This is a genomic window from Rhodococcus sp. 05-340-2, from assembly GCF_002258915.1.
In the GTDB taxonomy this organism is placed as follows: domain Bacteria; phylum Actinomycetota; class Actinomycetes; order Mycobacteriales; family Mycobacteriaceae; genus Rhodococcoides.
Genome location: NZ_NOYU01000028.1, coordinates 1 through 48,080, shown reverse-complemented (window position 1 = coordinate 48,080; position 48,080 = coordinate 1). Strand labels below are relative to the sequence as shown.

The following is a 48,080-nucleotide window of genomic DNA, read 5'->3' as shown; positions in this document are numbered from 1 at the left end:
CAGAGCAGTCTTCCTGTCCGAAGGACTCGGCCACGCCATCTTGTCCCTGGAGGACAACTCGACCGTCATGTACCTGTGCAGCCTCGAGTACACCCCGGCGTTGGACCGCGACATCAACCCCCTCGACCCCGCGCTGGGCATCGACTGGCCCACCACCGCCCGCGACGGCACACCCCTGACCTACGAGCTCTCCGACAAGGACACAGCCGCCCCCACCCTTGCCGAAGCCCTCGAACGCGGAGATCTGCCGGGCAACTCAGAGTGACATTTGGCGTCGGCGCGCGGTGGGCAGGCCGTGCCGTCCCGGGAGCCCAGTCCGTCACGTCGCTGCGGCCTATTGGCAGCGTGGCGAGCGCTGGAGCGGTTGTGGGCGTTGGCTAGAAGCGCGATAGTTCCACATCGTGTTCAGAATCACGTCAACTGTCGTTCGCTAAGGCTGAGAACTATCGTCTCTTCCGGGTGCAGCAGGTCGTCGATGACAGGAATCATCTAATCCGACCAAACAATTTCGGCCTATTCCCTCAGTGAGTAGTCACAATGGGGAATCTGATTGTTTGTTCGCGTCAATCAAACAAATGAATTGGCGCTGATGCCCAACTGGTCTTGTCCGCTGCACGGAAATGATCGAGCTATGTAACGATTGAGCCACGCAGTGTCGCGGTATGCGTGTACGAACGGACGAGGAGCTCGAAGCATGGAGATACAGGATTATCTGAAAATCCTGAAGGCGCGGTGGATCATCATCGCTGTCACCGTGATCGTAGCGATCCTGGGGGCGTTGGGTGCGTCCCTGTTGACAACGCCGCTGTACGAGTCGAGCGCACGGATGTTCGTCTCGACATCCGGTGGTGCCACAGTGACCGAGACGTATCAGGGCAACCTGGCCTCGCAGCAGCTCGTAGCGTCATACTCAGAACTTGCCACCAGCGAGGCGCTGGCTGCCCGGGTCTTGGCTGTACTCCCGCTAAACTTGACCGCGAGTCAATTGGCGGCGAAGATCACGGCGACGTCGACACCAGACACCGTATTGTTCAATCTCAGTGTCACTGATTCCTCCCCCGCCCTCGCTCGCGATATAGCGAACGCGACTGCGGAGGAGCTGACCGCCCAGGTCCGGGAATTGGAAACACCTGAAGACGGTGGTACTCCATCAGCCGGTGTGAAGGTTTTCCAGCAAGCCACCGCGTCGTCCAATCCGGTCAGCCCGAATACCAAGCGAAACCTCGCCCTCGGAGCGGCCGTTGGCCTGTTGCTCGGTATCGCACTTGCGGTACTGCGCGATCGTTTGGACAACACCATCAAGAATCGTCGGGAAATCGAGTCGATCTCCGGCAAGGCACTGGTCGGCACCATTCCGTTCGACAAGGAGCGCAAGACTCATCCGGCCGTCGACTTTCAGGATCTTGCCCAATCATCCAGCGCCGAAGCTTTCCGTGAGCTCCGCACCAATCTGCAGTTCCTCGAGGTCGATCACCCGCCGCGCGTCATCGTCGTCACCAGCGCTATTCCGAGCGAGGGCAAGACGACCACAGCCGTGAACTTGGCGATCTCACTTGCAGAGGCCGGGCACCACGTCGTTCTGGTCGAGGGGGATCTGCGTCGTCCCCGCATCTCGAAGTACATGGGTCTCATCGGTTCGGTCGGTCTGAGCACCGTTCTCGCTGGACAGGCCAAGGTGGACGAGGTGCTGCAGCCGACCAGGTATGAGGGTCTGCAGGCCTTGGCGTCCGGCCCGCTGCCGCCGAACCCGTCCGAGCTGTTGGGCTCGGAGGCGTCTCGTTCGCTGATGGTGGAGCTGCGCTCCAAGTTCGATTACGTCATCGTCGACGGCGCTCCGCTGTTGCCGGTCACCGACTCGGCCGTCCTCACCACTCACAGCGACGGCGCTCTTCTGGTAACTCGTTACGGGCATACCAAGAGCAATGAATTGTCCAGGGCCATCGGCAATCTCGAAACCATCGGGGCGCACGTCCTGGGTGTGGTGCTGGCATTGACGCCCTCGAAGAAGGGCGACATGTACAGCTACTCGTACAACTACTCGGCCGATTCAAGCCTGCCGCGGCAGACGGCACCGCCGGTTCCCGCGCCGCAGGCCCCGGTTGCAGCGCCGGCTCCTCCGGTTGTTCCACCTACTCCCGCCGCGGCACCTGTTGCGCCACAACCCGCGTCGGTGCACTCCGGATCAACCCAGACAGGATCAGCTGCGCCGAGCGCAACCACCCGTACGGCAGCCCCTGCCGCTGCGCCGTACTCTCGGGCACGTCGCCCCGAGGTACCCGGCGAGGTGCCCAGGAACGGCGTCGAGAATCCCGGTCTGAGGAAATGAGTACTGGGCGATCGTGTCCATCACGATCGCCCAGAACTTCGCCTGGGCCGTCCACTCGCGCCAATCACAAGTCCCGCAAGAGTCATCGTGGCGAGTATGACTGGCGTCGTGACATTCGGTACCTGAGCGGCGACGGCGACGGCGAACAGTAGCTGAACCACGGCCGTCACCTTGACGGTGATGCTGGGTTCGCTCTGCTTCTTCTTGCTCATGGGTGGGCTCCTGACCTGTGGATTTGGATTGCCAGGCCGAAGTTACACCCTGCGCGTGCCATGAGAATTGTTCGGTTACAACGCATTCGGGCGTCGTGTGCCGCACCGAAGAGGCACTCGACAAACGTTATGCGCCCGTTTTCAGAGGAATGTTCGTAGATCATCGGCCGGTCACGTCGAGCAGCGCGTTGGCCGAATTTGGGCGCATAACGCGAGGTATGCACCGCGACCGAGTCGGCAATTCTAGGTCGAAAGTTCATTCGACTGAACGACGTCAAGGGCTGTCCGAGCCGGACTGGCCGGTGCGTCGAGCAGTTCCATAGAGTGACGCGAGACGGGAAGAGGGCGAGGGCTCGGGATGTCGGTGCGTAGTTTCGTGAAGACCGTGATCGCGGGATGGCGCATCATCGCCGTATCCATCGCGCTGTCGATGGCGACGGCGTTCGGAATCTCCTCGCTGATCACACCGGTGTATGAATCGCGCACTCAGATGTTCGTCTCCACCTCGGGGTCGACTTACAGCCCTGATGTGTACGAGGGCAACCTGTTCTCGCAACAGGCGATTCCGGCGTATGCGGGATTGGTCATTAACGAGGCTCTGGCCTCGACAGTGATCGCCGATCTGGCGCTCGATCTCACTCCGGCGGAGTTGGCCGACAAGGTGACGATGACTTACTCGCCAGAGACCGTTGTGTTCGACATCGTCGCCACCGATACATCGCCGGCGGTCGCGCGCGACATCGCGAACACCATGGCCACAGAACTGAGCGCAGTGGTTGCGGACCTGGAGGCTCGTGAGAACGGCGAGCCGCCTTCGGTGATGTTGAAGATGGTCAGGCAGGCCGAGGTGTCGGACGCACCGATCCTCCCGAACACCCGGGCGTATCTGGTGGGCGGAGCAGCAGTGGGACTGATCGTCGGAACTGCGTTGGTGCTCGTCCGTCACCGCTCGAACGGGGCCGGACACTAGGCGCGTCGCGCGACCGCCGACACTGCCCGGGCAAGTGCGTCGGACAGTTCGCTCTCGCTGGTGGAACGAGCGGACAGGTCTCGATCGTCGAACACGGCCTGGGATGCACCGATGGCGAAGAGGATTCTCCAGGTGGCCTCGGCATCGGCGTCGCTCGTTCCGAACCTTGCCGACAACCAGCCGGTCACGGTGTCGGCCAGTTGGTGGTTCGTGCGAACTATTCGCGCGGAGAACAACTCTCCGTCGGTCGTGTTGCGGGACTGGATGAAGAAGGCGCGCATCGCACCCCGGTGTTCCGAGAACACCGCAAGCGCGGCGTCGGCGAGCATCCGGACAGCTCGGTCATCGTCGGGTTCTTGTTCGGCGGCTGAAAATGCCGCTGCAGCAGCGCGCTCGATGCGAGTCAGAACATCTTCCTGGGCTGCCATCAGCAGACCGGTTCGATCTCCGAACCGGTGGTAGATGGACCCGTTGGACCCGCCGTAGCGCTGGGCGACGGCAGCAATCGTCACTGCCTGTAGGCCACCCTCGTGCAGCAGCTCGATGGTGGCTGCCACCATTCGCGCAGTGGATCCTTCGCTTCGGGACTGCACCGGCGTGCGCACGTTTCTATGGTAGTCGGCTGGGAAAGCTTGCCAAATTAGAGCGAGCATTCTATTTTGAGAATATGGCGACGATCACATTGCGCGGGCAGCAGTTCGGCGGGGTTCCCAGAAATCACTGGAGGCAGGTCAACGATTCACTCGACCCGGATACCGACTTCGTGCAGATCTACCGCAACCTGGCTGTGCACGAGTTCCCGTGGGACATCACGCAGGCGTTGTCTTTTGCGCTGTTCAGGACGTTCGCAGTACCCGGCATCGGCAAACTGCTCGACGAGACCGGTGCATTCACCGGTGCCACTCAGAAGCGTTACGACGACACGGTGCTCCTTCTCGAGGTGCCGTTCCTGCGCGGCTTCGACGACGAGCAGGGTCGTGCCGCGATCCGCCGGATCAATCAGATGCATCGAAGTTACGACATACCCAATCACGAGATGCTCTACGTGCTCGGGACTTTCGTCGTGGTGCCGCAGCGCTGGATATCCAGATGGGGTAAGCGGCCTATGTCCGACGTCGAAGTACGAGCATCGGTCGGATATTTCCGAACTCTGGGCAAGCGCATGGGGATCTCGGACATGCCCGACTCGTTCGAGGGCTTCGCGCAGTTGATGGACAACTACGAAGCGGATTATTTCGCCTTCGATCCCGGTGCTCGACGCGTCGCCGACGCCACCTTGGACCTACTCGCCTCGTTCGTCTCACCTGTCCCGAAAGGGATCGTTCGAATTGTGAGTCTCGGTCTCATGGACGCACCGCTGCGAAATGCGTTGGGCTACAACCATCCTCCCGCCACGTTGGAACGGCTCGTCACCGCTGCGATGCGTGCGCGAGGACATGCTCTGCGACTGTTTCCTGCTCGCCTCACGCAGCGACGCAACGCCGACTCGCAACGTATGCGGTCCTATTCGGAAGGGTTCGATGTTGCCCAACTCGGCACGTTTCCTGGCGGGTGCCCTGTGCGTACGGTCGACGCACGTCCGACTCGGAGCGCTCGCGCTACGTGATCTTCACCGGCGATCGAGTGACGATTCTCCTGCAAAGACAGTGGGCATTATCGGTCGAGCACTAGTCGGAGCAGTGCACAGTCAACTACCGTCCGGTGTGTGGAATTAGGAAAAACCGGTTTCGGAGATCGAATCAACGCACTGTTGACGCAGCATGCCGACAAGGCCGGCGAGTCCCTTAATACCTATGCACGTCGGGCGATCATCACTCGGCTCGTCACGGAACTCGAACGAGAGTCCTCGCCGGAGGTGGCCGCCGTGCTGGCGGACGCCCGTAGCTTCGAATCCGAGAGCATCGAGTTGTCCGATCTCGATTCGACGTCTCCCCAGCGGACGCACTTGCTCATCGACGATGTGGACAGGGTCGCAGCCGCACGAGCCACGGGCATGATCGGCAGTCCTCGTGACGAGCAGTTCGACAAACTGGCCCGGATGACATTGCGAGCGATGGGAGCGCAGGGAGCATCGATCTCGTTCGTCGACGATCGAACGCAATTCATCAAAGCCAGCGTTGGAACCACGGGAACAGCAGCGCAGCCGCAGACTGTGGCGGTGGAACGGTCTGCGTGTCGTGTCGTTGTGGAAACCGGAGAAACGCTGGTGGCCCCCGATATCAGAGAGCATGCGCTACTGAGGGATCACGCGACGTCCGATCTGGTCGCATACATGGCAGCGCCGATCAAGTCCGAAGCAGGTTTCACCGTCGGGATGCTGGATGTGTGGGACTACCGGCCGCGCAAATGGACTGCCGGTCACGTGAAGACCCTCGAAGACATCGCGTGGCTCATTCGTAAGAGAATTCCCTTCTAGCAGTTTGTTTTTCGGTGATGGCAATACTGCCGTTGGTCGCCGAAAACCCGTGGAGAGTGATAAATGTTTGGTGTTTCGAAATGTCGAATGCCGAACGGCTCGAGCGCTCGGCTGGCATGAAGATCGGAAGGACCGTGCATCGTGCCGAATTCTCACGGAACAGCGATGACGAGATCGACAACGCCGCACTCGGTGAAGGTGCGTTTCGGGAGGAACGTATCCGATCGAATTCGTATCGACCCGGTCAGCCCCATCGCCGCCGTTGTTGTCGACGTGATCGCCGCAGTCATCGGCGTAGCCGAAGGTCTTCACTTGCGGCCCGGCAGTGCCGCAGCGTTGGGTTGGCACCCATGGCTGTTCGTGCCCACGCTCCTTGTGCTCCTTGCCTCGAGAAAGCTCTACCGGCGGGGGCTTCGACGCAATTTCATCGATGAAATCGGACCGGTTCAAACCGCCGTGGCCTTTGCAACTCTGATCACGCTCGCCCTGATTCTGGCAACGGAGCCGTCCTATGCCCCAGGCCCGGTCATGATTCGAGTCTGGCTGTGCGCAGCAGCCGCACTCGCGATCGCGTGTCTGGCCCGTGCGTGGATAGAGCGCTGGTTTCGAACGAAACACCACTCGAGTGCGCCCACCCTCATCGTCGGTAGCGGTCCCGTATCAGAGCAACTGGCGCACAGAATGAATCAGTTTTCCGAATACGGGATGAATCCCATAGGGACGATCGACTCCGTCTCCGACGTAAATCCCGGAGTGCACCAGGAACTCTCGAACCTTGGGACACTCACCGACCTGGCTCGGATCGTCCGAGTACATCGGGTGGAAGAAGTTGTGTTTGCGTTCGCTTCCGCTCCCCACGAAGAGGTGGTAGCAGCGATCCGTGCAGCACAAAACGCCGGTACTCGCGTCTGGCTCGTGCCTCGCATGTTCGACACCGTCGGCGTGCACGCTCATATCGAGCATCTCGGAGGGTTGCCCTTGATGGTCTTGCATCATGTCGATCCGAGAGGCTGGCAGTTCGTTCTCAAGGGCGTACTGGACAGGCTCGGCGCGGGAATGGGTCTACTTCTTCTGTCGCCGGTCTTCCTTCTGCTCACGGTGCTCGTGCGGTTGAGCTCCCCAGGCCCCATCTTTTTCGCACAAGAGCGAATCGGCCGCGATGGGGTCCCCTTCGACTGCTTGAAATTCCGGTCGATGCGGCCACCGCGGGACTCCGATGCCGATTTCGTTCCGGCCGAGGGGGCAGCACCCGGCGGAGTGGAAGGCGTGGACCGACGCACCAAGATCGGCAAGATCATGCGGCAGACCTCACTCGACGAGCTTCCTCAGCTCATCAATGTGCTTCGCGGCGACATGAGCCTGGTCGGACCCCGTCCTGAGCGCCCGGAATACGTAGACCTGTTCGCTGCGCAGATCAGACGCTACGGAGAGCGGCATCGCGTCCAGGCAGGTCTCACCGGATGGGCTCAGGTGCACGGGCTGCGGGGCCAGACCCCCATCGCGGATCGCGCGGAATGGGACAACTACTACATCGAGAACTGGTCCATCTGGCTCGATATCAAGATCGTGTTTCTGACCTGCATTGCAGTCCTGAAGCGATCGGAAGACTGACCGGCGTACTCGGTCGCACGCGCATCGTTACACCCGGTCCATTCCCGCTGTGTGGGTCGGATCGATGAGGAACAGGCTGCTGCCGTCCAATCCGTCTCTGCGGTGGATGTTTCCGCGTAATCCGGCTTCGACCAGTCGTACCGCGATGTCGTAGATTTCCTCGAGGCGATCGTCGGTGAGGTCGGGCCTGATCGCGAGATGGATTTCGTCGCCGATGTGGCGCAGTACCGCCTGGAAGCTCGGGCTCACCGCGCTGTAGAGCTCCTCGCACTGAACCAGCAACGCGTCGGACATCACGAAGTCGTCCTCGGCTCCGAGCAACGGCATCACACCGAAATCCTCGAGAAGATCGATCAGCTGCAGGGCACTACGGCCGGCCGCCGTCGAACGATCGGCCAGCACACCGGATTCCACTTCCTTCGTCGTGAAGATCAGTGTCGCTTCGGCGCTGGGATCGAGCAGACCCAGATCGGCGCGCATCGCCTTGAGCAACAACGAATGCATTCTGGTGATGTACGCATGCTCGCTCTGCAGACGTTCGTGGGCCGGGGCGGGGATTCCGGTTTCGGGAGCCAGTGGGGCGAACACCCGACGATCGATGCCCGTGGACAACTCCAGCGCCAACGGATGGACGCGCCTGCGCGCCACCACCAATGCGGCAGTGAGCGCCAGATTCAGCTGGTCGTATGCCTTGTCCAATGCCCGAGTCGCAGCTGTGAGATCACCGACCGGCGTCGAAACCACCGCCGCCGAAATCTCCTCGGCCACAACTCGATCGACGTTCGACAGCGCGAAGAGCAGTTCCTGGTAACGGGCGGTCACCTGGTCGCGGTTCCACGAGTCGCTGTCACTGGACTGGCGTACCTGCCGATCGACAGCAGTGTGCAGTGCCGCCACCTCGCGGGAGATGACGTCCTCGTTCGCACCGACTCGACGCACAGTCAAGGCCGCCCACGCAGCACCGAGCGCTGCGATGACGACGACGATCAAGGTCCATACCTGAACTGCCGTGGCACCCGACTCCGAGGCAGCTACGACGCTGGTAGTCATGTGCTACATCATGCCCGAGTGTGTTACACGTTGTCCTTCTTTCGCCGCTCTAACCTGTAGCTGTGACATCCGGTTGGACCTGCGCCGCGATACGACGGGGGTCGTTCTCGGATAACGACTCGATGAGGATGCGTCGTGGATGTGACGCCGGGCCGGTGATGAGGTATTTCTGGCCGGGTCTTACGCGGACTGCTTCGTCGATCACCTCGTCCGGCCACTCGGATTTCGGAGCGGAGTCGGTGTCACGCAATGCGTCGGCGACGATGCGACGTGGATCGTACTGCCGCAGATCCATCGACTCCCATTCCGAACGGCGCATCGGGACGCCCATCTCGTCTTCTGCCGCGGTGCGGGTGGACTCGACGAAACTACGCACGGAGCGCACGGTCCGTGCCAGTTGATGGGCGTATCCGGGCAGGCGCGAGGGGCCGAGTACGAAGCCGGCGATGATCGCTACCAGGAACAGTTTCTCGAAGGTCAAGCCGAACATTATGTGAGCTCCGGTTTCGGTGAAGTCAGGATGCGTCGGGCTGCGCGGCGGTCGTGTATCTCGGTGATCACTGCGGCTGCACCGAACAGGGTGGCCATCGGCAACGCGACCAGGAACATGGACAGGACGTCGGCGGCGGGAGTGACGAGCGCACTGAACAACGCAATTCCGACGACGCTGAGCCGCCAACTGCTACGTAGTCGATGCGCAGAAAGAATGCCGAGGCAGTTCAACATCACCAGCAATGCAGGGAGCACGAAGGCAATACCGCTCGCCAGAACGATCTTCATCACGAAGTCCACGTAGTACGAGGCGTTGAGGATGGTGCTGTCCTGGTCGGAGGAGAAGCCGGCGAGGACGCTGACCATGCGGGGGAAGATGGCGAACCCGAACACGCAGCCGGCGACGAACAGTGGAGCGGCGGCCGCGGAGAAGCCGTAGACGTACTTCTTTTCCCGACGCGTCATGCCGGGGGTGAGGTAGGCGAACAGCTCACGCAACCACACGGGAGACGACACGATGACGCCGGTGAACAGGGCAATCTTGAGTTCGAGATCGAAAGCGCCGGTGACGGTTTCGAAATTGAGGCTGGCCTGGCGGGTGAGGGCGAGTTCTTCGACGGGTGCGCGCAGGATGTCGAGAATCTGATCGGACAGCGCGAATCCGATTGCTATGCCGACGAGCAGCGACACCGCCGCGCGTATCGCGCGGCGACGTGCCTCGCGCATATGCCCCGCAAGAGGCATGGTGCCCCGTGGGGTGGCAGGCAGTGTGGCTGAGCCCTGCGCGGCGGTGGCTGTGCTCACGACGTGTGTCGGTACGGAACCGGCGTGGACGCAGCGTCGGCGAACACCGGTGCCGTCGTGTCGTCACGCGTGGCGGTCTTCTTCTCCTCGCGCACTTCGTCTTTCAGAATGCGCAATGACTGGCCGACACCCTTGGCGAGTGAGGGGAGCTTGGTGGAGCCGAAGACGAGCAGCAGGATGGCGAGAACGATGAGGGCGTGCCAGCCGGTGAGGTTGTGCAACATGGTGTTTCCTTCGGGAGTGTGGGGTGAGGGTGATCAGTTGGTGGGTGCGGATCCGCCGGCCGGGGGAGCGCCGCCGCCCATCGGAGCCTGGCCGCCGCCGCCTCCGCCTGCTCCGCCAGAGGGCGGGGCGCTCATGGTCGGTTCGGTGGTGGCGTCGATGGCCACGGCGAGCGATCCGACGTAGCCGGAGGTGGGATCGCCGGTGAAGGTTCCCATCTCCAGGTCGTAGCCGTCGCCGAAGACGTTGTCGTTGTCGAGACTGCCCATCTGGGTCAGGTTCTTCGCCGAGTCCGGGTACAGGTCCGTCTTCGCCTGATAGATGGTCTCGAGCATGTCCTGGGGGAATGCGACCTGCGATGTGGCGATTGCGTTCTCGACGTTGGTGGCCGACGCGGCGTCGGGATAGACCTCGTAGTGAATGTGGGTCCAGCGGCCGGAGTAGCAACCGGGAACGATCGTGTCGAAGGTGACCGTGCCGTTGGCATCGGCGACCTGAATTCCGCGAAGGTACGTTTCGTCCTCGATGCCCTCGGAGTACATCGAATACTGGCCGGAGGCGTTGCACTGCCACAGGTACACGGCCGCGCCGGTGTAGGGGACGTTGCTGTTCGCGAGGTCGGTGAGGGTGAAGGTGAGCGAGAGGGCAACCCCGCTGACCGTGGTGCCGCCGTCCAGGCTGGACGTGATGTCTCGTCGCACGATTCCGGACTCTCCCAGTACGTTGACGCCGTTCGTGCCGTCGGCCGGGTAGGGGCCGTTGGTCTCCTGGGGGATCTCGGTGGTGGCGCTCGCGGTGGTCGCCGTCGTGGAAGCTGCTGTGGTGGTGCTGGTTCTGGCGCTGGAGGTGCTGGAGCAGGCGGCGAGTGCGAACGCTCCGGCCCCGGCACCGACGAGGCTGAGCACGCGTCGGCGAGTGACGAGGGTGGTGATGTCGAACCCGGCACCCTGATCGACCACTTCCTCATCGGGGCGGTCGAGGAGTCGTCCCTCGTAGGTGGGTCCGGCAGAAAGGTTGGTGGGCTCTGGAATTCGGGGCATCGTCGCTCTCCTCTGAGATGGCATCGGTTCTTTCGGTAGTGCCAATACTCTGGGACGTTCCGGTGAGGACGCTGAACTCTCGCTGCAAGGTTCCTGTGAGCCGAACGCAGGGGGTGTTCGCATCTAAAGGAAGCTAAGGCTAACCTATAGATTCTGATCGCCGAGCTACAGGACTTTCATGACTCATCGCCTCACGTTCCGCTTCGCTGCAGTGCTCACCGCCGTGGCGGCCGCATCCATCGCACTGGCCGGCTGCAGCTCGTCCGCTCCCGCCGAGAGCCCGATCGACTCACCGTCCGCCGGCTCGTTTCCGCTGACCGTGCACCACATGTACGGCGACACCACGCTCGACGCGGTGCCCGAACGGGTCGCGACGTGGGGATTCGGCACCACCGATGCGGTGCTCGCCCTGGGCGTCGTCCCGGTGGCAATGCCGTCGGCCGAATACGGCGGAGGTGACGATCTGACCTATCCGTGGGTGTCCGACACGATCGAGTCGCTCGGCGGTCCTGCCCCGGTTCTGCTCGACAACGTCACGGACGCACTGTCGGTCGAGAAGCTTCTCGCCACCGACCCCGACGTCGTGTTGGCTCCGCACTCCGGACTGACCCGGGCCGAGTACGACGCGGTGACCGCTGCCGGCGTTCCCGTCATCGCCCCGCCCGAGGAACTGTGGTCGACGCCGTGGCGCGACGTCATCACCACGACCGGTGATGTTCTCGGGGTCCCCGAGCGCGCACGCGATCTCGTGGCCGATCTGGACCGCCAGGTGCAGGACGCAGGCGCTCGACATCCCGAATTCGACGGCCGCACAATCGCATACGTGTCCGAGGCTGCCGACGTGTACTACCTGCTGTTGCCGTCGGACCCACGAGTGGAGCTGCTCGAGAACCTCGGCTTCGTCTCACCGGCATCGGTGACCGACCTCGCGACCGACGATGCGACCTACTCGACGACCGTCTCGGCGGAGAACATCTCGAAGATCGACGCCGATGTGGTGTTCACCCAGGTCGATACCGAGGACGCCCTGCAGCAGTTCCTCGATTCGCCTGTCTCACGGCAGATTCCGGCCGTTGCGGCAGGTGCGGTCGCCGGATTCGTCGGGCAGGAAGCCGGAGCTGCTGTGGGCCCGACGGCACTGTCGATTCCGTACTTCCTGCCGACACTCGTCGACGGACTCGCCGAGGCTATCGCGGTGTCCGCAAGCTGACCCGAACCACCGCATCGCGCAACGTCTTCGAGTGCACACCCACACCGCCGACGGTCCTGGAACGCTCGATTGCGGTGTCGATGTGCCACGAGGAGGCGTCGAACAGGGCGGTGATGTCTTTCGCGGTGACGGTGGCCTCGTGCGGCGGTGTGCCCTCGTGTGAATGATGGTGTCCGCCATCGTGCAGATGCCCGACGATGAGCAGCGAACCACCCGGCGCGACCCACTGCGCGATGTGTCGATAGAACTCCAACTGTGGAATCGACGGATGCGCGTAGTGGGTCATCACCAGATCCCATCGCTCGGTGGGGTTCCAGGTCGTCAGGTCGGCTTCGATCCAGGTGACGTCGACCCCTGCTGTCTGCGCTTGCCGCGCGGCGGACTGGAGGGCGGCTGCGGAGATGTCGGCGCCGGTGACCTGCCAGCCTTGCTCGGCGAGCCAGATCGCCTCCCCGCCGGCACCGCATCCTGCGTCGAGCGCGGTACCGGGTGTCAATCCGGCTGTTTCCTCCACGAGATACGGATTCGCGGCGACGGTATGGGATGTTCTGTCATCCCAATGGTGCTCCCAGTAGTCCTTGTCGAATGCGTGAGTCATCGATCGTCCTCTCCCGGTGTTGTCCCGGTATCAGAGTGACAGCCCGTTCCGTGATATAGCAAGCATTTTTGCCGCATCAGCAAATACGGCGTGCTGTCTCAATGAGGTGCGTCGGTGATCATTCGATTGCGGCCGGCGCGCTTGGCCTGAAACATCAGCGCGTCAGCTCTGTCGAGTGTGTTGCGTAGACCCTCGTTCGGACGCTGGAGCGTGTACCCGGCCGAGAACGTCACCCCCGAAGGCGTGGTGGCGGCGGCAAGGGCCTCGAGTGAACGAAGAGCACCGCGACGATCGCAATTGCGCAGAGTGATCACGAATTCCTCTCCGCCCCATCGTGCCAGGAGTCCATCGACGCCGATGCAGCTGCGGGCAGTCGACGCGAAGTCGCGGAGCAACGCGTCGCCGGCTGCGTGGCCGAAGTGATCGTTGAACTGTTTGAAGTGGTCCAGATCGAGAACCGCGACGACTGTGTCGACCGAATCACCGTCGACGACGGACACCGCGTAGTCCGACCAGCCGCGACGGTTGAGTGCCCCGGTCAGTTGATCCGTTCGGGACGCACGCAGGATGCCGTCCTCTATTTCCTTTCGTTCGGTGATATCGAGAGCGGCAGCGAGCGTCCACTCGGCATCGGACGGACCGGTGAAAGGAACCAGAGTCAGGAGAACCCAGCGAATCTCGTCGTTGGGTCGAACGAACCGCACCTCGACCTTCACGGATTCTTCCGCGGCCGTCCCGGCGGCCATCAGATCCTCGACGCTGCCGTGGAGCGGAAGGTCGTCCGGGTGAGTGTGCACCGTCGCGGATCGACCTATCAGTTCCGACGAGGTCAAGCCGACGAGCTCGCAGTAGGCGGCATTGACGTCGACGAAGAGCCCCTCGGCGTCGGAGAGAGCTTGCGCCACGGGGCTGGAGGCGAACATGCGCCGGTACCAGTGATCCTCCACGACGCAACGCCCCGCTTTCTCCCTCCCGCATCGAGAGTCTAGTCCAGCTCGGGTCGGGCCCAGCGGCACGCGCGCGTGTGCGAAACCGGGCGTTCTCGCGACCGATCGGCGCCGTCCAGGGATTGGCACTCTCAACCGTCGAGTGCCAAAATGGAGGCACATTCTCACTCGAAAGGAGTCCGCAGTGACCGTCACCTCTCCCCACTTCGATACACGTGATTCGGACGACGACATGCCACCGAAGTGGTGGAACCGACGCATCCGTACCCGCGCTCAGGTGACCGAGATTGCCGTCATGTTCGGCGCGCTGTCGATCGTCTCGTTCTGGGCTGCCGGGCTCGGCATCGCGGCAGGACTGATCGCCGTCGCTTCCGCGCTGTGGGCCGATCGCAGCCCCGATCTCGCAGGGGAGCGAGCCGAACGCTCCGACACCGCCTTGGCCGTCGGCACCGGAATTCTCGGCATCGTCGTCGGCGTCGGATTTGTTGTGATGGTGTTGCCGTATTGGTGACGTGACCCTCCTCGAGGCCGGTCGATCGCACAGCGGTCGGCCGGTTTCGTCGTTTCGAAGAGAATTTCCGTTTTATCTGCGACGGTCCGTTGCACTAACGCATTTTATGTGTGACGCTGTGTTGCGTACACATTGTTCGGACGCAGGCGGAAGGACCACCATGACTGCAGTCGACGACGCACGAACGCTCTACCGAGACAACCTGCATGCACTGTCGACGGCATCGGTGCATCAGCACTTCGACGCCTTCCTCGACATCCCGTGGGATGAGCCCGAGTACGCGATCGTCCCCAACGATCCACGCTGGGTACTTCCCGACGAGGATCCGCTCGGCCACACCGACTGGTACAAGTCGCGTCCCCTGGACGAGCAGATCCACATCGGCATGTACCGCCAGGCCAGCATGGTCAAGGTCGGCCTGCAGTTCGAGCAGATCCTCATCAGCGGACTCATGCACTACGCCCTCACGCTGCCGAACGATTCACCCGAATTCCGGTACTCGACGCACGAGGCGACCGAAGAGTGCCACCACACCCAGATGTTCCAGGAACTGGTGAATCGCATCGGCATCGACGTGCCGGGCGGGCCCGCGTGGTTCCGCAAGATCGTGCCGGTGCTCGCACTGTTCGCGAGCCGATCGGCACCGTTCGGATTCTTCGTCGGCGTCCTCGCAGGAGAGGAGCCGATCGACCACATGCAGAAGGGAATCCTGCGCAGCGGTGCGGTGGGGCACCCCCTGGTGATGCGCGTGATGCAGATCCACATCGCCGAAGAGGCGCGGCACATCGGCTTCGCGCACCAGTACCTCAAGCACAAGGCACCGCGGCTCGGACGCGTTCAGAAGGCGTCGATTTCGGTTCTGATGCCCGTCATCATGCGAATCCTGTGCGACATGATCATGAAGCCCAGCAAGCAGATGCGACGCGACCTCGCCATCCCCGACGATGTCGTCGACGCCGTGTGGTGGGACAGCGAACCGTCACGAAAGGCATTGCGCGACACCTTCGGTGACGTGCGGATGCTGGCCGACGAACTCGGAATGATGAACCGCGTGTCCCGACGCGTGTGGCGCGCCCTCGGTATCGACGGACGTCCGTCGCGCTACCGCAGTGAGCCGTCGTTCGGCTGAGTTTCCTCGACGACGCTTTCGAGGGGCACCTGCGGGATTTCGATCCCGCGGGACGCTCCGAGTCCCTTGACCTGCAGCCAGATGGTGTCGGCCAGGAACGTGGCGAAATGATCCAGGCCGGTCCGTGATTCGGTCTGCCCGCTCCAACTGCGCACCGCACCCATGCAGCCGGAGACCAGGCCTGCCACCCACGGCCGCACCAGCGACCAGTCGTCGGCGGTCAGGTCCGCGTGCACGAGTGCCAGGAACGCGGCGACGCTCACCTCCAACTGCTCGGCCAGCATTGCGTTGGTCTCCTCGAGGGGAGTCGGTGCCTCGGCACTGACATCCTGCTCAACGAAACGCGTCCACGCGGGATGCTCGGCAACCCACCGCACGTAGGTGCTCACCACGCGATGGACCACATCGCGAGGCGTTCCGGTCAACGCGAACGACGTGACCAACGTGGCCGTCAACTCCGAGCAGATGGCCCGCTGAATGGCCGTGTCCAAGTCGGTGCGATCACGGAAATGCCGGTACAGACCGGTGCGATGCACCCCGGCCTCGGCGGAAATCTGAGCGGTGGTGAGCCGCTCACCGGGTGCGATGTCGCGCGCCAGCACCGTCATGGCGGCGTCGATGATATGGCGTCGACGATCGGTGTTGTGCTGTTCCCAACGCCGCTTACGGCCATCGGACTTCGGGCGTGGGCCACCGTCACTCATGCTGCATGTTCTCACGTCCGCACTGGTCGAGGCTGTCAGTTGCTGCGTTTACGAAGCGCAAACAGAACACCGGCCGCACCCACCGCGACGACGACCACCGCAATGATCCAGATCGGAAAGCCGCTGCTGTCTTCGGTTTCTTGGGCGGCGGCGGTCGGGGTTGTTTCGGTAGGGGCTGGGGCCGCTGCTGCCGCGGTTGCTGCCGACGTCGGAGAGGCTTGGGTGAGTTGGAACGGAATGCTGCCGGTGATCGGATGTCCGTCGGCGGAGACCACTCGGTAGCCGATGTTGTACTCACCCGCAGCGCCGAGCCCGTCCAGATCTACGGTCACCGTACTGCCGTCGACGATGGGATCCGATGCTGCCCAATCGATCCCATCGGGTGCGATGACGGTGACGGTGGCGAAGTTCGACTGCACGGACTGATTGAACGTCAGGGTCACCTCGTCCGGCGCGGCGTCGAGCATGGAGTTCTCGGCAGGATTGCTGGACTGCAGAGACGCATGAGCAGCTGCCGGGGCGACCGACAGTGCCGTCGCGGTGAGAATGGCGGCTGCGATAACGGCCAGGCGTTTCATCGGGTGCTTTCTTGTTGTGGTGCAGGGTTATTCGTGCGGGGGCTCGCCGGTGACCTTGTGGTCGGCGAAGTTGAGGCCCTCACGCACGAGACGGGCGAGGTGACCGTCGGCCAGGCGGTAGATGACGTTGCGGCCGTCGCGTCGGGTCTCGACCAGTCCGGTGAATCGGAGCTTGGCCAGATGCTGGCTGACGGCGGTGCGGGAGGTTCCGGTGGCCGTGGTCAACGCGCTGACGTCGGCGGGGCCTCGGTCGAGTAGCCAGAGGATGTGCAGTCGGGTGGGGTCCGAGAGCATCCGAAACGTGTCGCTGGCCGTGGCCAGGCGGGCGGAGTCCGGTTCGACGGCATGGTCGAGGCTGATGCGCGGTTCCTTCTTCGGTGGCATCGAACGTCGTCTCCCTACGCGGAGACGACCACCGACATTCGGGAGCGACTCCACAGGCGTGCTGCGGACAGTGCCGCAAGTGTAGCCAAGCCCGTGAGCACCATCGCCGCGGTGAACAGCCCGAACCGGGCACCGACCCAACCCGCAATCGGATAGGTGAGCAGAAACGCCGCGTGCGACAACGAGAACTGCGCTGTGAAGATGGACGTCCGAGTGCTCTCGTCGGATTCACGACGCAGAATCCTCGCCGACGGCGTGTTGATCATCGACGTCCCGACGCCCAGCAGCGCCCATGTCGTGGCCAGTGCAACCCAGGCGGCCGACCCTCCGTGCAGGGTCGCCACCAGTGTTGCTGCGGCAGTTCCGGTCGCGGCTACTGCGGCCCCGGTGAGCATGAGGGTGTGATCGCTGATGGATCCGAGGGCTCGCGGGACGAACAGTGCCGCGACCATCGAACCGGCACCGTAGACGCCGAGAGCGATGGCCAGCTGGCTGCTCGATCCGCCGAACAGATCGCGGACATAGACCACGGAGTTGACCACCACGAGAGCCGTCGCTGCGGCGACCACCGTGTTCAACGTGAGCAGTCCCTGTAGTTCGGGATTTCTGACGAACGTCGCGATGCCCGAGGTCGGTCTTCGGGTCTTGGTTGCGAGGTGTCTCGGTAATGCGGTGCCGAGCACCAGTGCCGCGGAGGCGACGAACCCCAGAGCTGTGCCGACGAACAGCGTGTGGAAGCCGATGACGGTCAACAAGGCTGCGGCGATGAGCGGGCTGACCAGAGATTCGAGGTCGTAGGCGAGTCGCGAGAGCGTCAACGCGCGGGTGTACTGCTGCGCGTCGGGCACCACGGACGGAATGACCGCCTGAAAGGTGGGAGTGAAGGTGGCCGACGCGGCCTGCAGCACGAAGATCAGCACGTAGACCTGCCACACCTGATCGACGAAGGGCAACGCCAGCGCGGTGAGTGCTCTGACGACGTCGGCGGTGACGAGCACGAACCTGCGGGGAAGCATGCTCGTCAGTGACGAAACAATAGGAGCGACAAACACATACGCGATCATCTTGATCGCCAGAGCGGTGCCGAGCACAGCGCCGGCGGCACTTCCTGCGATGTCGTACGCGAGCAGCCCCAACGCGACCGTGAGCAGTCCGGTGCCCAGCAACGCGACGACCTGCGCGGTGAAAAGGCGTCGAAAAGCGATGTTGGCGCGAAGCATGGGTTCAACGTACACACATGTGCGCACTTGCGCACTGATGGGATCGGTGTTCGTGTTGCAGGCCGATCGCGATATATTTCGGTACCGTTCAACGGTCGGCGTCACAAGTGAGGTGGTTCATGACCGTTACGCGAAACGCATCGAACGAGGTGATGCGCCGTGCCGTCGATCGTTTGCCGTCGATGATCGGGTACTGGGACAGCGCGCTCCGGAATGTGTTCGCCAACCGCGTGTATGCGGATTTCTTCGGAATCGAACCTCAGGACTTGGTCGGCAAGCACATCCGAGAACTCCTCGGTGAGACGCTGTACGAATTGAACCTGCCGTACATCACCGGTGTCCTCGCCGGTGAGCAGCAGCAGTTCGACCGGACCCTCATCGACGTCAACGGTGCTGTGCGCGTTACTCAGGCAACCTACGTTCCCGATATCGTCGACGGTGTCGTCGTCGGGTTCACCGCGTTGGTCGTCGACGTCAGCGCGCGCGCCGAGGTCGAGCGTGAGCGCGATCGCGCGATCCGGCTGTTCCAGAACGTGATGGAGAACGCCCCGATCGGCAAAGCGGTGATGACCCGCGACGGACGATGGCTCCAGGTGAACAAGGCCCTGTGCGAATTGCTCGGCTACACCGCAGAAGAATTGCGACAGAAAACCTTTCGCGACATCACGCACCCCGACGACATTCCCCTCGCCGACGAACACCTCAAGGGATTGGCCGAAGGGACGCTGACGAACGTGGCGTCGGAGAAGCGATACATCCGCAAGGACGGTGCGACGATCTGGGTGCAGCGCAACGTGACCGTGGTGCGCGACGACGAATCCGGCGACGTGATCATCGCGCAGATCCAGGACATCACTGCCCGCAAAGCCGCCGAGGCGTCACTCGAACGCCAGGTGCTGATCGACGACCTCACCTCACTGGCCAATCGCCGACGCCTGATGTCCGAGTTGCATGCGATGAAGGACTCCGCCGACGGTCGTCCGGTGGGAGTGCTCTTCGTCGACGTCGACGCATTCAAGTCCATCAACGATCGATTCGGACACGCGGTGGGTGATCGAGTGCTCCAGGCAATCGGCCGTCGCATCCTGGACAACACCCGATCCGATGACGTCGCCTGCCGTATCGGCGGAGACGAATTTGTCGTCCTCCTGCGCAGCGCCCGCTCACGCAACGGTGTCGAATGCCTCGCCGACCGAGTTCGGGGCCTCCTCGCCGGCCCCTACGACATCGACGGCACCGACATCCCGGTCTCGGTGAGCGTCGGATGGAGCTGGGAACCGGCCGCCGACCCGGACCAACTGCTACGAATGGCAGACGAGCGAATGTACTTGTCCAAGCGCGCCTGAGATCCGGATCGATGGGGGTGCGGGGCTGGTGGGGTGCGGGCTGGGCCGGTTCTTTCGCAAACGCGCGCGCAGTTGTCAGACGCGCGGGGATCAGGCCCGAATCGGACGCGATCTTGCGCGCGTTCAGCAAACGCGCGCGCGTTTGCGGACGTGGTCACGACGTCAGATCGATCTCGGTCCCCACTCCGGCGGCGCGGGCGCGCTGGACGACCAATTCTGCGACCGCAAGATCCTCGAGCCCGATGCCGGTGGAGTCGAAGAGCGTGATCTCCGCGTCGGTCGATCGTCCGGTCTTGCGGCCGGTGATGACATCGCCGAGTTCGGTATCGAAGTGACTGTGGTCGACGGCCCCCTCGGCGATCGCCAGCAGTGCATCACCCGACTTCGACAGGGCTGTGGCGGTGCTGTCTACCACCACCCTCGACCGCGCCATGGCAACACCGTCGACCTCGCGTTCCCCCGGGCGCGGTGCGGCTCCGACCACATTGAGGTGAGTGCCCGCATGCAACCACTCCCCGAACAGAATCGGTTCGACGGAGGGAGTGAGCGTGCAGACGATGTCGGACTGTCGCACCACGTCTTCGACCGATACGGCGTGTTCGATCTTCAGGTCCAAGTCCGCGATGTTGTCGCGAAACCGTTCCACCGTGTCCGCGGATCGCGACCAGACGACGACGCTCTCGAGCTCGCGGATGCTGTACAGCGCACGGACGTGTTCGACGGCCAAATTACCTGCTCCGATTACGCCCACGACGGAGCTGTCTGCACGTGCGAGGTGCGCAGTGGCCACGGCACTGGCGGCGGCCGTGCGAATCGCCGTGATCGCCCGGCCGTCGAGTACGGCGACGCACTCGCCGGTGCGAGTGGACGTCACCAGCATGGTCGAGCGCTGCCGGGGTAGGCCGCGTCCGCGGTTCCCCGGCAGGTCCGACAACACCTTCACTACTGCGAGCTCGGCGGTACTGGACTGCGCCACCATCGGGATGATTCGACCGTCTTCGGTGCCGTCCATCGACGGCGGAGCCGGATTCTGAGCGGTGCCCGTGGACAGGTCGCTCAGGGCGCGCTCGACCGCATCGAACACTTCCGTGCGGTCGAGCAGCGATGAGATCTCCGAATGACGCAGTACCAGTGCCATGGTCAGCCGACCGTCGTCAGTTCGGCGGCGTCGACGACGCGAGAGGTGACCAGGTCCGCGAACGGCGGCGCAGAGCGAACCATGCCTTCCTCCTGCAGGATTCGCATCCAGCGGTCACTGGCGTCACCGTCGATACGAACGGTGTCCCAGGTCTGCGACTGCTGAATTCTGGTGCATGCGGCAGAGAGCGTCGGCATCGCGATGGTGGGCCAGTGCTCGGCCAGCAGCGGTTGCAACTCGCTGACCGGGGTGGCCTTGACGGTCGCCATCGCGGCGTCGAGACCCGTCGCGAACTTCACGAGACGCTCTTCCAGTTCCTCGAAACGATCTGTGCGGCAGTAGTACACGCTGTTCGGTCCGAGTCCGCCGACCTCGGCGTATTCGACGACGATGTGGCCGGTGCCGCGATCGGACATGATCTGCGCGGTGGTGATGTCGAGAATGATCGCGTCACCCAGGCCGTCCTCGAACAGTTCGACGAACATCGGCGTCGACAGGTCACGGAGGAAGGTGGTGCGGGACGAGTCGACTCCGCTCTGGCGCATCATGCCTGCGGTGATCGCATACGGTGCACTACCACCGATGCCCGGAGCCAGCACGGTCTTTCCGGTCAGCATGGACCAGTCGAATCCATCCGGTGTCGGTTCCCGCATGACGAGGGCTTTGGGGAACTGGTGATTGAGCTGCGCAAAGACGGTGAGCTGTCGTGATGTGCCCCAGTACATTCCGGGGACCCACAGGCCACCGAGTGCGATATCGGCTGCGCCGCTGGCGAGGTCGTCGAGCACGCCGGTCCATGGATCGCAGGCCTTCGCGTGAACGGACAGGCCGTTGTCGGCAAAGAGCCCGGCGTTGTCTGCGTAGTACTCGGGAAGGTAGTTCAGTCCGTGTGCAGTAGCGGAGATGGACAAGTGATCGGTCATGGTGTTCTCTACTTTCTACGTTGTGCAATCGAGTGGAATTACGCTGCGACGAGCTCCTTTTCGTTCACCGCCTCCAACGATCGGCCGAAGGTCTCCGGGCCGAACTTCGCGGCGACGACGAGGAGGGCATACATGCCGGCGATCATCATGAAGACCCCGGCTACACCGGCGATGTCGAAGAAGAACAATGCGGCGAACGGCATGACGGCTCCTGCCACATTGCCGATTCCGTTGACCAACGAGGTGCCCATGCCGCGGATGGACGTGGGGAACAGCTCGGGAGTCCATACCGAGAGCATCGTGTTGAGCATCATCGTGAAGAACTGGAAGATCGCACCGAGGATCAAGATGGTGGCGACGCTGTTCGCCAGGGTTGCGAATGCGACGGCGGAACCGCAACCGAGAACCGCAGCGGTCATGACGGTAGGACGGCGGCGGACGCGTCCGGCCAAATAGCATGCGGCACAGGCTCCGAACAGGCTACCGACGTTCATGATCATCGTGAACAGCAGCGAATCGGTGAGTGAGTAGCCGCGGGAGACCAGCAGGATGGGCATCAGGAACAGCAGTGTGACCTGCGCACCGAAGGACATCCACGATGCGGCTCCCACCGCTGCTGTGCGGCGCAGATTCTGACCCTTGAACACCTCAGCGTAGGACGTCTTCTCCGTGGAAGGCAACACATCGTCCGCGGTGACGAACTGCTTTGTGGGACCTGGGTTTCGGAGTCCGGAGATGGAGCCGCTGGCCAACCTGGTGAGGCTGCGGTTGGCGTCGTCGATCCGGCCCTTGGACATCAGGAATCGCGGGGACTCGGGCAGATACCGACGGAAGAAGACCACCAGTACGGCCGGCACCGCGAGGATGACGTAGGTCCAGCGCCACGAGGTGTCGTCGCCGCCGAGCGCTCCACCGAGCGGGCCGAGTACCAGCATGAAGAAGCCGAACGAGGCGATGTTTCCGATGCCGCCGGACGAGATGTTGAGTGTCGCCAGCAGTGAACCGCGGTGTCGGGTCGCAACGAGTTCCGCCAAAATGGCCAAGCCGACGGTGAATTCGCCACCGAGACCGATGCCGACGATGAAGCGGCTGGCGAGCAGCATCTCGTAGCTCACCGCTGCGGCGCTGATCAGACCACCGAGCGAGTAGACGAGGAGGTTGAGGCTCAACGCAGTTCGACGTCCCCAACGGTCGGCGATGTAGCCGCCGATGAGGCGTCCGACGAGGCCGCCGATCACGGTGGCGGTGTTGATGAGAGTCAATTGAGCATTGCCGATTCCGAGTGATTCCTTGATGAGCGGGCCCATCGCGCCGGTGGAGTTCTGCTCCAGGCTGTCGAAGAACAGTCCGGCCATCAGCAGGAGGACGACAGCACCTTGGACGCGGGTGAAGCCGATGCGATCGAGGGCGTTGGTCAGGCCCGACGCGGGGGTCGGCGGGAGGGGAGTAGGTGGAATGGATTCCGAGGTAGAGGCAGACATGGTGTGCTCCAGCGGGCTGGCAGGCACCGGCAACGGATGTTTTCCGGTGAGTCGCCTCTCGTAACTCTCCGAAACGACTGCCTAATTTGTATACAAAAAGTGTGTCATCTTGGTTATCTCCCGCTACGAATGTGTTAAGGCCTTGATATATCGCTCAAATCGTATACGACTTGGCGGTCAGGCTTCGCTGTGGGTGCCGGTCTCGTCGCGCTTGAGGTGCTCGTCCATGAGAAAGCCTGCTTGTACCGGAGAGCCGTTGAGAATCGCCGCCGCCAGGGCCGAGTGATCGTGGACGGACGCACCAGGATCGTGACCGAGTCCCCAGGCCACCCGACGATTGACCCCGGCCAGCATCTCCCGCAGTTGATCGTTGCCTGCCGCCATCGCGACCAAGTCGTGGAACGGCGGGGTTGCATTCGGGGTGGGTGCCTGTGTCCTGGCCCTTTCGATGACTGCAGCAAGCTCGTCGGCGACCGAGCCGCCCCTGTTTCTGGCGGCAAGCTGAGCGGCCAATACCTCGAGCCCGTGACGAACTTCGAGGAGCTCTTTGTTCTCCTTGTGCAGCGTCGTCGAGACGGTTGCGCCTCGATAGCGAACGATGGTGACGAAACCTTCGGCCTGGAGCTGCGCGAGTGCTTCCCGCACAGGTACCCGAGACACGCCGAACGACTTGGCAATCGACTCCTCGACCAGCCGCTCACCGCCGACGCGACGGCCGGAAAGAATCTCGTCACGCAACGTCTGGGCAATCGTGCCGCCGGGAGATCCGCCATCTGGATACACGAGGTGGAGTCTAGATCGCGTAGTCGCAAGCACGCCGTCTACGAGGGGTGCCCTCGTCGGGGCTTGTCCTCGTACCCGTGGAGAAGAAAGCCGTCGGAGCGGGAATCACGTCCGAAATCCACATGGCGTCGGATCCGACTCAGCTCAAAGCCGTGTCGGCCGAGCACCTAGCGGCGGGGCGGGGGTGGGCCCGCGTTTCTTGCGTGAATCGACTCGATACGCGATGTAGAGATAGAGGAATCCGGTGATGGCGCCGCCCAGGCATCCTGCGGCAATATCGAGGGCCGTGGAGCCCGAGTCGATCATCGAGTGGATCAGAAGGAAGCCGAGACCGACTGCGGGGACAAGCGCCAGAGCATGGATGTAATCGGCTCGGGTTGCGCCGCACCTTTTGCTCAGAGCGCCGGTCATGACCCACTCGCGAAAGGGCTTCTGCATCTCGGCCTCCGACCTCGCGTGGTCCACTTTGCCCGTTTCCCTCACCATACCGGATGGTTCGCGACGCTGAGGATGTCATGGGAGGGTGCAGGTATGCGTGCTCTGGTGTTCCTCGCGGTCCTCGCAATTCTGTACAAGTGGCCTCTGTTCGGAGACAACCCCGGCCAGTGGTCGGCACTCCTGCAGGGCGTCATGTTCGGCGCGATAGTCAGCACCGCGGTGACGCCTGCGGGATGGAAGGCGATCCGACGCATCAGGGGTCGACTCGATGGCTCGTACAGTCCGCCCCCGTCCCCACGGCGGTGAAATCGGGTGCAACCGACCGCGCTCAGCGCGGCTGGCTGCACCGGATTCGATCGAGGGTTTCGGTAATTTCGGCGATCACGTGATCCATGCGTTCGGTCAGGTCGGCCCAGGTGTAGCGAAGGATCGTCCAGCTCGGGCTGATGCCGTTCTGCCTGCTCCGATCCCGTTGGAATGCATCGTGATCGGAGTGGAATGCCCAGCCGTCGATTTCGATGGCCAGCATCTCGGCGAGGAAAGCTATGTCGAGTTCGTATTCGCCCCATCGATAGTTGACCACCCAGCCGCTGATCTTGCGGGCCCGGAACTCTCGGATCAAGAGACGCTCTCCCTCCGAGCGGGCACCGTTGGCTGCTACCTTCAGCAGCCGCTTCGCCTCGGGAGCGCCGGTGCGACCTGGGTTTCGTGCATGGGCCTGTTGCAGTCTTCTGAGGTTGGTGTGTCGCTGAAGTGCACGATCCATGATGTGCGCCTTGCCTATCGAGGCTTCGAGTACGGTCAGTTCGAGAGACGTGACCTGAAGTCCGCGGCGCTCGACGATGTCCTTGCTGTGGATATCGCGTCGGCGGAGTCGGCATCCTTCGGCGCGGCTTCGCCCCTTGCGCGGGGTGGTGACTTCGATGATGCTCGGGGTCTCGGAGATCACCCCGTGCCAGAAGGCCGCGGCTTCTCCGCTGAGCACAGCGTTCGGTCCTGCACCCCACACAACGCACCGAATGCGCGCGTCCGCAGTGAACGGGCGATCGACGACGAAATACACCCCGCGATGAATCGTTCGCCACGCACCCGCTCGCACCGAGCGGTCCACAGCATCGCCGCTCAGGCCGCACATCGCCGCCTGCGCGCGGGTGATCACGCCGTCGTGCTGCGCCAACCATTCATCGAGCATGTCCACTTGGACGTTCACTGCGCTGGAGCGGTTCCACAGTGCGAATCGGGTGCAATGAACCGCGCTCAGCGCGGCTGGCTGCACCGGATTCAATCGACGTGGAGCTGTGTGTTTGAGTCATTCGCATGGAATGGGTCGCCAAGGAGCTATGTGTGGCGGCGGCCAGTGGTGCGTGCACGGCTGCGGTCCTCATTTGGTCGAGTGCCAACGGTCGGTGGTGGGACCTGACCCTCCCGGCTGTGATCGGCGGAGTGGTCGGACTGATGGTCGGCCTGGTCGCGGTCGCAGGTGGGCACTACGCAGTGCGGACTGCGGCGTTCTGGCCGCCGCGGACTCGCAACCGATGGAGGCACCGTTTCGCGCTGTGTTCGGCAGCGGCCGTGATGCTGGTGGTTGGCGGACTGCTCGCATGGACCGAGGCGGCCTCGGGAAATCCTTCTCTGCACCCGGAGTCGTTGATAATGCTCGGAACACTGACACCGGTGAGCTACGTATTCGCGTATGTTCTCGCGCCCTCCCGTTTCGGTAATCCGGTCAGTGAGAACGTCCAGACCTGCTGAGTTCGGTCGACTGACCCCAGAGCGAAAGCGCTAAAGGACGCTGCGTCGGGCCGGTCACGGTGTCCACCGGCAATCTCTGGATGATGGGCGACAACCGCAGCGGCTCAGCCGATTCCAGGGCCCACCGCAAAGACGAACTGGGCGGCACGGTGCCCGTTGGAAATGTCATCGGCAAAGCGCGCCTGATCGTTCTGCCTCCCTCGCGATGGGGCACCATCGAGTCGCCGTCGATCCAGGAACACTGATCAGAATCCGAGATCTCGCTTGCGGCGCTCGCGTTCGAGTCGACGTTGCTCTTCTGCGCGCTCTCGGCACTGCCGAAGAAATTCCGCATCGGCATCGGGATTCTGCGCGGCCTGACGACCGGGGCGCGTTTCGTACTCCGGGAACGCAGAATTGATCGCCCGCCGGTTGCCGCCGCCGGGACCTCCCCAGATTCCACCCCCGATCGGACGACCCGCGAACAGCCACGCCAACGAGCCGGCGAGCGGAAGAAACACCACCAACAGCAGCCACACGATCTTCGGGAGGAATCGCACTCCACCGTCGTCGGCCGTGATCACGTCGATCAGACAGAACACCCACAGCAACATCACCAGCAAGCCGAGATACGGCATGTGATCCTCCATGTTCGAGACCGTTCGGTCTGATGTACCGAGGATCGTAGCGGGATTGTCGCGAATTCAACAGACGTGGCCCGACGTCTGTTCGTCGACGGAGAGGGGCGACCCGCCGCCGCCCTTCTGTTCGCCGGGAGCTTCGTGCCCGAAATATGTTCGACGCATTCACGGCCGAGTGGAAAACGTTGTACGCCAACATGGGTGGGCACCCCGGTGTACCGGGTTCGAGAACGACGAGGCAAACCGGTTCTTCGATCGACATCCGAAGGTAGACACTCCGGAGCCCGCTGACAGCCGGAATCGGGTGCAGCTGACCGCGCTTACCGCGGTCAGCTGCACCCGATTCGGATTGCAATTGCTTCAGCCCACAGGGCAACCGGCATCACGTCGACACCCCGACCAGCGTCACAGCAACAGTCAGTGGCCTTGGGAGTAGATGAACAGCGACGACTGTCGTGTGTTCCTGGTGAGCAGGACGGTCACAGGGTCTGCCGTCCCCTGAGCGGGACGCGAGGTGGACAGCATCTCGGGTTCGCAGGTCATGCCCAGAGCAGTCCAATTGCTCGTCGATGCAGCGGTGCACGTGACCGGTTGCAGCGGCGGATAGGAAGGGTTTGCCGCCGAGAGCGCCACGTCGTCGCCCCACTCGCTCGATGCGTCGAATCGCGCCCACCACGCGGGCCGGCCGACGAACTCCGCGTGAGTGAAGGCCTGAACGAACTCGAAGCCACTCGGCACCTCGAATGCTATGTCTTGCAGACCGTGCGACATTTCTTCTCGGTCCATGGACCTGCGTTCGCCAGGCTCGAACGAACTGCACGACGCCGTGAAAATGACGACGAGCGCCAGCAGGCGACGTGTCTTCCCCGAGTTCTTCATGCGGGAGGGGAGCTCAACCGAGACAATGACGCTCACGCACTCATCGTGCCGCGCGGCTCGATGATTGGCGCGGAATCAGCGTCGGGAGCGCCATTTTCAGGGGAGTCGAGCCGTCGTCACCGTTGAGCAGTATCTCCATTGCGGTTCGGGCTATCTGGTCGAATGCGGTGCGAACCGATGTCAGGGGGACCGGCAACAGTTGGGCGAGCGGGATGTCGTTGTAACCGACGAGTGAAAGGTCCTCTCCGACAGCAAGATTGTGTCGATGCGCTGCCGACAACACTCCGAGGGCGAGGTTGTCGTTGGCGGCGAACACGGCGGTCGGGCGGCCTGTGCCGTCGAGCAGATCGTGTCCTGCGCGTGCACCGGCTTCGATTCCGTAGCCGGTCTCGATGGTCCACTCCGGGCGCGGTTGCAGGCCGGCTTCGGCAAATGCCTTGTGCGCGCCCGCCAGACGGCCGACGGCGCTGGAGGTGAACAGAGGGCCTGTCAGCACTGCGATGTCGGTGTGGCCGAGATCGATGAGGTGACGAACCGCCAGATATCCGCCTGTCTCGTCGTCGCCGATCGAGGACGGGCTCTTGCCGTCGGTTCTCAAAACCAGGACGTGCGGAATTCCGTTCTCGCGGAGATGGCTGGGGAGGGGGTCGTCGGTGCGGCTCGTGGCGAGAACGACCCCATCGACATTGCGTTCGAGAAGCGATTGCGCGGCGTTCCATTCGTCGGTGGGATCATCGCCGCTCGTCGCGACGACGGCGTGGTAGCCCTCTTTGCCCGCAGCCCTGTCGATGGCCTCGAACATCAACGCCATCACGGTGTCCGAGAGGCGGGGCACCAGGACGCCGATGGTGGCGGTGGCACCCCGCCGCAGATTCGACGCGAACGTATTGCGCCGATACCCGAGGTGCTCGGCAATCTCGCGCACCCGGACGGCTGTCGCGGATCGGGACGGTGCGACACGGTCGTCGAGCACGCGGCTGACGGTCGAGATGCTCACCCCGGCAGCCTTGGCGACGTCACGCAGCGTGACGGCGTCCGTTCGCTCCGTCGAGAGCCCGCTTCGGGTGGAACGCATGTGCAGTTCCTGACTGTTCGTTGAACTCCTGGTACCGCCGAACTTACAGATCGCCAGCCTGCGGCGCATGCAAACGTCCCAGGAACGTTTGCATACGCGCAGAGAAACGCCCGTCACTCTGCATCTCGAAAGTGATGGTTGACACATCTATGGCAGTGGGCTTAGCGTGATGCAAACGTTCCCGACAACGTTCCCATCAGATTCTCGAGAAGGACGACAACATGAATTCACTCGATCTCCGCGGACTCAGCCCGGCACCGATCACGCCGTTCACTCGCGACGGCGAGGTGGACTACGACGCAATCCAGCGCCTCGGGTCCTGGCTCGGCAGCGTCGATGGCGTCAAGAGTCTGGTCGTCCTCGGCCACGCGGGTGAAGGCACGTTCCTCACCCAGACCGAGCAGGCCAAAGTGATCGGTGCCTTTCGCGATTCGGTCGACGGAAAGCTTCCGATCATCGCCGGCATCACCGGGGAAGGTACCGCCGTGTCGGTCGAAGAAGCCAAGCGCGCAGTCGACGCGGGTGCGTCGGGCGGCCTGGTCTACCCGTCGCACGGTTGGCTGCGCTTCGGCTACCAGGACGGCGCACCGCAGGACCGCTACAAGGCACTGTACGAAGGGTCGGGCCTGCCTCTGATCCTGTTCCAGTACCCGGACGTCACCAAGGCGACGTACAACCTCGACACCCAGCTCGAAATCGCTGCTCAGGAGGGCGTTTTCGCCACCAAGAACGGCGTTCGGAACATGCGCCGCTGGGACCGTGAGATTCCGGTTCTGCGTAAGGAGAACCCGGACCTGCAGATCCTCAGCTGCCACGACGAGTACCTGCTGCACACCATGTTCGACGTCGACGGGCTCCTCGTCGGCTACGGCGGATTGGCTCCCGAACCCCTCGTCGAGCTCATCGCCGCAGGCAAGGCCAAGGACTACCCGGCCGCACGCGCCATCCACGACCGACTCCTGCCCGTCACCGCGAACGTCTACCACCGCGGATCTCACATGGAGGGCACCGTCGCGCTCAAGGAAGGCCTGGTCCACCGCGGCATCCTCGAGCACGCCACCGTCCGCTCGCCGCTGCTGCCACTCGCCGCAGGCGCTCACGAAGAGATCGCAGCAGCACTCGACTCCGCGAACCTCGGCTCGGTAGTACCCGCGCTGGTCTGAGTTCCTTCACAGGATCAGACCGCGTCAGATCACTCGGTAGGCATCGATGGCCATCTTCCTGTGGCCATCGATGCCGCACACCGACCTTCGCTCGTACTTTTCGTATCCGCTCCCCACCGCGTCGAGCCGAGGGCACACTGCCTCTAATAGCGAGTACGGAGCGTCACCAGAAAGGCTCGTCATGAGTCATCCCCGCACGACCCCGGTGGCACCAGCTGCGTCCACCATCACCGCAGACGGACCGCCTGCCATGTCGAATCGATGGAAGACCGTCCTGAGCACGCTGGCCATGGCGGGTCCCGCCTTCATCGCCGGTGCCTGGCAGTTCGGCCCGGGAAACCTGGCCAGTGCGGTCGAAGCAGGCAGCAAGTACGGCTACGCGTTGATCTGGGTCGTCGTGTTGTCGACGGTGTTCATGCTCGTCTACGCCGACATGAGCGTGCGTCTGGGTATACGCACGCCGAAGTCGTTGATCAGCTCGGTCAAAGACGTCCTCGGTCAGCGCGTCGGTGTCGCAGCCGGAATCGGCGTCTTCGTCATCACACTCTGCTTCTCGGTCGGCAACGCCGTCGGATCCGGGCTCGGACTGTCGATGGTCTTCGGCGGCTCCCCGCTGATCTGGACGATAGCGTGCACGGTATTCGTCGCACTGATTCTGTTGTTCCGCAACGTCTATCGCATAGTCGAGCGAGTCCTGCTGGTCATCGTCGGACTTCTCGGTGCCGCGTTCATCATCAGCGCAGTCATTGCCAAGCCCGACTGGTACATGGCACTCAGCGGAGTCATGCCCAGTGCCCCTCCCGGAAGCATGCTGCTCATCGTCGCTCTCGTGGGCACCAACTTCTCGCTCAACGCAGCGTTCTTCACCTCCTACGGCATTCATGAGCGGGGCCGTACCAGAGACGAATATCGTCGAACCTCCATCGCCGACACCATTCCCGGCATCGTCGCCCCCGGCATCATGACCGCACTCGTCATCGTCGTGGCCGCCGCCGTTCTCGGGAGCCAGAACGCCGAAGCGGCAACCCTGGTCGGACTCGCCAAGATCTTCGAACCCATCGCGGGGCCCATCGGATCCACGATCTTCGCGCTCGGATTGTCGGGAGCTGCGTTCTCGTCCATGGTCGCCAACGCAACCGCCGGCGGCACGATGCTCTCCGACGCACTGGGGCGAGGGGCCTCCCCGAGTACCCCGACGGCAAAGGCTACGTGCGCTGCAATCCTGGCATTCGGCCTGGCGATCACGATCGTGTTCACCTCGTCGCCGATCCAACTGATCATCGTCGCTCAGGCTCTGACCGTGCTGGTGGCCCCGTTCCTCGGCTTCCTGCTCTACGTGATGAGTAACAACCGTCAGTTGATGGGGGATCTCCGAAACACATGGTGGAAGAACGCACTCGGCGTCCTCGGCTTCCTGTCCATCCTGTCTCTGTCGGGTCTGCTGATCTACGAACTGCTGACTCGGTAGCCCGTCGAGTCGAAGCGAATCCCGAGTGGGAGCTCATACGATCGCCCGCCCGGGATTCTCTGTATGCGGCCAACCGTCACCGTGTGTTTCTCGGCATGAACTGTCCGGCTGTCGAACCGATGAGTGCAACGCCGAAACCAGCACATTGCAGTGCTGTCATGTTCTGTCCCAACACAATCCAACCGAGGGCGGCCGCGGTCAGCGGACTGAGGACGCCGAGCAGGGAAATGCTTGTCGAGGGCAGCGCGCGGGCACCGCGGAACCACAATGCGTACGCCATTGCACCGCCGATCACCGAGAGCCATGCGTAGCCGAGTACAGCCTCTGCGTCGATGGCCCACGGACCGTCGTCGACGATCGGAATCAACGGGAAGATCACCATGCCGCCGACGAGTAGTTGCCACGCAGTGGAATTGAGCGGATTGGTGTTCGGCGGCACACCCCAACACTTGGTGAGGACGATGCCGGTCGCCATGCTGGCGGTACCGATGGCCGCGGCGGCGAGGCCGATCGCGTCGAGTCGAACGGTGCTCGAGATCGTCGTCAGCGCGACCCCGACTGCAGCGACGAGGGCCCATCCGATCTGCACAGGACGCGTGCGTCCCCACCCGAGCGCCGTGGACATCGCGATGATGACGAGAGGTTGCGCAGAACCGACGACGGCTGCGGTGCCTCCAGGAAGCCGGTAGGCCGCTACGAACAGCATCGGAAAGAACAATCCGATGTTCAACACGCCGAGGACAGTGGTCTTCAGTCGCCAACCGCGTCCTGGAATCCCCGGTGAGATGAGTAGAAGCAGCAGCCCCGCCGGAACGGCGCGAAGAACACCGGCGGTCATGGGTCGATCCGGCGGGAGAAGCTCGGAGGTCACCAAATATGTTGTCCCCCAGACAATGGGGGCCAGTGCGGCCGCGGCGGTGATTCCGAGAGTCGAGGATGCGCCGCGTGGTCCCCGAGCGTGGGTCGAATCAGCATCGGTATGGGATGCCCGCATCTCGCCTCCTGGTTCGAAAAACATCTTAACGTTAAACTATCCCTGCGTTGAACAGTATGCGTATGCTTGCCGGACGTCAACGGTTCAGCGGTGAGGGGTCAGTAGGTGTCGGACGAGGTGCAGGATGCAGTGGATCGGATCCTGCAACAGTGGACGGTCGAGCGGCCCGATGTCGATGTCAGCCCGATGGCCGTCATCGGGCGCATCAGTCGAGCTGCATCCGTTCTGGACAAGCGTATTCAGGTGACTTTGGCCGAATATGGTTTGCAAGCAGGCGAATTCGATCTGATCGCTACGCTTCGGCGCACCGGAGCCCCGCATCGCCTCACCGTGGGGCAGTTGCTCGATAGTGCAATGGTGACGTCGGGAGCCATCACGAACCGCTTGAATCGGCTCACGGACAAAGGTCTGATCGAACGCGAAATCGACCCGACGAACCGTCGAGTGGTCATCGTGCAATTGACGGCTGCAGGGATTTCGGCTGTGGATGCAGCGCTACCGGCACACGTGGCGAACGAGGAAGCGCTGCTGACATCACTTACTCCCGGCGAACGAAGCCAACTCGCTGCCTTGCTGAAGCGGCTGCTGCTCGACATTCAGCAGTAGCAACCTCGTCGTATCCTTGGCCGCATGGGCGAATCACAGATCGACTTCCGGAGGCCCGCTCTCATCGTTGTCGATGTACAGGCGGGATTCGACGATGCCGAGTTCTGGGGTCCGCGGGACAACCCGTCGTGTGAAGGCAACATCGCCGCTCTACTTCGCTCGTGGCGGTCCAAGTCCTGGCCGGTGGTGTTCGTCCGACACGACTCCGACAACCCCCGATCTCCTTTGTCGCCGAGCGGTTCCGGGCACGCGTTCAAAGACATCATCGAAGGAAGTCCCGACCTACTGATTAGTAAACGAGTCAATTCGAGTTTCTACGGCACACCGGATCTCGATGCCTGGCTACGCGCCGAAGGCATCGACCAGGTCGTCATCTGCGGAATCACGACAAACCATTGCTGCGAGACGACGGCTCGCATGGCCGGAAACCTCGGATACGACACGTACTTCGTCATCGACGCCACTCACACCTTCGATCGCCTCGCCCTCGACGGAACCACCGTTTCTGCCGCGACGTTGTCGGCCATGACTGCGACCAACCTGCACGGGGAATTTGCGACTGTGGTTGCGACGGAAGACCTGCTCTCGAATTGAACAAGCGCACAACGGAAGTGACTTGCATCGTGACAGGACAATGCAGGAGCTGGCCGGGCTGGCAGCCTATGTCTTCGTAGTAGTAGTCAGAGACTCGATCGTCTCGCTATCAATCCTCGCGCTGCGAATATCGCCGCGACCAGCGCGACCAAGGCGGCGGCGATGATGACTGATGCTGTATCGGCTTTCGGTCTGTTCAACAGCAACCAGAACCATGTGAGAAGGCCGGCGACGAACCCCGCCAAGGTGCCATGAAGAGAAGCAACCGATTGCGTGTTTTCCTTCGAGAGCGTTTCCCTCATCAATTGATCGGCAACTCTTGTTGCGGCGACCGCGAAGAAGCTCACTATCGCTCCAGGGATGAGGGACAGAACAACGAAGACCGCGCAGAAGAGAACTACGGCTGGATTCGACACAATCGCTCGAAGATCGACTTCGATGAAGGTAACGGTGAGTGCGAAGGCCAGCGAGATCGGAAACCACGCTGCCGACTCGCGTCGGAAGCTCGCCGGTTGTCGCTTCACACGGTTGTGCTCGTCGCTGTCGCCGCTCATGGTCGTAGTGTGACAGAGTCGGGGGTGTTCTCTTCTGCATCATTTCGTACATCTCCCCGATGGCTGCAATTATCTCCATGCCCTCGACGGAACCACAGTTCCTGCCGCGACGTTGTCGGCCATGACTGCGACCGACCTGCACGGGGAATTCGCAATGGTCGTCGTAACGGAAGACCTGCTCTCGACGTGAAGAAGGTGCGCATGAAGGTCGCAGGCCACATGTCTCCCGACGAGTTCTGGCGTGACATCGACCGGAGTTGTGATCGAATGCGCTTCGGCGCTACCCGTTCGCGAAGATGAGTGCTCCGCAGTGGCGTGATTAGGTGCGCTGGTTGGCACTTGACCGCACCACTGCCGAAGGCGCTGGGCCGTCGTAGCGGGCGATCGGGCGAATGATCTTGCTGTCGTGTGACTGCTCGACGATGTTGGCGCACCACCCGACCATCCGACTGCATGCGAAGGTGGGCGTGAACATCGACCGCGGAATTCCGCACAGCTCCATCACGACGCCGGCGTAGTACTCGACATTGGCGTACAGCTTGCGGTCCGGCTTCAGATCGGCGAGCGCAGCGGCGATGACCTTCTCGACCTGAACCGCCTTGTCGATGAGCTCACCGCCCATCTCCTGCGCAGTCTCGCGCAGCATCACCGATCGGGGATCATCGGTTCGGTACACCGGATGCCCGAATCCCATGATGCGTTCTCCTGCCGCGATTTTCGCGCGTGCCCACGTATCTGCAGAATCGACATCGGCAATTTCGTCCAGCCCGTCGAGGGCGCGATCCGGGGCACCTCCGTGCAATGGGCCCGCGAAGGCACCGATCGCTGCACACACTGCGGACGCGATGTCCGACCCGGTCGACGCCACGACTCGCGCAGTGAACGTCGACGCGTTGAACCCGTGATCGATCGTGGCCGTGAGGTATCGGTCGACTGCCCGGGCGCGGTCGTTGTCGGGCACCTGTCCGGTGATCATGAACAGCCAGTTCTGAGCCGTGGTCAGGTCCTCGCGTGGATCGATCGGCTCCTGGCCGGCCCGAATCCTGTGCACCGCAGCCAGGATGGTCGGCGTCATCGCACACAGACGCAGCGCGGTCGCACGCTTGTCCGATTCCGACGACTCGTACAGCGGTACAGCGCCGGCCACTCCCGACAACACCGTCCGTAACGCGAAGAGTGGTTGCTCCGGACCCGACAGTGCCACTGTCTTCACGGCCGCTGCGACGTCCTTCGGCAGCACGCGCAGTGGTGCCACCGTGCGCAGGAACTCGGCGCGCTCGGAGTCGCTGGGCAACCGGCCCTCGATCATGAGGAACCACGCGTCCTCGAAGGTCTTGTGTAGCGCGATGTCGATCGCCGAGTACTGCCGGTAGTGATAAAAGCCTTCGTCGCCGCGTACATCTCCGATCGATGTGGTGGTGACGACGACGTTGTGGAGCCCCCGTGGGGCGTCGAGAACGGTCATGGCTGCACTCCTTTGCGCTGGTCAACCCCTACGATCCGCGCTAATGTTGATTGTTGTCAATGTTGATCGAGTCAATGTGGAAGGCGGACATGACGCACGCCGACGGTCGGAACATGCTCACCACCACGCAAGCCGCCGCACGACTGGGCGTCAAGCCGGAAACGGTGTACGCCTACGTCAGCCGCGGTCTGTTGACCAGCACTCGACTACCCGGAGTGCGCGGGAGCGTGTTCGACGTCGACGAGGTGGAATCTCTCGCCGGACGCGATACTGCTCGGCGCACGGATATTGGCGCGGTGGAACGAATTCGGACTCGGATCACGCTGATCGACGATGGTCGTCTCTACTACCGGGGGCGTGACGCGGTCGAGCTCAGCTCACGAACTTTCGAGTCGATCGCACAGTTCGTGTGGACGGGTGAGCTGGTGGACGGAACGCAGTTCGTCGTCGATCCTGTTGTCGTACAACGATGCCGAGATGCACTCGGGTTGCTGTCGCCTGATTGCCGGTCCATCGATCGGATCCGCATTGCCGTCGACATCGCGTCGACCTACCGCCCGATGAGATTCGACACCGGGTCCACATCCGTTGTCCGCGAGGCAGGGCAGCTGCTGCTGACGGTCGCAGCAGCCCTCGGTGGTGGTTCCTCTGAGCTTCTCATCGCCGAATCGGTCTGGGACGCAATCAAGTCCGACGCATCCGATCCGAATGGTCGGGTGGTGCTGCAGGCCGCGCTCGTTCTGATGGCCGACCACGGTCTGGCTGCGTCGACGCTCGGAGTTCGGGTTGCGGCGAGCACCCGGGCCAATCTGTACTCGATAGTCTCGGCGGGACTTGGCTGTATCGACGGCCCCCTGCACGGCTCGGCCGCCGATCCCGTGCATCGTTTCCTGACGACGGCAATCGATGATCCGATAGGCGCTCTCGCAACACAATTGAGGTCCGGGGAGCGGGTGCCCGGCTTCGGGCACGTCATCTACACCGACCGAGACCCTCGCGCCGAGGAAATACTGCGATTGCTTCGAGACCCCGCTCACGGTGCGGACCCCGCGGTGGTCGCTGCTGCGGACACGATAATCGAGGAGGTGAGTAGCAGATTCGATACCTTTCCGAACTCGGATTTCGCTCTCGCCACGTTCACGCTCGCCTACGGACTCAGGGCGGACACGCCGGAGATGCTGTTCGCACTGGCCCGGATCGTGGGGTGGACGGCACACGCCCTCGAAGAGTACGACGAAGAGCCCCTGCGCTTTCGAGTTCCCGGCATCTACACGGGGACTCGGCCGGGAACCTACTGAGGCGTCGGGCAATCCAGTAACGCGAACGCAGCATGCAGTTGGCGACGCGCTGCGGTTACCTCGGCTGTGTTGTCGGCCAGGTGATGCAGGAGGGCGCGCTGAAAGATGCCGTCGAGAAGGATGTAGGCGGATGCCTTGTCGAGTGCAGGCGTAGTGCCGCGAAGTTCGCAGTATCGAGCCACCACACGCCAGATCATGTCCTCGCGACGTTCCTCGATCTCGAGAACGTCATTGCGGAACGAACCGTCGAACAGGGCTTGATTGCGCAGGTCGTACCAGAGTCGATGAATGCCGGCGTCCGCGGCCAGAGTGGCGAAATACTTCGCCTCGAAGTCCGCGTACAAGCCGGTGGCGTCGACCGCGTTGGCCACCACCTCGTCGTAACGAGTGACGCAGATGGCCTCGTACTGGCGAACGGCGTGCGTGATGAGGTCGAGTTTGTCGGTGAAGTAGTAGTGCAGAACGCCGTGCGAATACTCGGAATTCTGCGCGATCTCCCGCAGTGACGTGCGGGCATAGCCCAATTCGGCCAGCGTGTGCAGTGTCGCCTCGGCCAGTTCGGTCCGCTTGGACTCGAACTTGTTGCGGGCTCGCTCTTCGATGCGCGCGCGCGGATCAGCGGTCTGGGTCATGGTCCGGGTCCTTTCCGCGCGTGGTCGTCAACCCAGTGTATGCCCGACGGCCGATCGGGGGATGTCGGCGTCGCACAAATCCTGGGCAGTTGTCAAGAAAAAGCTTGACGTCTGTACAAATTCTATCCTAGTGTGATGCGCAGCACACGTCAGAAGGGCGGATGTTCCCCACGTCCCCTCCGGTGCTCGCAGTCTCAACCCATCTCGGTCCGCCGTGCGGACGGGCCGATCACGAGAGGACCTTCCATGCCAACCGACAAGCGTGTCGTCGTCTACGGTGCGTCGGGCTACACCGGCCGATTGATCTGTGAATACCTGCGCGAGTACAACATTCCGTTCCTGGCCGCCGGACGCGACGAAGGCCGAGTCAAGGGCATCATAGACGTGGTTCCCGGCATCGAGACCGTCGAACACGACGTCGTCGAGGTGGAACACACCGCAGAGGCCCTCGCCGAAGCATTCCGGGGCGCGGAGATCGTCCTCAACACGGTCGGCCCGTTCTCGCGATACGGCCACGAAGTTGCGCAGGCGTGCATCGAGATCGGCGCGCACTACACCGACACCACGGGTGAGCAGGACTGGATGATCGACGCCGAGGCCAAGTACGGCGCAGAATTCGCTGCCCGAAACCTGGTACTCACACCAGGTTTGGCACAGATGTACAGCATCGGCGAGATCGCTGCGAACATCTGCCTCGAGACGCCGGGGCTGGACACACTCGACATCGAGGTCTTCTGGAAAGGGCACCCGACGGTCGCGTCGACGAACACGATCCTCACCAACGCCGCGTTCTCCAAGGCCTACTACCTGGAGCAGAACGAATACGTCGAATGGCCGGACGACGGCGTGATGCAAGTTGTGGTACCCGGCCAGCACGACCTGGGCCTGGCGCTTCCGTGGGGTGGGACATCCCATCCGGTGTGGTTCAAGAACGACCCGCGCGTAGCGAACGCCCGGGCGCTCGGCGGCGTCATGAACAAGCCTCTCATGCTGGCGGTGCCCCAAATCATCTCCGCCGCAATGGCTCAGATGGAGGGCAAGTCCGATGCGGAGAAGTACCAGGTCATCGACACGGTGGCAGGCTCGGTACGAAGCGAGACACCTCCCCGAGAAAACCCGCGCATCAACACCTCGCTCGATTCGGTCTACGCGTCGGGACCGCTCGGTCGCGTGCACACCGTGATTCACGGCAACTGCAACTACAAGCAGACTGCACTGCTCAACGCCTACGCAGCGGCGCATCTGCTGCAGGGGCCGCCAAAGAAGGTCGGATTCGCCTCGAGCTGCCAGGCATTCGGACATCGAGAACTGCTCGGCGTGCTTCGCGCGTTCGGGCTGGTGCTCGAACCCATCGTCACGGCACACAGCTGAGGACAGGGCCGATGCGGCTGTCCGATTACCTCGACAAGGGTGTGTCACTGGGCCGAGACGCACCCTGTCTCACCATCGGTGACACCACCCGAAACTACGGCCAGGTGTACGACGACACGGTGGCCATCGCCGCAGCGTTGCAGCACAACGGGATCGAGGCAGGCGACCGGGTTGCCGTGCTCTCCGCCAACGACCCGCTCGCGCTGACCTGCGTATTTGCGATCTCGCGGGCAGGGGCGGTGTGGTGCCCCATCAATCCACGCAACGAAGCCGACGAGAATCGGCAGCTGTTCGAGCTGTTCGGCTGCCGATTCCTGTTCTTCCAGAAAGCGTTCGCCGATCTCGTCGGTCGCATTCGCGACCAGCTTCCTCGGTTGGAATGGCTCGTCTGTCTGGACGGCGACGTGCCGGGAGCGCTCTCGTACGACAGCTGGCTCGTCGAACACGGTTCCGATTCTGTTGCCGAGAGACGACCGGCGGACGGATTGTGCATGATCGCCGGCACTGGCGGTACGACCGGAAAACCCAAAGGGGTGAGGCTGACCGAGGAGAACATGATGACCTCCACGGCAACAGCACTCATGAGTTATCCCTTCGGGGATCGGCCTCGGTACCTGGCTCTCGCACCGCTGACCCACTCTGCGGGCGTGCTGACGTTTCCCATTCTCAGTCTCGGTGGACACGTTGTGGTCATGGGCGCTCCCGACGTCGGAAAGTTCCTGTCCCTCATCGAGAAACACGGGATCACCCACGCGTTTCTGCCGCCGACGGTGATCTACGGCGTGCTCGATCATCCGGATCTCGACGTCACGGATCTGACGTCGCTTCGGTGCCTCTGGTACGGGGCCGCACCGATGTCGCCGACTCGACTGGAAGAGGCACTGACCCGCATCGGGCCGGTTCTCGGACAGCTCTTCGGCCAGACCGAAGCGCCGAACATGATCGCAACTCTCGCTCCGGCCGATCATTTCCGCAGCGACGGCTCGATCGCGACCGAGCGACTGAGTTCGGCAGGCAAGCCGACTCCCCTGACCACGGTGGCGATCATGAACGACGACGGTGGGCTGGTCGAGCGCGGTGAGCGCGGTGAGATCGTCGTTCGCGGTCCACTCGTGATGCAGGGCTATCACGAGAATCCCGACGCCACCGCCGAAGTGGGTGCCTACGGGTGGCACCACACCGGCGACATCGGGTACCTCGACGACGACGGCTACCTGTATGTCGTCGACCGCGCCAAGGACATGATCATCACGGGCGGGTTCAACGTCTACTCGGCCGAGGTGGAACAGGCCCTGCTGTCGCATCCGTCGGTGAAGGAATGCGCCGTCGTCGGACTGCCCGACGACAAGTGGGGCGAACGCGTCACCGCAGCAGTCATGTTGCGACCCGGCCGGGACGCGTCGGACGAGGATCTGATCTCACACGTGAAGGCGAAGATCGGAAGCATCAAGGCACCCAAACAAATTCAGATCTGGACCGACCTTCCCCGCTCGAAGGTGGGAAAGATCCTCAAGACCGAAGTACGCAGCACCATGTCTCACTCATCGTCGAAGGGAAGCACACCATGACCGAGTTCGAGGGCAAGCGAGTATTCGTGACCGGATCCGGAGCCGGCATCGGAAAAGCCATCTCCCAGATGTTCATCGAGCGTGGTGCTCGTGTCGTCGTCAGCGACATCGACGAAGGCGCAGCAGCCAAGGCGGCCGAGGAGATCGGTGCTGCCGGTATCGCGAACTGCGATGTGTCCGAGGAGAGTCAGGTGCAGAGTGCGGTGGCGCAGGCCGTGGAGATTCTCGGCGGACTCGACATCGTCGTCAACAACGCGGGAATCGAAGTGTCTTCGCCGCTGCTCCAGCAGTCGACGGAGAGCTTCGACAAGATCTACTCCGTCAACGTCAAGGGCACGTTCCTGGTGATGAAGGCCGCGATCGGTGCACTGGTCGAGTCGAAGGGAAACATCGTCAACATCGCCTCGCTCGCCGGAGTGGGCGGCACCGCACTGCTCGGGTCCTACTGTGCGACAAAGGCTGCCGTCATCCAGCTCACCCGCGTCGCTGCCATCGAGATGCGCGCATCGGGAGTGCGAGTGAATGCGGTGTGCCCCGGATTTGCCGATACCGCAATGGTCGACCGGTTGGTCCCGGACTTCGAAGCCGCGACCCAGATCCCGTTCGGTGACCTCGTCAAAGCCAAGCAGGGACGGCTGGGCACACCGGAGGACATCGCGGAAGTGACGTTGTTCCTCGCCTCCGACCGGGCGTCGTGGATCACCGGAAGTCACTACATCCTGGACGGCGGACTGTCGGCGTCGCTCGTCTAGGTTCGGGAGCTCCCCGTCACCCGAGGGCGACGGGGAGCAACCCTCGAGGCGTCTCGGATGCGATGTCGGCGAGAGCATGGTTCAGTGTTGCGTGCTCGAATTCGAAGCCACTGTCCGTCAGTACTTTGGGGTCGACCCACCGGCTCTTCAAGACCAACTCGGCTTCCGTGCGAATTACTCGTGCCCCGAATTGAAGCAGCCATGCCGGTGTCGGTAGACCGTGACTGCGGCCCAGTGCATTCCGGACCTGCCGCATCAGCTCCTCGTTGGTCACCGGGAACGGGGTAGCAACGTTGACCGGGCCGGAGATGCCGGTGTTGTCGTAGAGGTGATCGAGGACGCGTCCGACATCGGCGACGTGGACCCAACTGAACATCTGGCCGCCGTCGCCCATCTTGCCGCCGAGCCCCACCCTGGCCAGGTCGATGATCGGGTTGATCGCCCCGCCGCCTGCGCCCAGCACGATCGACATACGAAGCGCCACTCTGCGAATGGCCACATCGGCGTCGAACAGCTCACGCTCCCAGGCTCGGGCGACCTCGACGGAGAAGCCCGAGCCCATGTCGCCGGATCGTTCGTCCATCGGCCTGTCGCGCGAATCGCGATAGATGGTGCCGGTGCTGGCGTTGACCCACAGATCTGGAGCGTGTCGAACGCCCGCCAGGGCGCGGCCGAGCTGGGCCGTCGTCTGGATGCGCGAGGACATGATCTCGTCCGCGTTCGTCTTGTTGTAGCGACAGCTCACCGAGCGGCCTGCGAGATTGACGACCAGATCGGAGCCGTCGAGTACATCGACGAGGCTGCGATGATCGGACCACGTTGCATCGCTGGCGGTTCCGCGGCCGACGGTCCTGACGCCAACGCCGCGATCTTCGTAGGAGCGACGCAGGTACCGGCCGATGTAGCCGGAGGCACCGCACAGGACGACGGTCGATGGTGAATCACTCATTGTTCGAGCCCTTCTGGGGACGTCATTCGTTTCAACAAGCCGGCCACGTCGGTGACCAACCCCCGCGCCACCGGGAGGCGAGCGAGGCGTACGGCTTTGGCCACCACTGGAACGAGCCCGTCGACCAGAGTGCGGGTGCGTGCCTGGTTGTCCGAAGAATCGGTGACCCAGTGGAGGGTGACACCCATGTAGATCATCCAGAGCAGCTGTGGCAGAACATCCTTCAGAGATGCCGGAACCTTCTGTTTCGACGTCTCCAAGGTGGTTCGCATCAGGTCGATGGCCATGGACCTGGCGTCGGACGACTCCTCCGAGAACGGACTGGAACTGGACCGGGTGGGCAACGCCAACTGTAGGAACGATCCACCGAAGGCGTGATACGGCTCCATCACGTCGAGGCCGGAATGCAAGACGGCAGCAAGGTTTTCGGAAAGTGATCCGCCGTCGACGAGGACGCGGAGCGCACGTTCGCGGTGATCGCGCTGGATCACCGTGTACAACTCGTTGACCAGTTCGTCCTTGCCGGCGAAGTAGTAATAGGCATTCCCGAGCGAGACGCCCGCTTCGTCGGCGATGCGACGCATCGTGGTTGCCTGGAACCCTTCGTCACGAAAGAGGCGTAGAGCTACCTCGACCACCTTGTCGCGAGTCTCGGACGTGCGAGCCATCGATTCACCTCAATTCTGAACGTGTTCAAATTCGACCATAGACCTGTTTTTGAACACGTTCAAGTGTCCGGTCCCATTTCTGGAACCGACGATGCCCGTCGGATGTAGGGTCGCTGCTATGAATCGAGAAAGCGTCGTGGCAAGTCGCCATGTCAGCCAGGTCATCGGGTGTACACGGGATCAGGTCTACGAGTTCGCGGCGAATCCCGCGAACTTACCGAAATGGGCGGCGGGACTGGCGAACACTCCGGTGACCATCGACGGCGATCGACTTCTCGCCGAATCGCCGATGGGTCAGGTCGAAGTCCGCTTCGTGCCACACAACGACCTCGGCGTGCTCGATCATGACGTGACGCTGCCGTCGGGGACCACCGTGAACAATCCCGTGAGGGTGCTGACTCATCCGAACGGCGCGGAGATTCTGTTCACGGTCCGGCAGATCGAACTCAGCGACGAAGAATTCGAACGCGATCTCGACATGGTCGCCGACGACCTGAAGAGACTCAAGGAGGTGCTGGAAGCTCAGTCCGCTTGATTCAGCGGGTATGTCCGCGACACTCGCCGACCACGCGTGTCGATCAGCGTCGAGCCGTCGTCGGTACCGCCGATGGATACTGGGCCTCATGGTGTTGAGACGAATGGGAACGTCCCTTATCGGAGGCAGAGGGGCCCAGTGGCTTCGCGAGTTGAACGAGCGACATGCGTGGAGTCACAACGACTACTTCCACAGCTGGATTCTGGCGAATCTGCCCGATCGGCGTGGCCGTGCGCTCGACATGGGCTGCGGACGAGGTGGCCTGGTACGAGCCTTGGCTCCTCATTTTCGAGCACGTCGTCGGGGCCGATGCCGATGCGGACATGCGCCGAATCGCAGAGGCCACGTCTGGCGACGTCGACAACGTATCGATCACGGATCGTCAACTGGATTCGTGGGCAGGCGATTCGATCGATCTAGTGACCATGGTCGCCGTCCTGCATCATCTCGATATCGACGATGCCTTGCGTCATGTCAGGCGAATTCTTGCGCCGGGCGGGCGAGCGCTCATCGTCGGGCTTGCGCCACCGCGAAGCGTACGAGATCTGCTGTGGGATTCGGTCTCCATCGTGACCAATCCATTGATCGGATTCATCCACCGCCCATGGCCGAGTCCGGTGACAGCACCACCGCCACCGTTCCCGGTCAAGGATCCGGTGTTGAGCTTCGACGAGATCGACCACATGGTGGAGAGGCGGCTCCCGGGCGCGGTGATGCGACACCGCATAGGTTTTCGACACACAATCGAGTGGACGAAGCCGAGGTCCAGTTCATAGCCACGGCACGCGGCGTTCCCACCACGGCATCGTGGGTGTCCTCGATATTTCGACAGTCGCGTCCCGGTATCGCTCATCCAATTCGGCTACTGCGACGCGTAATCGGTGGGCATGCCGTCCATCGCGACGCATCAGGCGTTCGAGTCGATCCCGCGGACCGTCGCCGTAGAAGTGCCCGTCGCATGCCGGACAGCCAGTCAATCCGGTCGACAGCGGGACCCGATTGTCGCGTGCAGACCGACTTTTCCCGCTGACCTGTTTCTCGACGGACTCGACTCGCTGACGCCACTGCGTCAAGTATTGGAGTGCCCAACCATCAGTTCGCGCGGCACGCGGCCTGTGGGTGTTCATCGGACAAACGGGGGCATTGCCCTCTCGTGAAGAATAATCATCATGTGCGCCATATCGGAGGCGGGCCGGTGAGTGCTTCGGGTCGGTGAAGTGGACGATACCGCAGAATCCATACGTCGAGAAGGGGGCCGAGGTCAGGCGGATTCTCTCTACATTCGATCGTCCCGTTCACGGATTGCCCTCGGTGCGTACGTGAGTGACACGAAGAAGCACAATCCGACCACCACTGCGGTAGGACCGCCTGCGTTCGTGATCTGCCTCGACAGTGCGAAGATTGCGAAGATGGTCGCGCCCGCGGTAGCGGCACTGAGGATGGCGAATACAACAACTTTGCGGGCCCATCGAGCGGTGAGAGCATGTTCGCCATCGATGACCTTCAATGCCCACGTGCCGCCGACAAGACTCGCGCAGCCGACTATTCCGCCCAGAACTGCTCCGATCAGTAGCGCGTACACAACCGTGCCGCCATTGGCGACAACACTGGCTGACCGGAACAGCGACCAGCATGCATAGACGACCCCACCGGCTATCGGCCAACAGACAGCTGATGCGGTCCACGATGGTCTTGCCAAAAGAGTCAGCGCCTCTCCGTGAGCTCGCCTATGGGCGTAGCTCGACCAGTTCGATCGATCCACACGGCGACATCATCGACGAGATGAGGTCCCATGAAGCCATCCTCGTCACCCCACGGCCAGGCTGTGTGGGCATTGGCCACTTGCAGTTGAACCAGATCTGCCATCGACACCAGCACCCTCTCGACGTCGTCGTCCACCTGCGCGCCGGTTCCATTGCCGCCGAGCCCATCCGGATTTCGCCCCTCCACGGTGACCGCGCTTTCGAGCCACACTGCGCCGCCGTCAGGGTCGTACATGGCCGCCCAATCGATATGTTCGATGCGAGGGCCGTATTGACGCACATGCAGGTCGTGGCCCAATCGACCGAGCGCGGTCAACCACGGCGCGGGCAACGTGGACGACGCGACCTCGACCCCGTGCTCCGGCGTCCAACTACCGGTCAAAACGCACTCGCGGTGCTCGAACAACAGGCGGTTCATCGTCCGAGTATGCCAGCACGTTCCGTCGCTGATTCGTTGGTTTTGCGAGGGCGTGGAACAGTGAACAGAGCCGGGGAGCGGACGCTGATGAAAGGGCGAGCCGAGTACGGGAATTGCACAGTTCGAGCGTGCTGCAGTTCGGATTCGCGAGCCATACTCTCTGCTCTGAGCAGAATCGAAAGCCCGCTGGAGCATCTCGGCTTAGGCTCCGATCATGGGCCAGGTCATACGAATCGATGAGCGTCGAGCAGCGCGCGCAGTGGAACCCTTGTGGCGTGAGGTGGGCGGCCGACGATTACGCGAGCGCAGACACGCGCGCGGAGACACTCTCGCCGACACCGCCGCGCGCGCAGGCATTGCGCCGCAATACTTGTCGGAGCTCGAACGCGGCCGCAAGGATCCCTCGAGCGAAATCCTCGCGGCCGTCGTCGGCGCACTGGGCACATCGATGGCCGACATCTCACGCCTCGCGCATCAGGACCTGTCTCGCGGAGATGCGACGTTGATGGCTGCCTGACGTCCCTCGAGGACCTGATCGACGACGCCGTACTCGCGAGCAGCGGAGGCCGTCAACACCAGATCTCGGTCGGTGTCGTGTCGAAGCTTCGCCGCGTCACGTCCTGTGTGTTTTGCAAGGATCGATTCCATCTCTGCTCGGACCCGGACAACCTCGTCGGCAGCCAGAATCAGATCGGGAATGGTGCCGCGGCCCTGCGCCGCAGGCTGATGCAACACCACCCGACTGTGAGTCAGCGCCGAACGGCGCCCCGGCGCTCCCGCTGCGAGCAGCACGGCTCCTGCCGCGACGGCCTGCCCCACACATGTTGTGGCGATGGGTGATCCGATGAATTGCATCGTGTCGTAGACCGCGAGCATGGCAGCGGTGTCGCCGCCCTCGCAATTGATGTACATCGAAATTTCCTGGTCGGGGTAGTCGGCCTCCAAGTGCAGAAGTTGTGCGATCATCGCGTTGGCGACCCCGGCGTCGATACCGGTACCGAGGTAGACGATGCGCTCACTGAGCAAGTGCGAATAGACATCGACGACGCGTTCGCCGCGCGAATCTCGGGTGATGACATTGGGAATCGTGTACGTGCTCATCGGGCCAACTCCATTCCGAACGACGCCCGCCGCGCGGGCATGACCTGATCGAACGAGTCGACGATCGCATCGACGAACCCGTACTCGCGGGCAGCCTCCGCAGTGAACCAGCGATCGTGCAGAGAGTCGTCGAAGATCTGCTCGCGTGTCTGCCCGGTGTCGTCGGCGATGAGACCGAGCACCGTATCTCGGGTATGGCGCAGATCGTTGGCCTGTACCTCCACTTCGACGGCCGACCCACCGATGCCGGCGGACCCCTGATGCATCAGTATCCGCGAATGGGGCAGGGCGTAACGCTTTCCGTGCGTGCCTGATGACAGTAGGAATTGACCAGCGCTGCAGGCCAATCCGAGGGCGAGGGTCGAGACGTCGCACGGGACGAGTCTCATCACATCGCGGATGGCGAGCATCGCGGGCACCGATCCGCCCGGTGAGTGAATCCACAGGGCGATGTCGGCCGAGGAGTTGTCGGCGGCCAACGTCAGTAGGTGAGTGGTGAGGACGGTGCCGTTGTCGTCGTCGAGGGGGCCGTCGAGCACCAGGACTCGGTGCCGCAGTAGTTGGTTGCGAAGTTCGGGCGGGAAAATTCGGGGTGATTCGCTCATGATCCGAGTCTGAATCCGAATTCGGTTGCACGCCAATAGTTCTGCTGTGGGCAGCGAGTCTGCTCACAGCTTCGTGGCCTTCGGAGGGACAATGGTGAGATGACTGCACTCGAGTTCTCCGAATCCGTCGTCGTCGCTGCGTCGGTCGACGCTGTGTACGCCGTCGTCTCCGACATCACCCGAACAGGCGAATGGAGCCCGATCTGCCAGGAATGCTGGTGGAACGAGGCCGACGGCGGTGGCGTCGGCTCGACTTTCACCGGCCGCAACGTGGTGCCGGGACGCACGTGGGAGACCGTGTCGACAGTGGCTGCAGCCGAACCCGGTCGTGAATTCGCGTGGGTGGTGGGTGACAACTTCGTCCGCTGGGGCTACACCCTCGAATCGGTGGACGGTGGCACACGCCTGACCGAGAACTGGAACTTCCTGCCCGGCGGCATCGCCCACTTCCACCGCAAGTTCGGCGACGACGCGCAGCAGGAAATCGACACTCGTAGCCAGGCGGCACTCGACGGAATCCCTCGCACCCTGGCGGCAATCAAGCGAATCGTGGAAGCCGGGGCTTGATTACCGTCGGCCAGGTGCGCTGACTGTCCACTATTCGAGGCCTATGACGGAATCCGGGCTGTTGCGATTTGAGCCTTGTTGATTTTGCTGCGTGTTGTGCTGTAGCCGGAGTGGTGGGCTGGGAGAATGTGCTGGTGGCCAAAGGTTATC

56 protein-coding genes and 1 pseudogene are annotated in these 48,080 nt (G+C 62.8%); 25 read left to right on the top strand and 32 right to left on the bottom strand.

Features of this window, described 5'->3' with window-relative positions; all coding sequences use genetic code 11:
• The coding region (locus CH271_RS19560) for a dTDP-4-dehydrorhamnose 3,5-epimerase family protein (RefSeq protein ID WP_143546080.1) at positions 1-265 on the top strand (265 nt) is incomplete at its 5' end.
• A gap of 429 nt (positions 266-694) precedes the next feature.
• Positions 695-2,326, top strand: coding sequence for a polysaccharide biosynthesis tyrosine autokinase (locus tag CH271_RS19555; protein WP_094634671.1), 1,632 nt, complete (start codon positions 695-697; stop codon positions 2,324-2,326).
• Positions 2,327-2,346: 20 nt separating this feature from the next.
• Here CH271_RS19555 and CH271_RS19550 read toward each other — a convergent pair whose 3' ends face one another.
• Positions 2,347-2,538: a hypothetical protein gene (locus CH271_RS19550; protein ID WP_094634670.1), complete on the bottom strand. Its 192-nt coding sequence runs from the start codon at positions 2,536-2,538 to the stop codon at positions 2,347-2,349.
• 358 nt (positions 2,539-2,896) lie between these two features.
• Between CH271_RS19550 and CH271_RS19545 the strand changes: the two genes are divergently transcribed.
• Entirely contained in the window at positions 2,897-3,508 is a 612-nt protein-coding gene (locus CH271_RS19545; RefSeq protein WP_094634669.1) for a YveK family protein, read from the top strand.
• Here the strand turns inward: CH271_RS19545 and CH271_RS19540 are convergent.
• Positions 3,505-4,113: a TetR/AcrR family transcriptional regulator gene (locus tag CH271_RS19540; protein ID WP_179274701.1), complete on the bottom strand. Its 609-nt coding sequence runs from the start codon at positions 4,111-4,113 to the stop codon at positions 3,505-3,507. The two genes, CH271_RS19545 and CH271_RS19540, sit on opposite strands and share 4 nt — an antisense overlap.
• Before the next feature lie 62 nt (positions 4,114-4,175).
• On the opposite strand from CH271_RS19540, the gene CH271_RS19535 reads away from it, so the two are divergent.
• The 3 genes from CH271_RS19535 to CH271_RS19525 all read left to right on the top strand — a co-directional run bounded on the left by CH271_RS19535 (position 4,176) and on the right by CH271_RS19525 (position 7,535).
• On the top strand, positions 4,176-5,114 hold the full coding sequence (locus CH271_RS19535) for an oxygenase MpaB family protein (protein ID WP_094634667.1): 939 nt from the start codon (positions 4,176-4,178) through the stop codon (positions 5,112-5,114).
• A gap of 99 nt (positions 5,115-5,213) precedes the next feature.
• Positions 5,214-5,924 (top strand): GAF domain-containing protein, encoded by a 711-nt coding sequence (locus tag CH271_RS19530; RefSeq protein ID WP_094634666.1) that lies wholly within the window; start codon positions 5,214-5,216, stop codon positions 5,922-5,924.
• Positions 5,925-6,089: 165 nt separating this feature from the next.
• Positions 6,090-7,535: a sugar transferase gene (locus CH271_RS19525; RefSeq protein ID WP_094634665.1), complete on the top strand. Its 1,446-nt coding sequence runs from the start codon at positions 6,090-6,092 to the stop codon at positions 7,533-7,535.
• A 27-nt stretch (positions 7,536-7,562) separates the two neighbouring features.
• Here the strand turns inward: CH271_RS19525 and CH271_RS19520 are convergent, their stop codons facing one another.
• From CH271_RS19520 to CH271_RS19500, 5 genes are read right to left on the bottom strand one after another with little or no spacing between them, the layout of a single operon-like run.
• Positions 7,563-8,585 carry a hypothetical protein gene (locus CH271_RS19520; protein ID WP_094634664.1) on the bottom strand — a complete coding sequence of 341 codons (1,023 nt, stop codon included), beginning with the start codon at positions 8,583-8,585 and terminating at the stop codon, positions 7,563-7,565.
• A 49-nt stretch (positions 8,586-8,634) separates the two neighbouring features.
• Complete coding sequence (locus tag CH271_RS19515) at positions 8,635-9,075, bottom strand: preprotein translocase (protein WP_094634663.1); 441 nt, start codon at positions 9,073-9,075, stop codon at positions 8,635-8,637.
• Positions 9,075-9,881, bottom strand: a complete 807-nt coding sequence (tatC, locus tag CH271_RS19510) for a twin-arginine translocase subunit TatC (protein ID WP_256986474.1) — start codon at positions 9,879-9,881, stop codon at positions 9,075-9,077. Before tatC ends, CH271_RS19515 begins: the two co-directional genes overlap by 1 nt.
• Complete coding sequence (locus tag CH271_RS19505) at positions 9,878-10,105, bottom strand: twin-arginine translocase TatA/TatE family subunit (protein ID WP_094634662.1); 228 nt, start codon at positions 10,103-10,105, stop codon at positions 9,878-9,880. Before CH271_RS19505 ends, tatC begins: the two co-directional genes overlap by 4 nt.
• A 33-nt stretch (positions 10,106-10,138) precedes the next feature.
• Positions 10,139-11,143, bottom strand: coding sequence for a dioxygenase family protein (locus CH271_RS19500; RefSeq protein ID WP_094634661.1), 1,005 nt, complete (start codon positions 11,141-11,143; stop codon positions 10,139-10,141).
• Positions 11,144-11,321: 178 nt separating this feature from the next.
• Here CH271_RS19500 and CH271_RS19495 point away from each other — a divergent pair, with 178 nt between their 5' ends.
• The gene (locus tag CH271_RS19495; protein WP_094634660.1) at positions 11,322-12,353 is read left to right on the top strand and encodes an ABC transporter substrate-binding protein; all 1,032 of its coding nucleotides are present in this window, start codon (positions 11,322-11,324) and stop codon (positions 12,351-12,353) included.
• On the opposite strand, the gene CH271_RS19490 is transcribed toward CH271_RS19495, so the two are convergent.
• Positions 12,331-12,951 (bottom strand): class I SAM-dependent methyltransferase, encoded by a 621-nt coding sequence (locus tag CH271_RS19490; RefSeq protein ID WP_094634659.1) that lies wholly within the window; start codon positions 12,949-12,951, stop codon positions 12,331-12,333. The two genes, CH271_RS19495 and CH271_RS19490, sit on opposite strands and share 23 nt — an antisense overlap.
• Before the next feature lie 98 nt (positions 12,952-13,049).
• Positions 13,050-14,060 (bottom strand): GGDEF domain-containing protein, encoded by a 1,011-nt coding sequence (locus CH271_RS19485; protein ID WP_256986473.1) that lies wholly within the window; start codon positions 14,058-14,060, stop codon positions 13,050-13,052.
• Positions 14,061-14,082: 22 nt separating this feature from the next.
• Between CH271_RS19485 and CH271_RS19480 the strand changes: the two genes are divergently transcribed.
• Together CH271_RS19480 and CH271_RS19475 are read left to right on the top strand one after the other, a co-directional pair.
• Positions 14,083-14,409, top strand: a complete 327-nt coding sequence (locus CH271_RS19480; protein ID WP_094740088.1) for a hypothetical protein — start codon at positions 14,083-14,085, stop codon at positions 14,407-14,409.
• A 160-nt stretch (positions 14,410-14,569) separates the two neighbouring features.
• Positions 14,570-15,538 carry an AurF N-oxygenase family protein gene (locus CH271_RS19475; RefSeq protein WP_094634656.1) on the top strand — a complete coding sequence of 323 codons (969 nt, stop codon included), beginning with the start codon at positions 14,570-14,572 and terminating at the stop codon, positions 15,536-15,538.
• Here the strand turns inward: CH271_RS19475 and CH271_RS19470 are convergent.
• The 4 genes from CH271_RS19470 to CH271_RS19455 are packed head-to-tail and all read right to left on the bottom strand — an operon-like array spanning position 15,511 to position 18,424.
• On the bottom strand, positions 15,511-16,242 hold the full coding sequence (locus CH271_RS19470) for a TetR/AcrR family transcriptional regulator (protein WP_094634655.1): 732 nt from the start codon (positions 16,240-16,242) through the stop codon (positions 15,511-15,513). The genes CH271_RS19475 and CH271_RS19470 overlap by 28 nt on opposite strands.
• Before the next feature lie 35 nt (positions 16,243-16,277).
• Complete coding sequence (locus tag CH271_RS19465) at positions 16,278-16,820, bottom strand: copper resistance CopC family protein (RefSeq protein WP_094634654.1); 543 nt, start codon at positions 16,818-16,820, stop codon at positions 16,278-16,280.
• Between the two features lie 27 nt (positions 16,821-16,847).
• Positions 16,848-17,204 (bottom strand): ArsR/SmtB family transcription factor, encoded by a 357-nt coding sequence (locus tag CH271_RS19460; RefSeq protein ID WP_032396178.1) that lies wholly within the window; start codon positions 17,202-17,204, stop codon positions 16,848-16,850.
• A 14-nt stretch (positions 17,205-17,218) separates the two neighbouring features.
• Positions 17,219-18,424 (bottom strand): MFS transporter, encoded by a 1,206-nt coding sequence (locus CH271_RS19455; RefSeq protein WP_094634677.1) that lies wholly within the window; start codon positions 18,422-18,424, stop codon positions 17,219-17,221.
• A 119-nt stretch (positions 18,425-18,543) separates the two neighbouring features.
• Here CH271_RS19455 and CH271_RS19450 point away from each other — a divergent pair, with 119 nt between their 5' ends.
• Positions 18,544-19,770 carry a GGDEF domain-containing protein gene (locus tag CH271_RS19450; protein WP_143546079.1) on the top strand — a complete coding sequence of 409 codons (1,227 nt, stop codon included), beginning with the start codon at positions 18,544-18,546 and terminating at the stop codon, positions 19,768-19,770.
• 154 nt (positions 19,771-19,924) lie between these two features.
• Here CH271_RS19450 and CH271_RS19445 read toward each other — a convergent pair whose 3' ends face one another.
• From CH271_RS19445 to CH271_RS19425, 5 genes are all read right to left on the bottom strand, one after another.
• Positions 19,925-20,908 carry an ornithine cyclodeaminase family protein gene (locus CH271_RS19445; protein WP_094634652.1) on the bottom strand — a complete coding sequence of 328 codons (984 nt, stop codon included), beginning with the start codon at positions 20,906-20,908 and terminating at the stop codon, positions 19,925-19,927.
• Positions 20,909-20,910: 2 nt separating this feature from the next.
• Positions 20,911-21,831 carry an ABC transporter substrate-binding protein gene (locus CH271_RS19440; RefSeq protein ID WP_094634651.1) on the bottom strand — a complete coding sequence of 307 codons (921 nt, stop codon included), beginning with the start codon at positions 21,829-21,831 and terminating at the stop codon, positions 20,911-20,913.
• 38 nt (positions 21,832-21,869) lie between these two features.
• The gene (locus CH271_RS19435) at positions 21,870-23,312 is read right to left on the bottom strand and encodes an MFS transporter (protein ID WP_256986472.1); all 1,443 of its coding nucleotides are present in this window, start codon (positions 23,310-23,312) and stop codon (positions 21,870-21,872) included.
• Between the two features lie 177 nt (positions 23,313-23,489).
• Entirely contained in the window at positions 23,490-24,095 is a 606-nt protein-coding gene (locus tag CH271_RS19430) for a GntR family transcriptional regulator (RefSeq protein ID WP_179274699.1), read from the bottom strand.
• A 144-nt stretch (positions 24,096-24,239) separates the two neighbouring features.
• Positions 24,240-24,533, bottom strand: a complete 294-nt coding sequence (locus CH271_RS19425; protein WP_143546078.1) for a hypothetical protein — start codon at positions 24,531-24,533, stop codon at positions 24,240-24,242.
• Between the two features lie 93 nt (positions 24,534-24,626).
• On the opposite strand from CH271_RS19425, the gene CH271_RS19420 reads away from it, so the two are divergent.
• On the top strand, positions 24,627-24,839 hold the full coding sequence (locus CH271_RS19420) for a hypothetical protein (RefSeq protein ID WP_143546077.1): 213 nt from the start codon (positions 24,627-24,629) through the stop codon (positions 24,837-24,839).
• A gap of 22 nt (positions 24,840-24,861) precedes the next feature.
• Here the strand turns inward: CH271_RS19420 and CH271_RS19415 are convergent, their stop codons facing one another.
• Positions 24,862-25,725 carry a type IV toxin-antitoxin system AbiEi family antitoxin domain-containing protein gene (locus tag CH271_RS19415; RefSeq protein WP_094634675.1) on the bottom strand — a complete coding sequence of 288 codons (864 nt, stop codon included), beginning with the start codon at positions 25,723-25,725 and terminating at the stop codon, positions 24,862-24,864.
• A gap of 152 nt (positions 25,726-25,877) precedes the next feature.
• Between CH271_RS19415 and CH271_RS19410 the strand changes: the two genes are divergently transcribed.
• On the top strand, positions 25,878-26,285 hold the full coding sequence (locus CH271_RS19410) for a hypothetical protein (protein WP_143546076.1): 408 nt from the start codon (positions 25,878-25,880) through the stop codon (positions 26,283-26,285).
• 29 nt (positions 26,286-26,314) lie between these two features.
• A pseudogene (locus CH271_RS19405) lies at positions 26,315-26,530 on the top strand (S26 family signal peptidase); the annotation flags it as partial.
• Here the strand turns inward: CH271_RS19405 and CH271_RS19400 are convergent.
• The 3 genes from CH271_RS19400 to CH271_RS19390 all read right to left on the bottom strand — a co-directional run bounded on the left by CH271_RS19400 (position 26,531) and on the right by CH271_RS19390 (position 28,859).
• On the bottom strand, positions 26,531-26,902 hold the full coding sequence (locus CH271_RS19400) for a PLD nuclease N-terminal domain-containing protein (RefSeq protein WP_037194160.1): 372 nt from the start codon (positions 26,900-26,902) through the stop codon (positions 26,531-26,533).
• Between the two features lie 420 nt (positions 26,903-27,322).
• Positions 27,323-27,820 carry a hypothetical protein gene (locus tag CH271_RS19395; RefSeq protein WP_143546075.1) on the bottom strand — a complete coding sequence of 166 codons (498 nt, stop codon included), beginning with the start codon at positions 27,818-27,820 and terminating at the stop codon, positions 27,323-27,325.
• A 4-nt stretch (positions 27,821-27,824) separates the two neighbouring features.
• Positions 27,825-28,859 (bottom strand): LacI family DNA-binding transcriptional regulator, encoded by a 1,035-nt coding sequence (locus tag CH271_RS19390; protein ID WP_143546074.1) that lies wholly within the window; start codon positions 28,857-28,859, stop codon positions 27,825-27,827.
• Between the two features lie 221 nt (positions 28,860-29,080).
• On the opposite strand from CH271_RS19390, the gene CH271_RS19385 reads away from it, so the two are divergent.
• Together CH271_RS19385 and CH271_RS19380 are read left to right on the top strand one after the other, a co-directional pair.
• The gene (locus CH271_RS19385; protein WP_037193826.1) at positions 29,081-30,022 is read left to right on the top strand and encodes a dihydrodipicolinate synthase family protein; all 942 of its coding nucleotides are present in this window, start codon (positions 29,081-29,083) and stop codon (positions 30,020-30,022) included.
• A 289-nt stretch (positions 30,023-30,311) separates the two neighbouring features.
• Complete coding sequence (locus CH271_RS19380; protein WP_094634673.1) at positions 30,312-31,490, top strand: Nramp family divalent metal transporter; 1,179 nt, start codon at positions 30,312-30,314, stop codon at positions 31,488-31,490.
• Positions 31,491-31,566: 76 nt separating this feature from the next.
• On the opposite strand, the gene CH271_RS19375 is transcribed toward CH271_RS19380, so the two are convergent.
• Positions 31,567-32,484 (bottom strand): EamA family transporter, encoded by a 918-nt coding sequence (locus CH271_RS19375; RefSeq protein ID WP_094634645.1) that lies wholly within the window; start codon positions 32,482-32,484, stop codon positions 31,567-31,569.
• Positions 32,485-32,589: 105 nt separating this feature from the next.
• On the opposite strand from CH271_RS19375, the gene CH271_RS19370 reads away from it, so the two are divergent.
• Positions 32,590-33,090: a MarR family winged helix-turn-helix transcriptional regulator gene (locus tag CH271_RS19370; RefSeq protein WP_094630187.1), complete on the top strand. Its 501-nt coding sequence runs from the start codon at positions 32,590-32,592 to the stop codon at positions 33,088-33,090.
• Between the two features lie 24 nt (positions 33,091-33,114).
• Positions 33,115-33,684: a cysteine hydrolase family protein gene (locus CH271_RS19365; protein ID WP_094634644.1), complete on the top strand. Its 570-nt coding sequence runs from the start codon at positions 33,115-33,117 to the stop codon at positions 33,682-33,684.
• An 86-nt stretch (positions 33,685-33,770) separates the two neighbouring features.
• Here CH271_RS19365 and CH271_RS19360 read toward each other — a convergent pair whose 3' ends face one another.
• Positions 33,771-34,238, bottom strand: a complete 468-nt coding sequence (locus CH271_RS19360; RefSeq protein WP_094634643.1) for a hypothetical protein — start codon at positions 34,236-34,238, stop codon at positions 33,771-33,773.
• 319 nt (positions 34,239-34,557) lie between these two features.
• A complete protein-coding gene (locus CH271_RS19355; protein ID WP_094634642.1) occupies positions 34,558-35,703 on the bottom strand; it encodes a citrate/2-methylcitrate synthase in 1,146 nt (381 codons plus the stop codon).
• A gap of 89 nt (positions 35,704-35,792) precedes the next feature.
• Here CH271_RS19355 and CH271_RS19350 point away from each other — a divergent pair, with 89 nt between their 5' ends.
• On the top strand, positions 35,793-37,001 hold the full coding sequence (locus CH271_RS19350) for a citrate synthase (RefSeq protein ID WP_256986471.1): 1,209 nt from the start codon (positions 35,793-35,795) through the stop codon (positions 36,999-37,001).
• On the opposite strand, the gene CH271_RS19345 is transcribed toward CH271_RS19350, so the two are convergent.
• A complete protein-coding gene (locus CH271_RS19345; protein ID WP_037193838.1) occupies positions 36,995-37,633 on the bottom strand; it encodes a TetR/AcrR family transcriptional regulator in 639 nt (212 codons plus the stop codon). The two genes, CH271_RS19350 and CH271_RS19345, sit on opposite strands and share 7 nt — an antisense overlap.
• Positions 37,634-37,879: 246 nt before the next feature.
• On the opposite strand from CH271_RS19345, the gene CH271_RS19340 reads away from it, so the two are divergent.
• Genes CH271_RS19340 through CH271_RS19330 form a run of 3 tightly spaced genes read left to right on the top strand, consistent with a single transcriptional unit; the run spans position 37,880 to position 41,324 of the window.
• Positions 37,880-39,004, top strand: coding sequence for a DUF5938 domain-containing protein (locus CH271_RS19340; protein ID WP_094634640.1), 1,125 nt, complete (start codon positions 37,880-37,882; stop codon positions 39,002-39,004).
• Between the two features lie 11 nt (positions 39,005-39,015).
• A complete protein-coding gene (locus CH271_RS19335; RefSeq protein WP_094634639.1) occupies positions 39,016-40,572 on the top strand; it encodes an acyl-CoA synthetase in 1,557 nt (518 codons plus the stop codon).
• Positions 40,569-41,324, top strand: coding sequence for an SDR family NAD(P)-dependent oxidoreductase (locus CH271_RS19330; RefSeq protein WP_094634638.1), 756 nt, complete (start codon positions 40,569-40,571; stop codon positions 41,322-41,324). The genes CH271_RS19335 and CH271_RS19330 overlap by 4 nt, the downstream gene beginning before the upstream one ends.
• Positions 41,325-41,340: 16 nt before the next feature.
• Here CH271_RS19330 and CH271_RS19325 read toward each other — a convergent pair whose 3' ends face one another.
• Positions 41,341-42,273, bottom strand: a complete 933-nt coding sequence (locus CH271_RS19325) for a TIGR01777 family oxidoreductase (RefSeq protein ID WP_094634637.1) — start codon at positions 42,271-42,273, stop codon at positions 41,341-41,343.
• Positions 42,270-42,941, bottom strand: a complete 672-nt coding sequence (locus tag CH271_RS19320) for a TetR/AcrR family transcriptional regulator (protein WP_094634636.1) — start codon at positions 42,939-42,941, stop codon at positions 42,270-42,272. The genes CH271_RS19325 and CH271_RS19320 overlap by 4 nt, the downstream gene beginning before the upstream one ends.
• 118 nt (positions 42,942-43,059) lie before the next feature.
• Here CH271_RS19320 and CH271_RS19315 point away from each other — a divergent pair, with 118 nt between their 5' ends.
• Together CH271_RS19315 and CH271_RS19310 are read left to right on the top strand one after the other, a co-directional pair.
• Positions 43,060-43,476: a polyketide cyclase gene (locus tag CH271_RS19315; protein ID WP_094634635.1), complete on the top strand. Its 417-nt coding sequence runs from the start codon at positions 43,060-43,062 to the stop codon at positions 43,474-43,476.
• Between the two features lie 164 nt (positions 43,477-43,640).
• Complete coding sequence (locus tag CH271_RS19310; RefSeq protein WP_256986470.1) at positions 43,641-44,252, top strand: class I SAM-dependent methyltransferase; 612 nt, start codon at positions 43,641-43,643, stop codon at positions 44,250-44,252.
• Positions 44,253-44,752: 500 nt separating this feature from the next.
• Here the strand turns inward: CH271_RS19310 and CH271_RS19305 are convergent, their stop codons facing one another.
• A complete protein-coding gene (locus CH271_RS19305) occupies positions 44,753-45,058 on the bottom strand; it encodes a hypothetical protein (RefSeq protein WP_094634634.1) in 306 nt (101 codons plus the stop codon).
• Positions 45,059-45,180: 122 nt separating this feature from the next.
• Positions 45,181-45,657 (bottom strand): hypothetical protein, encoded by a 477-nt coding sequence (locus CH271_RS19300; RefSeq protein WP_094634633.1) that lies wholly within the window; start codon positions 45,655-45,657, stop codon positions 45,181-45,183.
• A gap of 214 nt (positions 45,658-45,871) precedes the next feature.
• Here CH271_RS19300 and CH271_RS19295 point away from each other — a divergent pair, with 214 nt between their 5' ends.
• Positions 45,872-46,174 carry a helix-turn-helix domain-containing protein gene (locus CH271_RS19295; protein ID WP_256986469.1) on the top strand — a complete coding sequence of 101 codons (303 nt, stop codon included), beginning with the start codon at positions 45,872-45,874 and terminating at the stop codon, positions 46,172-46,174.
• Here the strand turns inward: CH271_RS19295 and CH271_RS19290 are convergent.
• Entirely contained in the window at positions 46,132-46,758 is a 627-nt protein-coding gene (locus CH271_RS19290; RefSeq protein WP_094634632.1) for a ClpP family protease, read from the bottom strand. The two genes, CH271_RS19295 and CH271_RS19290, sit on opposite strands and share 43 nt — an antisense overlap.
• Complete coding sequence (locus CH271_RS19285) at positions 46,755-47,363, bottom strand: ClpP family protease (protein WP_094634631.1); 609 nt, start codon at positions 47,361-47,363, stop codon at positions 46,755-46,757. Before CH271_RS19285 ends, CH271_RS19290 begins: the two co-directional genes overlap by 4 nt.
• A 99-nt stretch (positions 47,364-47,462) precedes the next feature.
• Between CH271_RS19285 and CH271_RS19280 the strand changes: the two genes are divergently transcribed.
• Entirely contained in the window at positions 47,463-47,930 is a 468-nt protein-coding gene (locus tag CH271_RS19280) for an SRPBCC family protein (RefSeq protein WP_094634630.1), read from the top strand.
• Positions 47,931-48,080 lie beyond the last annotated feature (150 nt).

Excerpts from the sequence above, each read along its gene's own strand:
- CH271_RS19345 (WP_037193838.1), bottom strand. The coding sequence starts at position 37,633 with ATGACCCAGACCGCTGATCCGCGCGCGCGCATCGAAGAGCGAGCCCGC.
- CH271_RS19355 (WP_094634642.1), bottom strand. The coding sequence starts at position 35,703 with ATGACCGTTCTCGACGCCCCACGGGGGCTCCACAACGTCGTCGTCACC.
- CH271_RS19365 (WP_094634644.1), top strand. The coding sequence starts at position 33,115 with ATGGGCGAATCACAGATCGACTTCCGGAGGCCCGCTCTCATCGTTGTC.
- CH271_RS19490 (WP_094634659.1), bottom strand. The coding sequence starts at position 12,951 with ATGACTCACGCATTCGACAAGGACTACTGGGAGCACCATTGGGATGAC.
- CH271_RS19330 (WP_094634638.1), top strand. The coding sequence starts at position 40,569 with ATGACCGAGTTCGAGGGCAAGCGAGTATTCGTGACCGGATCCGGAGCC.
- CH271_RS19280 (WP_094634630.1), top strand. The coding sequence starts at position 47,463 with ATGACTGCACTCGAGTTCTCCGAATCCGTCGTCGTCGCTGCGTCGGTC.
- CH271_RS19500 (WP_094634661.1), bottom strand. The coding sequence starts at position 11,143 with ATGCCCCGAATTCCAGAGCCCACCAACCTTTCTGCCGGACCCACCTAC.
- CH271_RS19470 (WP_094634655.1), bottom strand. The coding sequence starts at position 16,242 with ATGAGTGACGGTGGCCCACGCCCGAAGTCCGATGGCCGTAAGCGGCGT.
- CH271_RS19550 (WP_094634670.1), bottom strand. The coding sequence starts at position 2,538 with ATGAGCAAGAAGAAGCAGAGCGAACCCAGCATCACCGTCAAGGTGACG.
- CH271_RS19285 (WP_094634631.1), bottom strand. The coding sequence starts at position 47,363 with ATGAGCGAATCACCCCGAATTTTCCCGCCCGAACTTCGCAACCAACTA.
- CH271_RS19475 (WP_094634656.1), top strand. The coding sequence starts at position 14,570 with ATGACTGCAGTCGACGACGCACGAACGCTCTACCGAGACAACCTGCAT.
- CH271_RS19335 (WP_094634639.1), top strand. The coding sequence starts at position 39,016 with ATGCGGCTGTCCGATTACCTCGACAAGGGTGTGTCACTGGGCCGAGAC.
- CH271_RS19495 (WP_094634660.1), top strand. The coding sequence starts at position 11,322 with ATGACTCATCGCCTCACGTTCCGCTTCGCTGCAGTGCTCACCGCCGTG.
- CH271_RS19320 (WP_094634636.1), bottom strand. The coding sequence starts at position 42,941 with ATGGCTCGCACGTCCGAGACTCGCGACAAGGTGGTCGAGGTAGCTCTA.
- CH271_RS19400 (WP_037194160.1), bottom strand. The coding sequence starts at position 26,902 with ATGCCGTATCTCGGCTTGCTGGTGATGTTGCTGTGGGTGTTCTGTCTG.
- CH271_RS19555 (WP_094634671.1), top strand. The coding sequence starts at position 695 with ATGGAGATACAGGATTATCTGAAAATCCTGAAGGCGCGGTGGATCATC.
- CH271_RS19375 (WP_094634645.1), bottom strand. The coding sequence starts at position 32,484 with ATGCGGGCATCCCATACCGATGCTGATTCGACCCACGCTCGGGGACCA.
- CH271_RS19390 (WP_143546074.1), bottom strand. The coding sequence starts at position 28,859 with ATGCGTTCCACCCGAAGCGGGCTCTCGACGGAGCGAACGGACGCCGTC.
- CH271_RS19350 (WP_256986471.1), top strand. The coding sequence starts at position 35,793 with ATGACGCACGCCGACGGTCGGAACATGCTCACCACCACGCAAGCCGCC.
- CH271_RS19295 (WP_256986469.1), top strand. The coding sequence starts at position 45,872 with ATGGGCCAGGTCATACGAATCGATGAGCGTCGAGCAGCGCGCGCAGTG.
- CH271_RS19360 (WP_094634643.1), bottom strand. The coding sequence starts at position 34,238 with ATGAGCGGCGACAGCGACGAGCACAACCGTGTGAAGCGACAACCGGCG.
- CH271_RS19380 (WP_094634673.1), top strand. The coding sequence starts at position 30,312 with ATGGCGGGTCCCGCCTTCATCGCCGGTGCCTGGCAGTTCGGCCCGGGA.
- CH271_RS19325 (WP_094634637.1), bottom strand. The coding sequence starts at position 42,273 with ATGAGTGATTCACCATCGACCGTCGTCCTGTGCGGTGCCTCCGGCTAC.
- CH271_RS19535 (WP_094634667.1), top strand. The coding sequence starts at position 4,176 with ATGGCGACGATCACATTGCGCGGGCAGCAGTTCGGCGGGGTTCCCAGA.
- CH271_RS19310 (WP_256986470.1), top strand. The coding sequence starts at position 43,641 with ATGCGTGGAGTCACAACGACTACTTCCACAGCTGGATTCTGGCGAATC.
- CH271_RS19545 (WP_094634669.1), top strand. The coding sequence starts at position 2,897 with ATGTCGGTGCGTAGTTTCGTGAAGACCGTGATCGCGGGATGGCGCATC.
- CH271_RS19445 (WP_094634652.1), bottom strand. The coding sequence starts at position 20,908 with ATGGCACTGGTACTGCGTCATTCGGAGATCTCATCGCTGCTCGACCGC.
- CH271_RS19450 (WP_143546079.1), top strand. The coding sequence starts at position 18,544 with ATGACCGTTACGCGAAACGCATCGAACGAGGTGATGCGCCGTGCCGTC.
- CH271_RS19420 (WP_143546077.1), top strand. The coding sequence starts at position 24,627 with ATGCGTGCTCTGGTGTTCCTCGCGGTCCTCGCAATTCTGTACAAGTGG.
- CH271_RS19520 (WP_094634664.1), bottom strand. The coding sequence starts at position 8,585 with ATGACTACCAGCGTCGTAGCTGCCTCGGAGTCGGGTGCCACGGCAGTT.
- CH271_RS19525 (WP_094634665.1), top strand. The coding sequence starts at position 6,090 with ATGACGAGATCGACAACGCCGCACTCGGTGAAGGTGCGTTTCGGGAGG.
- CH271_RS19300 (WP_094634633.1), bottom strand. The coding sequence starts at position 45,657 with ATGAACCGCCTGTTGTTCGAGCACCGCGAGTGCGTTTTGACCGGTAGT.
- CH271_RS19415 (WP_094634675.1), bottom strand. The coding sequence starts at position 25,725 with ATGCTCGATGAATGGTTGGCGCAGCACGACGGCGTGATCACCCGCGCG.
- CH271_RS19515 (WP_094634663.1), bottom strand. The coding sequence starts at position 9,075 with ATGTTCGGCTTGACCTTCGAGAAACTGTTCCTGGTAGCGATCATCGCC.
- CH271_RS19340 (WP_094634640.1), top strand. The coding sequence starts at position 37,880 with ATGCCAACCGACAAGCGTGTCGTCGTCTACGGTGCGTCGGGCTACACC.
- CH271_RS19290 (WP_094634632.1), bottom strand. The coding sequence starts at position 46,758 with ATGAGCACGTACACGATTCCCAATGTCATCACCCGAGATTCGCGCGGC.
- CH271_RS19485 (WP_256986473.1), bottom strand. The coding sequence starts at position 14,060 with ATGTGCCTCCATTTTGGCACTCGACGGTTGAGAGTGCCAATCCCTGGA.
- CH271_RS19460 (WP_032396178.1), bottom strand. The coding sequence starts at position 17,204 with ATGCCACCGAAGAAGGAACCGCGCATCAGCCTCGACCATGCCGTCGAA.
- CH271_RS19465 (WP_094634654.1), bottom strand. The coding sequence starts at position 16,820 with ATGAAACGCCTGGCCGTTATCGCAGCCGCCATTCTCACCGCGACGGCA.
- CH271_RS19315 (WP_094634635.1), top strand. The coding sequence starts at position 43,060 with ATGAATCGAGAAAGCGTCGTGGCAAGTCGCCATGTCAGCCAGGTCATC.
- CH271_RS19435 (WP_256986472.1), bottom strand. The coding sequence starts at position 23,312 with ATGTCTGCCTCTACCTCGGAATCCATTCCACCTACTCCCCTCCCGCCG.
- CH271_RS19505 (WP_094634662.1), bottom strand. The coding sequence starts at position 10,105 with ATGTTGCACAACCTCACCGGCTGGCACGCCCTCATCGTTCTCGCCATC.
- CH271_RS19425 (WP_143546078.1), bottom strand. The coding sequence starts at position 24,533 with ATGCAGAAGCCCTTTCGCGAGTGGGTCATGACCGGCGCTCTGAGCAAA.
- CH271_RS19455 (WP_094634677.1), bottom strand. The coding sequence starts at position 18,424 with ATGCTTCGCGCCAACATCGCTTTTCGACGCCTTTTCACCGCGCAGGTC.
- CH271_RS19385 (WP_037193826.1), top strand. The coding sequence starts at position 29,081 with ATGAATTCACTCGATCTCCGCGGACTCAGCCCGGCACCGATCACGCCG.
- CH271_RS19440 (WP_094634651.1), bottom strand. The coding sequence starts at position 21,831 with ATGACCGATCACTTGTCCATCTCCGCTACTGCACACGGACTGAACTAC.